At 61.1% G+C, this 46,636-nt stretch carries 48 protein-coding genes and 4 pseudogenes; 21 read left to right on the top strand and 31 right to left on the bottom strand.

The features are described from left to right. Positions 1 to 155: 155 nt before the first annotated feature. From PVW27_RS21570 to PVW27_RS17920, 16 genes and pseudogenes are all read right to left on the bottom strand, one after another. Entirely contained in the window at positions 156 to 425 is a 270-nt protein-coding gene (locus tag PVW27_RS21570; protein ID WP_079921059.1) for a DUF2933 domain-containing protein, read from the bottom strand. A gap of 15 nt (positions 426 to 440) precedes the next feature. After that, the gene (locus PVW27_RS17855; RefSeq protein ID WP_230802098.1) at positions 441 to 2,795 is read right to left on the bottom strand and encodes a copper-transporting P-type ATPase; all 2,355 of its coding nucleotides are present in this window, start codon (positions 2,793 to 2,795) and stop codon (positions 441 to 443) included. After that, positions 2,792 to 3,739: a ribose-phosphate diphosphokinase gene (locus PVW27_RS17860; protein WP_008282884.1), complete on the bottom strand. Its 948-nt coding sequence runs from the start codon at positions 3,737 to 3,739 to the stop codon at positions 2,792 to 2,794. Before PVW27_RS17860 ends, PVW27_RS17855 begins: the two co-directional genes overlap by 4 nt. Next, a complete protein-coding gene (locus PVW27_RS17865) occupies positions 3,736 to 5,244 on the bottom strand; it encodes a thymidine phosphorylase family protein (RefSeq protein WP_230802097.1) in 1,509 nt (502 codons plus the stop codon). The genes PVW27_RS17860 and PVW27_RS17865 overlap by 4 nt, the downstream gene beginning before the upstream one ends. Next, positions 5,241 to 6,623, bottom strand: a complete 1,383-nt coding sequence (locus PVW27_RS17870) for an MBL fold metallo-hydrolase RNA specificity domain-containing protein (protein ID WP_008282886.1) — start codon at positions 6,621 to 6,623, stop codon at positions 5,241 to 5,243. The genes PVW27_RS17865 and PVW27_RS17870 overlap by 4 nt, the downstream gene beginning before the upstream one ends. After that, the gene (locus PVW27_RS17875) at positions 6,620 to 6,985 is read right to left on the bottom strand and encodes a DUF5676 family membrane protein (protein ID WP_008282887.1); all 366 of its coding nucleotides are present in this window, start codon (positions 6,983 to 6,985) and stop codon (positions 6,620 to 6,622) included. Before PVW27_RS17875 ends, PVW27_RS17870 begins: the two co-directional genes overlap by 4 nt. A 466-nt stretch (positions 6,986 to 7,451) precedes the next feature. Beyond that, positions 7,452 to 7,706 carry a phospholipase D-like domain-containing protein gene (locus tag PVW27_RS17880; RefSeq protein ID WP_269063181.1) on the bottom strand — a complete coding sequence of 85 codons (255 nt, stop codon included), beginning with the start codon at positions 7,704 to 7,706 and terminating at the stop codon, positions 7,452 to 7,454. After that, complete coding sequence (locus tag PVW27_RS21600; protein WP_419248191.1) at positions 7,651 to 7,920, bottom strand: phospholipase D-like domain-containing protein; 270 nt, start codon at positions 7,918 to 7,920, stop codon at positions 7,651 to 7,653. The genes PVW27_RS17880 and PVW27_RS21600 overlap by 56 nt, the downstream gene beginning before the upstream one ends. A gap of 158 nt (positions 7,921 to 8,078) precedes the next feature. Next, positions 8,079 to 8,774, bottom strand: a complete 696-nt coding sequence (locus PVW27_RS17885) for a CBS domain-containing protein (RefSeq protein ID WP_230802096.1) — start codon at positions 8,772 to 8,774, stop codon at positions 8,079 to 8,081. Positions 8,775 to 8,813: 39 nt separating this feature from the next. After that, positions 8,814 to 9,413: pseudogene (petA, locus tag PVW27_RS17890) on the bottom strand (ubiquinol-cytochrome c reductase iron-sulfur subunit). Continuing rightward, positions 9,410 to 10,255, bottom strand: a complete 846-nt coding sequence (gene fabI / locus PVW27_RS17895; RefSeq protein WP_230802095.1) for an enoyl-ACP reductase FabI — start codon at positions 10,253 to 10,255, stop codon at positions 9,410 to 9,412. Before fabI ends, petA begins: the two are co-directional and overlap by 4 nt. After that, positions 10,248 to 10,430, bottom strand: a complete 183-nt coding sequence (locus PVW27_RS17900; RefSeq protein ID WP_230802094.1) for a hypothetical protein — start codon at positions 10,428 to 10,430, stop codon at positions 10,248 to 10,250. Before PVW27_RS17900 ends, fabI begins: the two co-directional genes overlap by 8 nt. A 3-nt stretch (positions 10,431 to 10,433) precedes the next feature. Then, the gene (locus tag PVW27_RS17905; protein WP_230802093.1) at positions 10,434 to 12,203 is read right to left on the bottom strand and encodes a DUF3141 domain-containing protein; all 1,770 of its coding nucleotides are present in this window, start codon (positions 12,201 to 12,203) and stop codon (positions 10,434 to 10,436) included. After that, positions 12,193 to 12,525 (bottom strand): hypothetical protein, encoded by a 333-nt coding sequence (locus PVW27_RS17910; RefSeq protein ID WP_274560098.1) that lies wholly within the window; start codon positions 12,523 to 12,525, stop codon positions 12,193 to 12,195. Before PVW27_RS17910 ends, PVW27_RS17905 begins: the two co-directional genes overlap by 11 nt. Positions 12,526 to 12,616: 91 nt before the next feature. Continuing rightward, entirely contained in the window at positions 12,617 to 13,243 is a 627-nt protein-coding gene (locus PVW27_RS17915; RefSeq protein ID WP_230802091.1) for an RNA polymerase sigma factor, read from the bottom strand. Positions 13,244 to 13,463: 220 nt separating this feature from the next. After that, complete coding sequence (locus PVW27_RS17920; RefSeq protein ID WP_230802090.1) at positions 13,464 to 14,354, bottom strand: DMT family transporter; 891 nt, start codon at positions 14,352 to 14,354, stop codon at positions 13,464 to 13,466. Positions 14,355 to 14,609: 255 nt separating this feature from the next. On the opposite strand from PVW27_RS17920, the gene PVW27_RS17925 reads away from it, so the two are divergent. Then, positions 14,610 to 15,278 (top strand): RNA polymerase sigma factor, encoded by a 669-nt coding sequence (locus PVW27_RS17925; protein WP_230802089.1) that lies wholly within the window; start codon positions 14,610 to 14,612, stop codon positions 15,276 to 15,278. A gap of 242 nt (positions 15,279 to 15,520) precedes the next feature. Then, positions 15,521 to 16,153 (top strand): class I SAM-dependent methyltransferase, encoded by a 633-nt coding sequence (locus tag PVW27_RS17930; protein ID WP_274560104.1) that lies wholly within the window; start codon positions 15,521 to 15,523, stop codon positions 16,151 to 16,153. A gap of 261 nt (positions 16,154 to 16,414) precedes the next feature. On the opposite strand, the gene PVW27_RS17935 is transcribed toward PVW27_RS17930, so the two are convergent. The 4 genes from PVW27_RS17935 to PVW27_RS17950 all read right to left on the bottom strand — a co-directional run bounded on the left by PVW27_RS17935 (position 16,415) and on the right by PVW27_RS17950 (position 20,375). Beyond that, positions 16,415 to 16,870: a DUF411 domain-containing protein gene (locus PVW27_RS17935; RefSeq protein WP_009820203.1), complete on the bottom strand. Its 456-nt coding sequence runs from the start codon at positions 16,868 to 16,870 to the stop codon at positions 16,415 to 16,417. 40 nt (positions 16,871 to 16,910) lie between these two features. After that, positions 16,911 to 18,230 carry a multicopper oxidase family protein gene (locus PVW27_RS17940; RefSeq protein WP_245875214.1) on the bottom strand — a complete coding sequence of 440 codons (1,320 nt, stop codon included), beginning with the start codon at positions 18,228 to 18,230 and terminating at the stop codon, positions 16,911 to 16,913. A gap of 775 nt (positions 18,231 to 19,005) precedes the next feature. Next, entirely contained in the window at positions 19,006 to 19,629 is a 624-nt protein-coding gene (locus PVW27_RS17945; RefSeq protein WP_037275469.1) for a hypothetical protein, read from the bottom strand. 17 nt (positions 19,630 to 19,646) lie between these two features. Continuing rightward, the gene (locus PVW27_RS17950) at positions 19,647 to 20,375 is read right to left on the bottom strand and encodes a HupE/UreJ family protein (RefSeq protein WP_009820205.1); all 729 of its coding nucleotides are present in this window, start codon (positions 20,373 to 20,375) and stop codon (positions 19,647 to 19,649) included. A gap of 501 nt (positions 20,376 to 20,876) precedes the next feature. Here PVW27_RS17950 and PVW27_RS17955 point away from each other — a divergent pair. Continuing rightward, complete coding sequence (locus tag PVW27_RS17955) at positions 20,877 to 21,137, top strand: metal-sensing transcriptional repressor (RefSeq protein WP_007120627.1); 261 nt, start codon at positions 20,877 to 20,879, stop codon at positions 21,135 to 21,137. 8 nt (positions 21,138 to 21,145) lie between these two features. Beyond that, positions 21,146 to 22,464 (top strand): annotated as a pseudogene (locus tag PVW27_RS17960) (MFS transporter). A 173-nt stretch (positions 22,465 to 22,637) separates the two neighbouring features. Here PVW27_RS17960 and PVW27_RS17965 read toward each other — a convergent pair. Then, the gene (locus PVW27_RS17965; RefSeq protein WP_230802432.1) at positions 22,638 to 23,624 is read right to left on the bottom strand and encodes a hypothetical protein; all 987 of its coding nucleotides are present in this window, start codon (positions 23,622 to 23,624) and stop codon (positions 22,638 to 22,640) included. 160 nt (positions 23,625 to 23,784) lie between these two features. Here PVW27_RS17965 and PVW27_RS17970 point away from each other — a divergent pair, with 160 nt between their 5' ends. After that, on the top strand, positions 23,785 to 24,039 hold the full coding sequence (locus PVW27_RS17970; protein WP_230802433.1) for a helix-turn-helix domain-containing protein: 255 nt from the start codon (positions 23,785 to 23,787) through the stop codon (positions 24,037 to 24,039). Positions 24,040 to 24,438: 399 nt separating this feature from the next. Here PVW27_RS17970 and scpB read toward each other — a convergent pair whose 3' ends face one another. After that, a complete protein-coding gene (gene scpB, locus PVW27_RS17975; RefSeq protein ID WP_036562694.1) occupies positions 24,439 to 25,035 on the bottom strand; it encodes an SMC-Scp complex subunit ScpB in 597 nt (198 codons plus the stop codon). 2 nt (positions 25,036 to 25,037) lie between these two features. Continuing rightward, the gene (locus tag PVW27_RS17980; protein ID WP_036562691.1) at positions 25,038 to 25,922 is read right to left on the bottom strand and encodes a DUF1403 family protein; all 885 of its coding nucleotides are present in this window, start codon (positions 25,920 to 25,922) and stop codon (positions 25,038 to 25,040) included. Positions 25,923 to 26,078: 156 nt separating this feature from the next. Between PVW27_RS17980 and PVW27_RS17985 the strand changes: the two genes are divergently transcribed. Then, positions 26,079 to 27,176 (top strand): tyrosine-type recombinase/integrase, encoded by a 1,098-nt coding sequence (locus tag PVW27_RS17985; protein WP_219436671.1) that lies wholly within the window; start codon positions 26,079 to 26,081, stop codon positions 27,174 to 27,176. Here PVW27_RS17985 and PVW27_RS17990 read toward each other — a convergent pair. Next, positions 27,171 to 27,506, bottom strand: coding sequence for a type II toxin-antitoxin system RelE/ParE family toxin (locus tag PVW27_RS17990; protein ID WP_219436664.1), 336 nt, complete (start codon positions 27,504 to 27,506; stop codon positions 27,171 to 27,173). The genes PVW27_RS17985 and PVW27_RS17990 overlap by 6 nt on opposite strands. Further along, positions 27,503 to 27,760: a type II toxin-antitoxin system ParD family antitoxin gene (locus PVW27_RS17995; RefSeq protein WP_219436665.1), complete on the bottom strand. Its 258-nt coding sequence runs from the start codon at positions 27,758 to 27,760 to the stop codon at positions 27,503 to 27,505. The genes PVW27_RS17990 and PVW27_RS17995 overlap by 4 nt, the downstream gene beginning before the upstream one ends. A gap of 159 nt (positions 27,761 to 27,919) precedes the next feature. On the opposite strand from PVW27_RS17995, the gene PVW27_RS18000 reads away from it, so the two are divergent. Beyond that, positions 27,920 to 28,804, top strand: coding sequence for a recombinase family protein (locus PVW27_RS18000; RefSeq protein ID WP_274560119.1), 885 nt, complete (start codon positions 27,920 to 27,922; stop codon positions 28,802 to 28,804). Between the two features lie 78 nt (positions 28,805 to 28,882). Here PVW27_RS18000 and PVW27_RS18005 read toward each other — a convergent pair whose 3' ends face one another. Both PVW27_RS18005 and PVW27_RS18010 read right to left on the bottom strand, forming a co-directional pair. Beyond that, positions 28,883 to 29,278, bottom strand: coding sequence for a PIN domain-containing protein (locus PVW27_RS18005; RefSeq protein ID WP_274560120.1), 396 nt, complete (start codon positions 29,276 to 29,278; stop codon positions 28,883 to 28,885). Then, entirely contained in the window at positions 29,268 to 29,495 is a 228-nt protein-coding gene (locus PVW27_RS18010; RefSeq protein ID WP_274560121.1) for an AbrB/MazE/SpoVT family DNA-binding domain-containing protein, read from the bottom strand. Before PVW27_RS18010 ends, PVW27_RS18005 begins: the two co-directional genes overlap by 11 nt. 208 nt (positions 29,496 to 29,703) lie before the next feature. On the opposite strand from PVW27_RS18010, the gene repA reads away from it, so the two are divergent. The 6 genes and pseudogenes from repA (at position 29,704) to PVW27_RS18040 (ending at position 36,720) form a co-directional block, all read left to right on the top strand. Then, positions 29,704 to 30,897, top strand: coding sequence for a plasmid partitioning protein RepA (gene repA / locus PVW27_RS18015; protein ID WP_274560122.1), 1,194 nt, complete (start codon positions 29,704 to 29,706; stop codon positions 30,895 to 30,897). Further along, positions 30,881 to 31,813, top strand: coding sequence for a plasmid partitioning protein RepB (repB, locus tag PVW27_RS18020; RefSeq protein WP_274560123.1), 933 nt, complete (start codon positions 30,881 to 30,883; stop codon positions 31,811 to 31,813). Before repA ends, repB begins: the two co-directional genes overlap by 17 nt. A 213-nt stretch (positions 31,814 to 32,026) precedes the next feature. Beyond that, the gene (gene repC, locus PVW27_RS18025) at positions 32,027 to 33,238 is read left to right on the top strand and encodes a plasmid replication protein RepC (RefSeq protein WP_274560124.1); all 1,212 of its coding nucleotides are present in this window, start codon (positions 32,027 to 32,029) and stop codon (positions 33,236 to 33,238) included. Positions 33,239 to 33,407: 169 nt separating this feature from the next. Then, positions 33,408 to 35,577: pseudogene (locus tag PVW27_RS18030) on the top strand (ParB/RepB/Spo0J family partition protein). Between the two features lie 103 nt (positions 35,578 to 35,680). After that, complete coding sequence (locus PVW27_RS18035; RefSeq protein WP_274560125.1) at positions 35,681 to 36,154, top strand: hypothetical protein; 474 nt, start codon at positions 35,681 to 35,683, stop codon at positions 36,152 to 36,154. A gap of 425 nt (positions 36,155 to 36,579) precedes the next feature. Then, on the top strand, positions 36,580 to 36,720 hold the full coding sequence (locus PVW27_RS18040; protein ID WP_274560148.1) for a hypothetical protein: 141 nt from the start codon (positions 36,580 to 36,582) through the stop codon (positions 36,718 to 36,720). A gap of 104 nt (positions 36,721 to 36,824) precedes the next feature. On the opposite strand, the gene PVW27_RS18045 is transcribed toward PVW27_RS18040, so the two are convergent. After that, the gene (locus PVW27_RS18045; RefSeq protein ID WP_274560126.1) at positions 36,825 to 37,490 is read right to left on the bottom strand and encodes an ArsR/SmtB family transcription factor; all 666 of its coding nucleotides are present in this window, start codon (positions 37,488 to 37,490) and stop codon (positions 36,825 to 36,827) included. Between the two features lie 84 nt (positions 37,491 to 37,574). Here PVW27_RS18045 and PVW27_RS18050 point away from each other — a divergent pair, with 84 nt between their 5' ends. The 3 genes from PVW27_RS18050 to chrA all read left to right on the top strand — a co-directional run bounded on the left by PVW27_RS18050 (position 37,575) and on the right by chrA (position 40,970). Beyond that, positions 37,575 to 38,432 (top strand): sterol desaturase family protein, encoded by an 858-nt coding sequence (locus tag PVW27_RS18050; protein WP_274560127.1) that lies wholly within the window; start codon positions 37,575 to 37,577, stop codon positions 38,430 to 38,432. 349 nt (positions 38,433 to 38,781) lie between these two features. Next, entirely contained in the window at positions 38,782 to 39,603 is an 822-nt protein-coding gene (locus PVW27_RS18055; protein WP_274560128.1) for a sulfurtransferase/chromate resistance protein, read from the top strand. Next, entirely contained in the window at positions 39,603 to 40,970 is a 1,368-nt protein-coding gene (gene chrA / locus PVW27_RS18060) for a chromate efflux transporter (RefSeq protein WP_274560129.1), read from the top strand. The genes PVW27_RS18055 and chrA overlap by 1 nt, the downstream gene beginning before the upstream one ends. Before the next feature lie 20 nt (positions 40,971 to 40,990). On the opposite strand, the gene PVW27_RS18065 is transcribed toward chrA, so the two are convergent. Both PVW27_RS18065 and PVW27_RS18070 read right to left on the bottom strand, forming a co-directional pair. Beyond that, on the bottom strand, positions 40,991 to 42,310 hold the full coding sequence (locus tag PVW27_RS18065) for an MFS transporter (protein ID WP_274560130.1): 1,320 nt from the start codon (positions 42,308 to 42,310) through the stop codon (positions 40,991 to 40,993). 10 nt (positions 42,311 to 42,320) lie between these two features. Then, entirely contained in the window at positions 42,321 to 42,581 is a 261-nt protein-coding gene (locus PVW27_RS18070; RefSeq protein ID WP_009817898.1) for a metal-sensing transcriptional repressor, read from the bottom strand. An 85-nt stretch (positions 42,582 to 42,666) separates the two neighbouring features. Between PVW27_RS18070 and PVW27_RS18075 the strand changes: the two genes are divergently transcribed. From PVW27_RS18075 to PVW27_RS18090, 4 genes are all read left to right on the top strand, one after another. Next, positions 42,667 to 43,020: a hypothetical protein gene (locus PVW27_RS18075; RefSeq protein ID WP_274560138.1), complete on the top strand. Its 354-nt coding sequence runs from the start codon at positions 42,667 to 42,669 to the stop codon at positions 43,018 to 43,020. Between the two features lie 55 nt (positions 43,021 to 43,075). Further along, complete coding sequence (locus PVW27_RS18080) at positions 43,076 to 43,804, top strand: HupE/UreJ family protein (protein ID WP_274560140.1); 729 nt, start codon at positions 43,076 to 43,078, stop codon at positions 43,802 to 43,804. Positions 43,805 to 43,823: 19 nt separating this feature from the next. Beyond that, positions 43,824 to 44,447, top strand: a complete 624-nt coding sequence (locus PVW27_RS18085; protein WP_274560142.1) for a transmembrane anchor protein — start codon at positions 43,824 to 43,826, stop codon at positions 44,445 to 44,447. A gap of 330 nt (positions 44,448 to 44,777) precedes the next feature. Further along, positions 44,778 to 45,689 (top strand): MBL fold metallo-hydrolase, encoded by a 912-nt coding sequence (locus tag PVW27_RS18090; protein WP_274560144.1) that lies wholly within the window; start codon positions 44,778 to 44,780, stop codon positions 45,687 to 45,689. A gap of 154 nt (positions 45,690 to 45,843) precedes the next feature. Here PVW27_RS18090 and PVW27_RS18095 read toward each other — a convergent pair whose 3' ends face one another. Further along, complete coding sequence (locus tag PVW27_RS18095) at positions 45,844 to 46,164, bottom strand: H-NS histone family protein (protein ID WP_274560146.1); 321 nt, start codon at positions 46,162 to 46,164, stop codon at positions 45,844 to 45,846. Positions 46,165 to 46,193: 29 nt separating this feature from the next. On the opposite strand from PVW27_RS18095, the pseudogene PVW27_RS18100 reads away from it, so the two are divergent. Continuing rightward, a pseudogene (locus PVW27_RS18100) lies at positions 46,194 to 46,529 on the top strand (antitoxin of toxin-antitoxin stability system); the annotation flags it as partial. Positions 46,530 to 46,636: the final 107 nt, after the last annotated feature.

Genomic DNA, 46,636 nt, shown 5'->3' on the forward strand with positions numbered 1-46,636 from the left:
CGGGCCAATGCGCCATGGCACATGCCAACTATTTGGGGAGCGCACGCGCCATGGCGCTTAGTGCCCCGCCACTGGCCTACTTTTGCGCCGCCACGTGGCCGGTTTTGTCTCCGCCGTTGACAGCCAGAGTCCATAGGAAGCACCTGCATCGGTCATTACTGGTCGTCTCCCTTACCGTGCCCGCCGTGGCCTCCATGACCGCCGTGCATGAAGAAGTGCATTCCAACGCAAAGCAGCAATGGCAGCCAGATCAGCAATCCGCTGCTCAGGATGTGCACCCGGTGCTCGTAACCCAGGAGAAGGCCGCCAACTGCCAGCGCAACGATCAGATAGATGCCGGCGCGTGATCGCCAGAATGAGGGCGGGCGGGGGGCATGCTCCGATTGACTTTGATTAACATGTGATGGATCAGGTTGATGGGTCACGTTGTGGCTTCCTTTCTAGATCTTTGCGCCGCGAAGGCGCAGCGAATTGAGCACCACCGAGATCGACGAGGCGCTCATGGCGAAGGCGGCAAACATCGGGCTGATGAGGATGCCGAAGAACGGAAACAGCACCCCCGCCGCGACAGGCACGCCAGAGGCGTTGTAGATCAGCGCGAAGAACAGGTTCTGCCGGATATTACGCATGGTGGCCCGTGCGAGCCGCCGTGCGCGCACGATACCGTCGAGGTTGCCCTTGACCAGTGTGATGCCCGCGCTTTCGATGGCCACATCGGCCCCGGTGCCCATGGCAATGCCGACATCGGCCTGTGCCAAGGCCGGTGCGTCATTGACGCCATCGCCGGCCATCGCGACCTTGCGGCCCTGCTGCTGCAATTCCTTGATGATCCGTGCCTTGTCCTCCGGCAGCACATCGGCCCGGATCTCGTCTATGCCCAGACGCGCGCCGATGGCCTTGGCCGTGCGTTCGTTGTCTCCGGTCGCCATGATAACGCGGAACCCCAATTCATGCAGATCCTTGATGGCGGCGGGTGTGGTTTCCTTCACCGGGTCAGCGACCCCGACAAGACCGGCGATCTTGCCATCCAGCACCACGAACATTACTGTCTCGCCCTCGTCGCGACGGGCATTTGCCTTGGCGGTCAGGTCGCCCGCCTCAAGGCCAAGGTCCCGGATCATCGCCAGATTGCCGAGCGCGACCGCTTTGCCGTCGACGACCCCCTTGACGCCCTTGCCGGTGACCGCCTCGAAGTCGTCGGCATTAGCCATCTTCACATCGCGCTCTTCCGCGCCGCGCACGATGGCCTCGGCAAGCGGGTGTTCCGATCCGCGCTCCAGCGATGCGGCGAGACGCAGGACCTCGGCCTCGTCGTGACCGGGTTGCGGCAGGACGGCGACAAGCTGCGGCTTGCCCATCGTCAACGTGCCGGTCTTGTCGACGATCAGGGTATCGACCTTCTCGAACCGCTCCAGCGCCTCGGCGTTCTTGATAAGTACCCCGGCCTGGGCCCCCCGCCCCGTCGCCGTCATGATCGACATCGGCGTGGCGAGGCCGAGCGCACAGGGACAGGCGATGATCAACACGGCGACAGCCGAGATCAATGCGTAGGACAGCGCAGGCGCGGGCCCCCAGATCGCCCATGCGATGAAGGACAGGAGCGCGATACCGATCACGGCCGGAACGAAATATCCCGCCACTTTGTCGGCATACTTCTGGATCGGTGCGCGCGACCGTTGCGCGTTGGAGACCATCTCGACGATCTGCGCCAGCATCGTGTCGGATCCGACCCGCGTCGCCTCCATCACGAGGCTGCCGGTGCCGTTGATGGTGGCACCGGTCAACGGGTCGCCCTCGGTCTTCTCGACTGGCACGGGTTCTCCGGAGATCATGCTTTCGTCGACTGAGGACCGGCCTTCCAGAACCACGCCATCTACCGGCACCTTGTCGCCGGGACGCACGCGCAGCCGGTCGCCGACCTGCACATCCTCCAGCGGAATCTCCTCTTCGGATCCGTCGTCCCGGATGACCCGCGCGGTCTTTGCCGCCATGTCGAGAAGCGCGCGGATCGCCTTGCCAGTGCCTTCACGGGCGCGCAATTCCATCACCTGGCCAAGCAGCACAAGCGTCACGATCACCGCCGCCGCCTCGAAATAGACGCCGACATGACCTTCGGCGTCGCGAAATCCGTCCGGGAATATGCCGGGTGCCAGAACGGCGACGACGCTGAAGAGCCAGGCCGCGATTACCCCCATACCGATCAGGGAGAACATGTTGAGATTCATCGTCCGGAACGAATTCCAGCCCCGAACCAGAAACGGCCAGCCGCACCAAAGAACAACCGGGGTTCCGAGAACCAACTCGATCCAGAGGGTTGCGCGCTCGCCGAAAATCTCTCGCACTTCCGGGAAGCCGAGATAGGGACCCATGGTGAGGATCAGAAGCGGAATGGTCAGTACCGTGCCAACCCAGAAACGCCGGGTGAAATCCACCAGTTCGGGGTTCGGGCCGTCGTCCATCGGGACCCCGGACTCAAGCTCCAGCCCCATTCCGCAGATCGGGCAGGAGCCGTGCTCGACCTGGCGAACCTGCGGGTGCATCGAACAGGTGTAGACGGCGCCGTCATAGCCCTCCGGGACGGTATCGTATCTGCCGTCCGCCGGGGCGGCACCAGCGTTATGGTCATGACCGTGGTGATCATGCCCGGCATGGCTGTCGAGCTCCGCCTCGGGCACAAGATGCATCCCGCATTTCGGGCAATCGCCCGGACCGTTCTGCCGTACCTCAGGGTGCATCGGGCAGGCGTAAATGTTGGATTCGGTTTCATGTGAAGCATGGCTTACTTGGTCGTTCATTCGGTTGTCCTCTCGGCGGGATTCGGGTCCAGCCTAATTGTTCCGGCAACTGGAAGGTCAAGGGCTGTCACCACAGAAAGGATCGCTTCGGCCAATAAACCGGCAATTCCGATCGCATTCGTTGGATGGGGTATGGTGTCGGTGGTGATGATTCTTGCCGCACCAGCCGACAGAATGGCGTCCTGAGCGCCGTGCGCAAAGACCGCATGGATAGCCAGGCAGACAGGCGCGGCGGTTCCAGCCGCAAGCAATCTTTCGACGGCGCGTGCCATCGTGACGCCGGAAGATGCGATGTCGTCGAGGATCACTGGCGTACCTTCGTGCAGCGCCGCGCTTTCGGGCACACTGACATCGACACTGCGGTCACCGGATCTCACCTTGCGCAAGACCTCATAGGGCCGTCCGGCCAGCCGGGCCACCTCGGCGACCCATTGCTGGCTTTCGCTGTCAGGGCCCAGAAGAACGGCGTCTGGCAGGTTCGTGCTGATCCAGGTCGCAAGCAGCGGGGCGGATACGGCGCGTATGGCAGGCATCGGGAAGACATCCTGCAGCCGCGCGATGCGGTGCAGATGCGGATCGACACTCGCCAGCCAATCGAAGCTTTCCCCCAGGAATTGCGCAAAGAGCGGCGCGCTGACCGCCTGCCCGCGCTCGAAGCGGCGGTCCTGCCGCATGTAGCCAAGATAAGGCGCGATCAATCCGACGCGACGCGCGCCCATCTCGCGCGCCGTCGCCGCGGCGAAGCGCAAGGGCAGGGCAAGCCGGTCGGGATCGCGCAAAGTCGCCAGAAATGCCACATCGGCCCCGTCCAGATCGCCGGGCAGCGAAATCAGGCTTTCGCCATCTGGGAAGTGGTGCCAGTCGAGAGCGAGCAGGTCCGCCCCAAGCGCGGGTGCCAGGTCTTCGGCAAGCGGCCTCATCTCGGGAAACGCGACAAGGATCATGACACTGCCTCGGACAGCGTCAGCACCCCGGTCTGGGACTCCGCGTAAGCCAGGGCATAGGCCAGTTCGCCTGGTGTCTCGGCATGAAGCTCATAAAGCGGCTGGCCCTTGTCCACCCAATCCCCGATCCGCACCAGAAGGCGGATGCCGGCGCTCTTCTGACGCGGGGCCCCGGCCAGCTTGGCGATGCGTGCGATGCGTCGGTTGTCGATGGCGGTCAACTGGCCCGCATGAGGGGCGCGTATTTCGATCTGCTGCGCTGCGGTTCCGGGTTTGCGGAAACCGCCCTGTGCCGCGCAAATTGCCATGAACTTTGCCTCCGCTGCACCACTATCGAGAAGCGCCTGCGCGCGGTCCCGCCCCCGCCCAGCAACGGCGTGCGGTGCGAGGTCCAGAAGATGTCCGGCCAGATCCAGCGCCCGCGCACGCAGGTCGCCAGGTGCATCCGGCGCGCGCCGCAAAACCGCGAGCACGTCGTGCGCCTCCAGCGCCGGGCCCATGCCACGTCCCACCGGGGCCACGCCATCGCTGATATGTAGCGCCAGGTTCAGACCCAACGCCTTGCCCACCGAAGACAGCCGTATCCCGAGTGCCTCCGCCGCTCCGGCAGACCGCACCTTGGCCGTTGGTCCGACCGGCATGTCGATCAGAACATGGGTGACACCGGCGGCCGCCTTTTTCGACAGTACGCTCGCTACGAGTTGACCGGTGGAGTCGAAATCGAGGGGGCGTTCGACACGGATAAAATGATCGTCGGCAGGACTGAGGGCGAGCCCGCCACCCCAGACGAGGCAACCGCCCTCGGCTTCGACCACCCGGCGCAGCGCGGCGGCGTCAAGCGCGACGGGCGCCATCACCTCCATGGTGTCGGCGGTTCCGGCAGGCGATGTGATCGCACGGCTCGACGTCTTGGGGATCAGATGCCCCGCCGCCGCGACGATCGCGACGACGATGGGTGTCGTCCGGTTGCCCGGCAATCCGCCGACGCAATGCTTATCGAGGACAGTGTGCTGCCCCCAGTCGAGCGTCTGCCCTGCTTCCTTCATGGCGCGGGTCAGCGCCACGGTTTCGGCCTCGTTCAGCCTGTCGCCGGCGCAGGCGGTCACGAAGGCGGCAAGGTCGAGATCCGATAACCGGCTGTCGAGCGTGTCGCGCACGATCGTCGCGAACCCGGCCCGGTCCAGCCTCTCGCCATAGGCTTTCGCCCGGATCATAGACGCCGAAACGGGCGGTTCAGGGTGCGAGAAAGCGGCTTCGTCTCCAATCTCAGCGCCAAGCGCGGCCCAGGCGGAAACGGACAATGCCGCCTGGTCCACGGCAAGCCATGCTCCGCGGCGGACGACATTCAGGGTCGCGATGATCCAGCGGTCCTTCAGGTCGATTCGTATGCGTGTCTGGGCAGCAAACCCCTCGGAACGGCAGACGTGACAGTCTTCATGCATGTAGACGACCGGCTGCCGGTAGGTGTCGATGCGGGAAGAGACCAGGGCAAGCGTTTCGGTCATCGCGGCCTGTCCAGGTAGACGGATTCGAGATGTTCGGGCACGCGCACGGATCGCCCTAGCTCGTGTTCGACGCGGAATCGCAGGGTGTCGGCGGTGACAGGTTCCCCATGGGTGAGATAGGTCATCTCGGGGGCGGGACCGGCGGACATCCAGCGCAGGATCTCATCGGCATCGGCATGTCCGGAAAAGGACTGGAGCTGAACCACTTCGGCCTCGATCGGGAACTCCCGTCCGAACATGCGCAATGTCCGCGCGCCCCCGGCCAGCGCCGCGCCACGCGTGCCGCCGGCCTGGAAACCGGAGAGCAAGATCGCGTTCCGCCGATCGCCGCCGAAGCTGGCCAGATGGTGCAGGATACGCCCGCCGGTCAGCATTCCGCTGGCGGAGACGATGATCATCGGGCCCTGGCGCGTGTTCAGCTCCTTGGATTGCTCGACCGTGTTTACCCTCTTGGCGATCTCGAACATCGCAATGCAGTCTTCGCGGCTGACGTGGTGCTCGGCGTGATGACGGTGATAGATCTCGGTCGCATTCACCGCCATCGGGCTGTTGAGGAACACCGGGACATAGGGAATATCGCCGCGCTCCATCAATCGCGCAATGTGCAGCATCAGCCCCTGCGCCCGTCCGACGGCAAAGGACGGGATCAGCACCGTGCCGCCGCGGGCAAAGGTGCGTTTGAGGATCGGGGCCAGTTCGGCTTCTGGGTCCACGTCGGGATGGGACCGGTTGCCATAGGTGGACTCGCAGACCAGAACATCTGCTCCGCCGAATGGCTGGGGCGGTCGCATCAGCGGATCGGGATCATGGCCCAGATCGCCGCTGAAATGGACAACCCTGCCGCCGACCTCAAGCCGGATCTGCGCCGCCCCGAGCAGATGCCCCGCCGGAATGAAACGGGCCGCGATGCCGTCGCCTAAATCTATTCGCCGGTCGAACGGTTGAAGATCAAAGCGGTCCAGCGCGGCCTTTGCATCCTTGAGCGTATAGAGCGGTTTTGGCTTCTTGTGTTTGGAATATCCCCTCCGCGCGGCAAAGCGCGCCTCTTCTTCCTGGATATGGCCGCTGTCGGGCAGAATAAGCCCGCACAGATCTGCCGTTGCTTCTGTGCAAAGAACCCGCCCGCGAAACCCCGCCCGGATCAGTGTCGGCAGATATCCCGAATGGTCCAGATGAGCATGGGTGAGCAGCACAGTGTCGATGGTGTTGACACGCACAGGGAAAGGTTTGCGATTGCGCGCCCGCAACTGCTTGAAGCCCTGGAACAGCCCGCAATCGACCAGAATGCGCCGCCCCAGGGCCTCGACCAGATAGCGCGATCCCGTCACCGTCCCGGCGGCGCCAAGAAAGCGCAGTTTCGGACGTGCGGTCGGGATCATGTCGCTGTTCCCCTTGCCGCGATGGCGTTGTAAAGGCCGCCGAAGATCAGCGCGGCGTACCAACCGTAGAGAAAGCTCTCGACCAGCCCGATGATGAAGCCCACCGGGGTCAGCCAGACGAAACCGGGCAGCAGACCGGACCAGGTTTCATACATTGCATAGGCGGGAAAGATCAGATCGAATGCGATGCACACAAGGTAGGTCAGCGCCAGGAACAGGCTCAGCGCCCAACCAAGCGGCACAACCGGCAAACGCACACGCCCTGCCCCGGCAGGCCCGCCCATGACGCAGGCCCCGCACGTCATGCGCAGGGCCAGGAAAAGGATCACCGCGACTGCGGTGAAATAGAAAATGGGCATCATGGCTTTCTCCCTTCTTGTCGTGAATTCGGACGGAGCGCGAACACATCCGCTGGACGGCGCCGGTTCAGGATGGGCGAACCAAGCGCCAGACGCCCATCCTGCGGTGGCTTTGCCTCGGCCCTAGCCGCAGCAGCAGCCGGATTTGGCCGGTTTTGCCTTTGCGGGTTCCGCGACCTGCGGTTCGACATTTGCTTTCGGCTGCGCATCGGTCTTGCCACCGCAACATCCGCCCTGTTTTTGCTGTGCTGTGTCTTGCGTCTGAGAAGTTGATCGGTCGTCCATCTGGACCTCCTTTTGTTTGGTTTCTTTCTATAGACGCGCCCCGACCGGAAGCATTACAGAGATTGGCAACCTGTCGGTCTTCGTTAGTACAGGAACAAGTGTATCGCTCTGCCGTAGGAAGGCGTCGATATTGCAGACAGAGTTACTGCATCCCGGCAGGCTGTCGGCTGACCGGTGCTATAGGTTACAGCAGCCGCCGCGCGGCCCATCCGATCACCTCGAAACCTCGCGCGCGCCAGCTGCGGGAATGCCAAGCCCGAAGAGTGACTTCGCGGGCATCCGAAAGATCTTGCAGATATTGCGCCTGCAACTGCCCTGCCAGGACGCGGTCATGTGCGACCAGAACCAGCTCCTGATTGACGAACAGGCTTCGGTAGTCGAGGTTAGCTGACCCGATGATCGACCAGCCTGTATCGACGACCGACGTCTTGGCATGCAATGGACGGGGCAGATACTCGTGAGACCCTCACGCCCGCCGAGAGAAGCTGCGCATATGCCGCCCGCGTCGCCCAGCCAGCGAACATAGGATCGCTCGTGCGAGGCACCAGCACACGGACGTCCACGCCGCGACGCGCGGCATCCTGAAGCGCCCGGTCGACCACGGTGTCCGGACCGAAATAGGGCGACGTCAGATAAACGCAGGTCTGTGCCATCCCGATCAGTCCCGCGTGCAGACAGGCAAGCCTCTTTTGAAACTTGCGCGAATAGCTCGGTACCAGCAGTCCTTCGATTGCGTCGGCCTCTTCGGGAATGGCGTTTGACGGAAGCGGGCGGGCGTCCTGCCAGGCCGGGTTTATCTGCGCAATGTGAGTCAGATCCCGTAAGCCCAGGCCGACAGTCGTCCCATATGGACCTCAACCATCCTGACACCGGGCACGTTTTCGACGGCAACCCGGATCGCATTCTCCTCGAAATCGCTGTCGGCGACACCCCAGACGGCGACATTCCCCTTGTCCACCGTGTAGTTGATGAGGTTGACCGCTGCACCGGGCACTTCTTTCAGAGCCTCTTCAATCTTCGCACGCAGCACGCGGTCGTCCTCCGACGGCTCCGGCAGCGCCCCATCCTGAAGCGCCGACAAGGCGTGGAGCAGGTTCGCACGGCTGACGATGCCGACCACTTTGTCGGATCTCACCACCGGCACGCGCTTGATCCGGTGCTTTTCCAGAAGACGCGCGATTTCCGCGACATTCGTATCCTCTTCTACCGAAACCACATCCCTTGTCATCACGTCTTCGACCCGGTGGCTTTTGAGCTTCACGAAATCCTGTGCGGATTCGCTTGCCCCGCCAAGCACCTCGAGCCACCATGACCGGCGTGGTCCGTCTGTTTCGCGGACACGCCGCATGAGGTCGCCTTCGCTGACAAGTCCCTTGAGGTCGCCCTCGGCGTCAACGACGGGCAGCGCGCTGATATTGTGGTCGAGCATCAAGCGTACCGCGTCCTCGATTTGTCCCTCCAGCGGGACCGAGATCACCGATGTTGTCATGATATCCTTGGCGAGCATGTCATAGTCTCCTTCTTGAGTTTTGGCTTGTTCAGCACGTCAGGTGCCGATAACGAGTTGCAGGTCGTCGCCCAGATTATAGGGCGGGATGTCGAGGTTGCGTGGGGCCGGCCCCTTCCGGATCCGGCCCGAGGTATCGTAATGCGATCCGTGGCACGGTCAGAACCAACCGCCGAACTCGCCCACCGCCGACCCATCCTGCCCTAGTGGAATGCACCCGAGATGGGTGCAGACACCGATAACGACCAGCCACTCGCCATCCTCGCCCGCCGCGCGGTTTTCATCCAGTGCTGGCTCTTCGCCACTTGCGTTCGGATTCTCACCCGCTTCGTCAACTGGATCGGGAAGCTGGTTAAGATCGACGGCCCGTGCAGCCTCGATTGCGGCTGGTGACCTGCGCCAGACGAAGACCGGGCGCCCCTGCCACTTCACAGTAATACGTTGGCCCGGTTCGACGCCGGAAAGATCGACCCTGACCGTGCCGGACGCGGTCACGTCGGCCGAGGGGTTCATCGAATTGATCAACGGCCAGACCGCCGCGCCTGCGGCAACCGCGCCGGTTGAGGCCGTTGCATAATACAGGAAATCGCGGCGCTCAGTTGCGGGCGATTGTCCGGGGTTGTCACTGGTTTTGATCATCGTGAATTCTCCGATTTAGAGTTCATCTCGGCTGCCGCGACAGGGCTTTCGACGTGAACACCCGCATCGACATGCAGCACCTCGCCCGTAATGCCGCCGGTATAGTCGCTGGCGAACAACAAGGCGGCGCGGCCCACCTCATCGGCCGTGACGTTGCGCCGCAAGGGGGCAACTCGCGCGGTCGCGTCCAGAAGACCCGCAAAGCCGGTTAACCCGGACGCCGCGCGGGTCATCACGGGTCCCACCGAAATGGCGTTGACGCGGATGTTCGATGGCCCGAGTTCGTGAGCCAGATAGCGCACCGGGGCCTCAAGCGCCGCCTTGACCGGCCCCATCACGTTGTAGCTCTCCACGACGCGCTCGCCGCCGAGATAGCTCAGCGTGATCAGGCTGCCGCCGCCCTTCATCAGGGGTTCTGCCAGATGCGCCATGCGGATCAGCGAATGGACGGACACCTGCATCGCGTCGGAAAATCCGTCGGCAGAGCAATCGGTCAGGCGGCCATGCAGATCGGCGGGCGGCACGCTGCCCACGGCATGCAAGATGAAGTCCAGCTTTCCCCAGCGCTCGGTGATGGCGTCGAAAACAGCGTCGAGTTCGTGTAGCACACTCACGTTGCAGGGTAGCAGGATCGGGGCCTCCAGCCGTTCGGCCAATGGCGCGACAAAGGGTTTGGTGCGCTCGTCGACATATGTGATCGCCAGATCCGCCCCCGCCTGCCGGAAATGCAGGGCGGCGGGCCAGGCCAGGCTGCGATCATTCGCTATACCGACAACCAGACCTTTCCGGCCGGACAGATCAAGCAGTTCGGCCGGATCGCAACATTCGTCGAAGTCAGGCATCCTTCGACGCCGCCTCGGTATCGGCGGACGCTTCGGTCTTCTTGTCGTGCGCACCATGACGCTTGGCCGACTTGCCATGTTTGTGCCCGCCATGTCCGTGCCCGAAAAGGTGCATCGCGGCCATTCCGCCGAAGAGGAGCACCAGAACCCAGTTCTCGAAAAGCCATTCCATCATTGTTCACTCCTTGTGTGATGCGGCGTCCGGATGGTCCGCCTGCGCAGGTGAGGGGATGCCGGGCAAAGGGCCGAATATCGCGCCGAAGACATGGGTGATCCAGGCATCGCGCCCCTTGCGCCATGCGCCCAGAACCTCGCCGGTGCGCGCCGACAGCGCGCGTTCGGTGACAATCGCCGGGTGGTCTTCCGGCAAGGGGTCGCGCGTCTCACGGATCGTTTCGGCGGTAGATTTGACGAGCGCCATCCACGGGTTCACGCGCTCGGAAAACATCGTCCGCGTCCAGCGCATGGGATGCAGGGTGCGCAGGGCCTCGGCGCTGGCCGCGCTGGTCGCGGCCCGCAGCCACGGGCTGACGAAGGTCGAGTAGGCCGCCTCGTTGATCCGCGATATCTGCGCCACTTGTTTCAAGGCCGCATCGTCCGATGCAATGCCCAGATCATCGACCTCGCGCGGTTCGAATCGCACCTCAAAATCGCCGGTCTCGCAGTCCGGGTCACCCGACGGGTTGTCGATCACCATCTCGTAGAGACCCGGGGAAAGGGCCTCGACATCGTCCAGGCTTTCCAGAATCGCACGATGCTGGAGCCGCGCGACGGAGCCGGAGACGAAGATGCCCAGATGCCCGACACGCGGATGCGTCATATAGACGATGCGCTGCCCGGCTGCCTTGAGCGCATCGGTATCGGGATAAAGCTTGCCAATCCACCCCATTGCCTGTTCGGGCGGCGTGATGTTGTCACCGTCCGAGGCGAAGATGATCAGCGGATTGCTGATGCGCTTAAGATCGACGGTGCAATGCGCATCCAGCTGCATCTCGCCCTGTTCCAGCCGGTTGCCGATGAACAGGTTCTGCGTGATGCCGAGGATTTCCTCGCGGCTGAGCGTGTAGTAGCCATTCCACCAGCGTTCGAACTCAAGGAACCGCTCGCGTTCGGTGTCGGCATGGGCAAAGAGGTTCGCGTATTTGTCCCAGATCGCCTTTTCGGGTTGCAAGGTCTCAAAATTCTGTGCCAGCCAGGCACCGTCGAACCGCCCGTCCCCCAGATCGGAGATCATATGGGCGGCCCATGCCCCGCCCGACAGTGCGCCCATCATCCGCATCGGGCTGCTTGCCGCCTCGCCCGACCAGTAGCTGAGCGGCGAGCCGTTCAGTACAATCGGACCGGTCAGACCGTCGCAATCCGCCGCCAGCAGCGTGGCCGCCCAACCGGCCTGGCAATTGCCGTAAAGTACGGGAGCTGTGTCCGGGTGACGGCGAGCGACCTCGGAGACGAAGTCGCGCAAGGCATAATGCACATCCGACAGCGTCTGACCTGGCATGGGCTCGGGGTAGAAGATCACGAAATAGACCGGATGGCCCTCGTGCATCGCCATGCCGACCTCGCTGTCGCGCTTGAAGCCGCCGATACCGGGCCCGTGCCCGGCGCGCGGATCAATGACGATCACGGGCGGCTTGGCCTCGTCCACGCAATCGTCCCAGCAATCGTCGCCGACCCGCGTGATCCTGAGCAGCGCGTAGTTGGCCGACCGCTCAAAGGTGCGTGCGTCCAGCAGCAGTTCGTAATCGAAATCCAGAAGCGGCGGCATGCCCTGCCGCTCATGCGCGATCATATTGTCGGCGCGTTCACGCAGCGTGTCGAGAAGCAGCACCCAGCGTTCAAAGGCGTCTTGGACGTAAGGCACGTTACTAGCGGTCGTTGCGTTACCGGAAACGGGTGCAAGAAATTGTTCCGGGGTCACTGTCGCAAGGCGCAGGCTCTTATTCATCATCAGCTTCCTCTTGATTGGTAGTGTCTATGGAGGGTCGTCCAGCGAGCATCACACGCACGAAATCAATCGCCACATCCTCGCGCAGACCGGAAAGGAGATAGGTCGCATCGCGAGACGCAATACCCAGCGCGCGTGCCGCAAGCGTCGGGGGTTGTTTCATCACTTCCACACGGTTGAACAACGCGCGTGCCATCGGGGCATCTGCGTACGCGGAAGTCTCGGCACATGCGCAGGTCATCCGGGATAAAAAGACGCGAAGATCGTCATCGGATGATGGTTGACGGGGTACTCCCGAGTTCCAATCCGACGTGATACGTGGCATGTTCAATTTCTCCTGCGGTTGTGCCTTCGGGCACACTCACAGAAGAAGACGCTGGATCATGGAAATCGTTACAGACCCGACTTCGCTGCGATCAGGATAGTTGTCCCTCTTCTTCGCAATCAGTCTCGTGTTTGTCGTTCTCGCAGCCCTCGGGCGGACAGTAACAATCGTCCCGGTCCTCTTGGCAGCACTTGCCGCAATGCGTTGTAAGCGCCTCGCGCAAAGCAGTGCGTGCCCGGTGTAGCCGGACACCAAGTGCGTTGCGGTTAAGCCGCAGATCGGCTGCCACGCTTTCGCGATCTTCTTCGCCGAAATCGATGCGCCGGATCAGTTCGGCATCCGCCGGGCGCAGTTCGGAAATCAACCCGCCATGGCAGGTGCACAGCCGCGCCATCTGTGAGGGCGCATCGGCAATCCATTCCTCTGGTTCGCGCGCCGCCGCCGCCGCCAGCCGGCTACGCCGGGTCCCTTTGCGGTAGTGATCGTTCAAAGTGGACCGCAGGATTGTGTAGAGCCACGCATCCATTCGTTCGACCTCTCGGAGCTGATCCTTGCGTGACAGCACGCGGATGCAGAAGTCTTGCAGGACATCCTCTGCATCTGCGCGGTTGCCAAGCCGTTTGACCAGAAATCCCATAAACGCTCCGCGCCCGTCCAACAGGGCGCGTTCCGGCGAAGCGTCGGGCACATCGGGCTTGCCACTGTCTTGCGATGCCATGATGTCTCTGCCCTTTCCAAGAGGTTTGCGAAGGTGCGATCAGCGCTGATTCGAGCATTGTCTCTCTAACGTACAATGCGCGCAGTCATTCTAAGAACAATTTGCCCCTCCGCGCGTCACTCTGAATAAGCAACACACATTCGTATCGAAGCAAACAGGCTTTCGACGAAGACAATAGCCAAAACGACCGTTTGAAAACAGGTTAACAGGTTGTTCTGTATTATCGACCTTGAGACCGCCGTGCTCCCTTAAGATTGACGAACACGATCCCCAAAATGACCAGCGCAATACCGGAAAATTGAATCCCGGACAGGCGTTCCCCGAAAAACAAGGCACCAATTGAAAGACCGAAGATTGGAACAAGAAAGCTGAACACAATCGCCCGGTTCAGCTCAACTGCCTCCAGCACGGAAAACCAGAGCCAATACACCAGCGCTGAGCCGAACAGGGCCAGCCCCAAAAGCGATGCCGTGAAGACCGCGTTCCATTGAATGGCGTTTTGATCTTCCAGCGCGAGGGCTGCGAACGCGAGCGGCGCGCTGCCGATGAGCAACTGTAACCCCATTGCAAAAAGCCCGTCCACTTTGCCGGCGATGGACTTGATGGCCACGTTGCTGATGGTCACCCCAACCGCGGCCAAAACGATATAGGCGAAACCGATGGCCGACCCCTCTTGCCCTCCATCAAGCAATTGCGGCAGCGCGATCACGAGGATTCCCATGAATCCGATCGAAAGGCCGACCCAACCGACCTTCGGCAGCCTTTCGCCAAGCCATACAACACCCAGTATTGCGGCCAGCAGCGGCTGCGCGTTTGCGATGACCGTGGCGAGGCCCGGAGACACGAATTCTGCTGCATGAAAAATGCCCAGAAATCCCAAACTTGTCGCACCAATCCCGACGATCCCCAAGGTCAACCACGTGCGCCAACCGCGCGGGAATGGTCTGCGCAAAATCATGGCCAGACCCACCAAAGTTGCTCCGGCCAGAACTGCGCGCATTGTCGCAAAAGTCAGATGCGGCGAGTATTGCAGCCCTGCCGTGATCAACGGAAAGCACGCCGCCCACAGGAACATGGCCAAAACGATTTTGGTTATGACAGTCGGCGACATCGAGATTTCCTTTCCAAGTCAGAAGTGGCAGGAATTGCAGAAATTTTCCGATGTGCCAACTCAGGGGCGAAGTAAGAAGACGCTGCGGCAGCCGAAACCTTACGCATTCCTGGGCATACGCCCGTTGGCCCGGGTTCCAAAAGACCGCGCCTGTGCATACCCAACAGCAAAACCACCAACAATCAGGTCACCCGAAGCACCCGAAAAAGTGTAACGTTCTCGATGCTTCGGCGTCTTACTCTTCAGAGGTGTATCATGAATCACGACCCGAATGATCGGTTGTCCGCGGCAGATCAGCCCGACACAGCCGCCAAAGATGCGGACATCGCTGTCCGTCGCGCGCTGGTGGAAGGTCGTCAACATATCTTGAATTTCCTGCGTCGGCGCCTGGGTGATGCAGAAGCCGCTGAGGATGTCCTGCAAACGTTCATGCTGCGGGCCATAGACCGCTCCGAGCAACTACGCGATGTACGCGCCGTTCGCGGCTGGCTCAGTCAAATCCTGGCGTCGTCAATCGCGGACTTCGGTCGCAAGGTTGCGCGGCAGCGTCAGAGGGAGATGGTGATGGCCCCGGCCAATTTGGACAGTTTCCAAGACGGGTTCGACGATGAACTCGATGAGGCGATATGTAATTGTCTATACAAGCTATTGCCGACGCTCAGACCGGACTATGCCGAGGTCATCTGGCGCGTCGATCTTCAGGAGCAGCCGCGCGAGGCTGTCGCCAAGGACCTCGGCATCACCTTGAACAACCTTACGGTCCGTCTTCACCGGGGTCGGCAGGCGTTGAAGACAAGGTTGGAACAGATGTGCCTGACCTGCCCGGTTCATGGCTTTCTTGATTGCGATTGCGACGCAGCAGAAAAGGCCCGCGCGCGTTTTCAAGCGATGAAGGACGACGCCGGAGCGAAAACAACGGACTGAGCCCCGATGCGCTGACCCTCTCTCACCGGCGTGTCTGCAATTCACGGATCGCGTTCTATGGTCCGCAAGCGAGGACACGCCGATCCGTTTCTCAAGGGTTCCGCCTACGTACGCGTGTGCACCGCCGGCACCGTGTCGGCAGGCCGCTGCGCTGTAATGAACCTTGTCGTCTTTCGTCTGTTTTATCAGAAAGCGGCGGTTGACGCCGCCTGACGACGAAAAACAAGACGGAGCAAGCGAGCATGTCCAACAGCGAAACCTCTCCCGACGAAGGCTTCGAACGAGAAGCCGGACAAATTGAAACCGGACGTTTCGCACCGGGGCGAGCGGCCATGTGGTTGCTCGCCAAATTGCTGCTCCGCCTCGTTCAGAACGGACGCCTCACCATTTACGATCCCTCCGGCGAGGCATGGCATTTCGGCCCCGGCGGCGAACCCGCCGTCTCTGTCCGTTTGACCGACAGGCCGCTGCCCGCGCAACTGCTTGCGAACCCCAGCCTCGCGCTTGGCGAGGCCTATATGGACGGGACGCTGCGCATCGAGTCGGGCAGCCTGCGCGATCTGCTCTCGATTTGTACGTCCGACATGGACGCCATCGAAGCATCGCCCGGCGTGCGGTTGATCCGCTGGTTGGACGCGTTCATGGCACGCAGGCTACATCACAATCCGATCAGCCGATCCCATGCGAACGTCGCGCATCACTATGACATCTCGACTGAGCTCTACGATCTTTTTCTCGATGCGGACCGGCAATACTCTTGCGCCTACTTCCCGACTGGCAACGAAACACTGGACGAGGCCCAAGCGCTCAAGAAAAAGCACATCGCGGCAAAGCTGCTGTTGCGGCCAGGGATGGAGGTGTCGCTTAGCCCTTAATTCCGAGACATGGCACTTTGATCCCCAAATTTTACCCTTAAAAACGAGATTCCGGCGCCTTCCAGTGGAGTTTCCTTGTCTTTCCGTAGTATCTCTGATCGAACTCTGTCTCAGCTTTACAGGCAAAATTTCGGAATTAAGGGCAAAATATCATATTTAAGGGCAAAGCACAGCCGCTGATTTCGTTGGATTTCTCATCTCGTAATTAAGGGCTACGCGACAACCGGTCAGGCACGGGATCGCACCAGTCCGCGCAATTAATCATTCGACCGCATAGACGGTCGGGTTCACACCTTCTTCGACGGTGTAAATCTTGAACGGTTCCTGCTTCGCGCCCCCCATACCCGGCGATCCCAACGGCATGCCGGGAAGTGTCAGACCGGCAATGTCCGGGCGCTCATCAAGCAACTTGTTGACGACATCAATTGGCACATGACCGCTGACGACGTAGTCACCCAGAAAGGTCGTATGGCAGCCCTGGAAATCGTCCGGGATACCTGCATCACGGCTGATCTGAGCCAGATCATGGGTCGGCTTTACCTCGACCGTGAAGCCATTCTCGCGCAGGTAGTCCGCATAGCTCTCGCAGCATCCGCATTGCGGGTTCTTGTAGAGCGTGGCCTCTTGCGCTGCTGCAGGCGCGGCATTCAGGCTCATTGCAAGGACAGCGGCAGCACCTGCGGTGCCAAGACTGGCAAGTCCAATTAGTTTCTTCATCGGTTCTTTCCTTTCGTGGTGATCGTTACGTGAGATTGTTTCAGGTTTTGGTCGTGCCAGGATCGACACGTATGATGCCCATCATGCCGGCCGCCTGGTGTTCCAAGATGTGACAATGGAACATCCAGTCTCCCGGATTGTCCGCCACGAAGGCGATCTCGACCCGTTCCTCCGGTGCCATCAGGACGGTGTCCTGCCATTCGCGATGCCGTGTCGGTTGCCCGTTCCGTGTGATCACACGGAACGAATGTCCATGAAGATGCATCGGGTGATGCCACGCGGTGCGATTGTCCATCTGCAGCACATGCGACGTGCCCTGCGGCAGGACCAGCAATGGATCCATCATGTGCCCCGTTGCTGCTTTGCCGTTGATGAACCACATGTTGCCTTCGCGCATCTGCTCCATCATGGACCCCATGCCGCCGCCCATCATCATCTGCCCCATCATGCCGCCATTAAAGATGATCTGATGCCGCGTGGCAGCTTGCATATCGGGTTCGGCCAGCGGGTTGGGTGGCAGTTCCATCGACCAGTCCGGGACCGCGTCCCGTAACCGATCCGGCCCGTAGGCGAGATCGACCAGACGGTATTCCAGATCCCTGTAGAAGACATCGGTGATGGTCAGGCTCTCTCCGGGCTTGCCGGTCATATCAATCACCAGATCGACACGCATGGCCGGACCGACCACCACGATGTCATCGTCTGGTACATGAGGTGACACGGGTTGACCGTCCAGAGCGACCACGACCGGCGCAAGCCCCCCGAAATCCAGCCCGAATATCCGCGCGTTCGCTGCATTGACCAGCCGAAGGCGGATGCGTTCCCCGGATCGCACCGCGATACGGTCAGGGATCTGGCCGTTGATCGTCACGGAATTGCCGATACGACCGCCGTGCATCGCGTCGTGCCGGCTTCCGAAATCTGTCGCAATCTGTCCGTCGCCGGTCATCCGCCAGTCATCGAGCATCCAGGTCAAATCGCGATCCACGCGGATCGGGTTTGCTTCCTCGACGATCAGCGGCCCGTAAAGCCCGCGCCCGACCTGTTCCGAACTGCGCTGGTGCGGGTGATACCAGAATGTACCTGCGTCCAGCGCATCGAATTCGTAGAGAAACTCGCCACCGACCGGGATCGGGTCCTGTGTCAGGAACGGCACACCGTCCATCGCATTGGGTGTGCGAATGCCATGCCAGTGGACCGTCGTCCCTTCATTTAGCCCGTTCCGGGCCAGAACCCGAATTCGGTCTCCCTGCCGCACCCGGATCTCGGGGCCGGGGAGGGATCCGTTGTAGCTCCAGACGTCGGTAGGGCCGTAGGGTGCCGGTCGCAGGGCGGCTTGTCCGGCCGCAGCGCGTAGCAAGAATGGGTCCTCTGTCGGACCTGCCATCGCTACTCGTGCCGGTGACAGAGTGGATATGGCCGTGAAAGCGGCACCGGTGCGCAGCACGTGCCGTCGTGAAATCAGTCTGTTGAGGGTCATTACTTCTGCCTTGATCTGAAAGGGTCGCACTCAGCCAGCTTCGGCCAAGGCAACGGTCAGGCCCCGCAACAAGCGAGGCCGCTATCAGGTTCAGACAGGCAGCTTGGGAGGAAATGGATCAAGGGAGGGAACCGCGCCAATCGGGATCACAGGTCCCGCGACCGGGATGACAACACCGAAGGCCATCTCAAGCGTCATCGCTGACGTACGAGCTACGATACCGGCCGTAGTTCCCGCGCCACAAGGGACTGTACACCCACCCTCGCAGGTTATCCCGTCAGCAAATCCGATCGGATCACATCCGCCGCAATGGTCGTCCCCGCTTTCAGCGCCCACCATCTGAGCCATTGCTGCCTCAGCCGCATTCGCTGCCGATACATCCGGCGCAACCACGGCACCGAAGCTCAATGCAAGAATCAAAATGAGGCGGAAAACGCAGATCATGCGATCCTTATGCAAGCTTCCAGTAGGGGGAGGTCAAGAAGTATCCCGTAACATAGGCGTGACATTGCCACGCGGGTACTCACTGATTGGCCAAAAGATGCCCGAGGTTGGTTTCGGGGGAAAATCTGAGGCGAGACTGCGGACTCATCCAAGGTCTGTTTCGGAGCCAGGCAACCACCCGCATCTTTTCATGCGGGTGGCTGCCCTTGTGTCAACTTGCGTCTTTGAATTCGGTGTATTCGCCGCGCACCTGGACAGTCACGGTTGCGGGCTGGCTGTCCCGATTCCGCCAGAACCATCCGTGTTCGCCGTCGAATGCCGCGATGATCTCGCCCTCGTCGCCCGTCGAACCGCGGCCCTTTTCATAGGTCACCGAATTGCCGCCGCCGTGGCCGTGCATGTCAAAATTCACCCGACCGCCATCGACCAGCATTCGGTATTCCACCGTCTGGCCCTCTTCCATGACCAGCTTCCACTCGGCACTGTCGCCGGGTGCAAGCGTAAAGGTGGTTTCGTCACGCCAGATTTCGGCGTCCTGTGCATATGCCGTGCCGACAAAAAGTCCAAAGATATCGTTCATAAGGCTCGACTGCTCTTCGGCTTCGATCTCCAACAGCCTGTCGGCTTCGGCCTCCTCCGCAAGCTGGGCTTTGATCTCACCCATCTCGCTCAGCCCGAGAACCCCGCCGATCCCGGTCGGGTCGATGTTGTATTCGGCAGGCAGCACGACGGTCACAAGGATCGCAACGGCGCTGGCCGCCGCAATGGCAGTGGAACGGATAAGCTGCGCGGAGCTGGGAAGCTCATCAAGGCTCGGTTTTTTTGCGTTAAACATTTTGGTCTCCTAAATTCTCAGGTGGCTACGAAGTAGCCGGTGATTTGCAGGCCCATGAGGATGAATCCCATGGACATCATGACGACGTTGGCGGTGTAGGCTTGGCGGAAGAAGCTTGGGGATTTCCGCCAGAAGCCCATGACGATGAGGATCACGGCAAGCGCCATGATCTGGCCAAGCTCGACGCCCACGTTGAACGCCAGAAGATTGGCCAGTAGGCCCTCTGACGCGATCTCGTAGTCTAGGATCTTCGTGGCCAGGCCCGTGCCGTGGAAGAAGCCGAAGATCAGCGTTGCGGCCTTGGTGTTCGGCTGGAACCCAAACCAGCGCTGATAAGCCCCGAGATTGTCGAGCGCCTTGTAGACGACCGAAAGGCCGATGATCGCGTCGATGATGTAGGCGTTGATGCCCCAGCCGAACCAGACACCGGCCAGCATCGTGGTCGAGTGCCCGAGGGCGAAGAGGCTGACATAGATGCCTACATCCTTCATCTTGTAGAGGAAGAAGACGACGCCGAGCAGGAACAGGATGTGATCGTATCCCGTGACCATGTGTTTGGCGCCGAGATACATGAAGGGGATGATGTTCACCCCCCAGATTTCCTGGATATAGCCTGCGTCACCTTCTGTGACGGCATGGGCAAGAGCGTTTTCCGCACCCAGGACGAGCGCCGAAAGGGCAATGAAGGACAGGATCACGATCCGGCGTATGCCGGGATCGGTCCAGCCCTGGTGGACTGTATTCATGGATTGAACTCCGCATATGTGTTGATGATCGAATGCAGCGCGCTGTTGGCACGCAGTCGATCAGACGCGCGGAGGTCTTTCGATTTGGTATGTCTGCAAGGTGTTCGACGTGGCCGAACTCAACGGCCATGCGGCTCTATAAATATCGAGCGGGTGCGGCGATCGGTCGGGGCCAGGCACGACCGCCTGACTGTGATCGTGATCGATGCTGTCATGGCTATGTCCATGCATGGCCCAGGCGAGGTCTTCTTCCAGTCCATGCGAATGACCGTGCTCAGCAACCATTTCTGCGTGCTCTTGAAGGACGCCGATGACTGAGGGTGCGTGCGAGGTTGCGGGCACCACAGACCAGAGGAGTACGGCCAAACATAAGAGTGTCGCAAACGCGGCGTTTACAACTGTCCTCAAGGTATCCATAGGATCTGCCCGTCTGCCCGTCTCTAGCGTGGTGCGTCGTGGCACCATCTTGTTCTATCCTCCCGGGGGGGATAGAACTACTTTATGACAAAACATCCAGTCCATGCAACCCATCCCGCCCTTGTCGCCCGGCTGAAACGCGCTGACGGCCATTTGCGCGCCGTGATCGAAATGATCGAGGCGGGCAAACCCTGTCTGGAGATTGCTCAGCAGATGCAAGCGGTCGAAAAGGCCGTGACGAACGCCAAGCGTGCGCTGATCCATGATCACATGGACCATTGTATCGACGTTGAAAGTTCTGAAACTGATCGCGCCGAGTTGCGGGCGATCGCCCGATATCTCTGAGGCTGACCATGCTCGATATTCTCTCCGACCGCACTTATCGGCACCTGTTTCTGGCACAGGTCGTAGCCCTTCTGGGTACCGGACTCGCCACAGTCGCACTCGGCCTGCTCGCCTTTGATCTTTCGGGCGACGGGGCGGCGCTGGTCCTCGGCACAGTCTTCACCATCAAGATGGTTGCTTATGTGGGCATCGCGCCCATTGCAGGGGCTTTCGCAGACCGCGTGCCGCGCCGCGCGCTTCTGGTGACGCTCGATCTGGTGCGTGCCGGTGTCGCGCTCGCACTGCCCTTCGTGACCGAGGTCTGGCAGGTCTACGTCCTGATCTTCCTTCTTCAATCGGCTTCCGCCGCCTTCACGCCGACCTTTCAGGCGACGATCCCGGACGTTCTGCCCGAAGAGGCGCGCTATACCCGCGCGCTGTCGCTGTCGCGGCTGGCCTACGATCTGGAAAACATCGTCAGCCCGACGCTGGCGGCCCTTCTGCTCGCGGTGATGTCCTACAATTCGCTTTTCCTCGGCACGGTCCTCGGTTTCGCCGCATCGGCCCTTCTGGTTGTTTCGGTCGTGCTGCCCAGTCCCCGCCCATCCGAGCCGCGCGGTGTCTATGACCGCACTACGCGCGGCATCCGCATCTATCTGGCCACGCCCCGCTTGCGCGGGCTCTTGGCATTGAACCTCGCGGCGGCGGCGGCAGGTGCGATGGTGCTGGTCAATACCGTCGTTCTTGTGCGCGGCTCGCTCGGCCTTTCGGAAAGTGCTCTGGCCTGGACGATGTTCGCCTTCGGCGCAGGGTCGATGATCGCCGCGCTGGTCCTGCCGCGTGTTCTCGATGTGTTGCCGGACCGGCCCGTGATGTTCGGCGGAGCCACGCTGATGGTGGCTACTCTGGTCGGTCTGGCGTTGACGGTCCTTGGAGCGGGCCTTGGCTGGTCCATCCTTCTGACAGCCTGGTTGCTGGTGGGGCTCGGATATTCCGCTGTCCTCACCCCTTCCGGCCGACTGCTGCGCCGTTCCGCCCACGCCGGGGACCGCCCGGCACTCTTCGCGGCGCAATTCGCGCTGTCCACGCCTGCTGGCTTGTGACCTATCCGCTGTCGGGATGGCTGCTGACAGTCTATGGTGTCGTTCCCGCACTGATCGGACTGGCCCTCATCGCCGCCTTCGGAATGCTCGCAGCGCTGAAACTCTGGCCGTCCGGCGATCCCGTTGAGCTTGAGCACACCCACGGTAATTTGCCACTCGACCATCCCCACCTAAGGGGACATCGCAGGCACAGCCATGCCTTGATCATTGACGAGAGCCATCCTCGCTGGGCCACGCATTTATAAGCCGCAGCAAGAGACGAAGACTGGACACGGGCGGTTCGTTTTCATCCATGCGGACATTCGTGCTTCGAGCAAAATTCATCAAAGTGGGCTCGATGCGCGAATTGTCTGCAAGTTTGGCGGACAGAAGCGTTGACTCTAACATAAACTGTCGGCCCCCCGACAAAGAGCACGGCTTAAGTTGCGACCCTCCACATCCGATACCGCCCCTGCCCCGTCATCTCGTGGATCAGACCACGCGCTTCCATCCAAGCAAGGTTGCGCTGGATGGCAGCCCGGCTGGCGCCGATCAGGGCCTCGGCCATCGGAGCGGACACGAGCGGCCATTCGGTAAGTACCGCGCACAAGGCCGGGGGCGTGCGGCCGGAAAGCGGGCTCATCTCGGCTTCCGCCCTCGCCGACCATGCCTCGATATCATCGAGGTGACGCATTGCGGTCAGGCATGCGGTCTCCATCCCGTCAAGCCAACGAGACAGACGGTCAGCGGGTGGGCCACCGGAGCGCAATCCTCCTGCCCCGCCCATGGCCAAAGGCGCGAAGAGCGCCCCCTTGCCCTCACTGGCCACGATCCGTGCGGCTGTGACCGCCGCTTCCATCCGGTCGCCGTGCTGCCCGAGGCCCGCGAGACTCCAGAGATGGAAGCCCATGCAAGCGCGCGTGACTGGGTGAAGATCGGCGGCTTGCGCCATAAGATCGAGCCAACCGCCCGCGCGTTCCGCGAACGGTTCGGCTTCAACGCCGAGGTTCTCGGGGTCGCGGCGGTCGAGGAAGGCGGACAGGTCCACTTCCGGTCCAAGGCCGCCTGTAAGACGCCGCACTGCCCATCCGACACGCGCGAGCGCCGCGGTGTCGTCCTGCACGCCGGACAAGCGCATGGATTTCCAGAGCGCCAGCCGATCCGGGCCAATTCGGTCGCCTACAAACCAGCTGAGGTCTGCCGCCTCCATCAGCGCGAGCCTGTGCCGCCAACCTTTCGGGCCACGGCGCAGCCGGTCGTCCAGCGCGCCGATCCGGCCAGCCACACGGGCGAGACGCGCGGCATTGCCCGCCTCTGCCTTCCGCCAATCGTCGAGGACTGCGGTTTCACGAAGCTCTGCCCTAGGTCCGGGCGGCAGATAATCTGGCTCCTCGTCCATCGGACCGGGCAGGAACCACTGTCGCATTTTCTTCACCATTTCAGCACATGATTATTACGTGATTTCTGGAAGATACCGCGATATTGCACATCATTTTTCAGCTTAAGGTTTCAATTTTGGTTCCGTATTTCAGCAAGTGGCCGCCCTGTTGGCGCACTGCCCAGCCGGTTTCGAAAGTTTCATATCGATGACGTCCGGCGGAGCGCATGCCTCGGATGAAGCTTGGGCCAAGGCGATGCGGATCGCGCGCGAGTTGGACCGGATTCTTGACGGGGCGGCGCCCGTGCGTGAGGCCGTGATGCGCGCGGCATCCGAGCTGCGGCTTTCGACACGCCAAGTCTACAACTATCTGGCGCGGTATCGGGAAGAGCGCAGGGTATCGTCCCTGCCGCCGCGAACGAGTGGGACAAGGAAACCAAGGATCGGCGTCTTGAGCGTCTGATCGACGATCTGCTTCGTCTGCAGGCATCAGGGCATCGAATGGCAGAGGGGCGATCACTCCCGGACCTTCTTGGATCAGCCTGCTTTCAATTCAGTCGACGGCCAATGTCCATCGCGCGCCTCTCTCATCGGGATCGCTATCAGCTGTTTTGGCAATTGACGGACGGGCAATCGACGCCGTTCGGAACGCGAAGAAGTTCCGCGATCATTTATTGGAAACGCGTCGCTCAGGTTGCGCCAGCTTGGGGCGGACTGGTCACATCTTTCAGCGATGCCGTCCTGCCTCGGCCCAAAGCTGGGCCTTGCTCTAACACCGCTGGCCCGAATTTGGCGGATCTCGTTCAGGCGGCCGCGCGGCTCGATCAGCAGCGGCAAGCGCTGTAAAAATTCCCGGTGAGTTTCAGGCGCTCGCGGCCAGCCCGGCATCATTCAGCTGTTCAGGATCCGGCAGGTCCCGCAAGCTCTCCAACCCGAAGGCCGCGAGGAACGCGTCTGTGGTCACGAAGGTATAGGGGGCACCACGACGCGGCGCGCGCGGCCCAGTTCCAATCAGACCGTGTGCATGGAGCCGCCCGATCAGGTCCCGACCGATCTCCTTGCCGAAGATGTCCTTCAGCCCATCGCGCGTGATTGGCTGATGGTAGGCGATGGCCGCCAAAATCGCGACGTCGAACTCGTTCAGGTCCAGCAACTGGTCCCCGACATCCGCTGCGGAGCGGATCGCAGGCGCGTAAACAGACCGCGTCCGGAACATCCACCCCCCTGCGACCATGGCAATCTCGAACGCCCGCCCTTCTAGATCGGCGGCAAGATCCTCGATCAGCAGATCAACCGAGGTCGCCTGCCCCACTATGCGCGCCAGATCCTCGCGCGGTACAGGCGAGGCAGAGGCAAACAGTACCGCCTCGATCCGCCGCATCCATTCGCGCCAGCGCAGCTCCGGCGGCAGGTCGGACAACTCGCGGTCAAATTCAGGCTCGGAGCGATCCTTGGCCATCGTTACACCCCGTAGAGCCGGAAGGTGTCCCGGCCAGTCAGTTCGCGCACAGCGCCGAGATCGACCAGCCGGTCGCAGAGCCGCCGCGCCGCGCGGTCCGGCAAAGGCAAGACTGAGGGAGCGACCGCGTCCTGTTTCAGGAATATCTCGACGGCGTCGGCCGCCCCCTTGGCCCGAAGCTTTGGTGCGACCGCCTTCAGATGCGCCGCCCGACGCGTGAGGTTGGTGGAGAGACGCACGGCCTCGGCCGCCGATGACACGAGCGCCCGATGACAGGCGAGCTTCAATTCGTCGCCTTGCTTGCGCAGGTCGGCACGTTTCAGGCCAGCCGCCAGCAGCGGCACGACATGATCCCAACCAAGCGCCTGGGCGAGTGCAGCATCCGCGAGGATCAGCGCAGCTTCGTCAGCACGTGGCGCCTCGCGCAGAACAGCTTCCAGCACCAGTGCTGCTCGTTTGACCGGCGCCCCCACCCCCGCATCGAGCCACGTCGCGATCTGGCCCGGCTCGAAGGCCGACAAGGCTCGGCCCAGAGCCTTGACCGCCACCGGCCGCTCCACCGCGCGCCGCCAGATCAGATAGGTTTCACCTGCCGGTCCGGGTAGATCGCCGGGACGCAGAAGGTGCGCTGCATCGCGCAGTTCCCCTGCCCGCTCCCGTCGGCCAGAAAACGCAACACAAGCCTCAGCTGCGCACAGCGCGAGCCGCTCCCGCAACAAGGCTTGGGGCACCTCCGCGCATCCCAGCACAACATGCAAGTGGTTCAACGCAGCGCCCGACAAAAACGCCACATCTTCAAGGGTTTCAACCCGTGCCGAGGTGACCCAGGCGGGCATCCGGGGTAGAGTGTCTGTGTCGATGGAGTGTTCCGGTCGGGCAAATGTCATGACTGAAGCCTAAACCATCGCGGCGCTTTTCTCCAGAAAATTGCACAGAAAACGCCTCACTCTATCTTTTGCCATAATGTCCGATAAGTTTGCATTATCGGACATAAAAAGATATGCTGCGAGACAATTCAATTTCATCGCTGGATTCACTGGAAAATGGCCGCAGAGGACGAGAAATCGACATCATCAAACTCTGGTGTGATTAGTACCGCTCAGGACGACGAGAGAGATCAAGAAAAAAGCGACGATATCTCCCTGCCCGCCCACGTCCCAGGCTCCGGCAGCCTGGATCGCCTCGTCGATACCGCGCGCGACTATGCGCGCGCCGCGGCTTCTGACAATACGCTGAAGGCCTATGCGAAAGACTGGGCGCATTTCGCGCGCTGGTGCCGGATGAAGGGCGCGGAGCCTCTGCCCCCCTCACCCGAGATGATCGGGCTCTATCTCGCAGACTTGGCGTCCGGATCAGGCCCCTCCCCTGCCCTATCGGCCAGTACAATCGACCGCCGCCTGTCGGGCCTCGGCTGGAACTATGCGCAGCGGGGATTTACCCTGGATCGCAAGAACCGGCACATCGCCACGGTGTTTGCAGGGATCAAACGCAGGCACGCCCGACCGCCAGTGCAGAAGGAAGCGATCCTGGCCGAGGACATCCTCGCGATGGTGGCCACCCTTGCTTTCGACCTGCGCGGTCTGCGGGACCGGGCGATCTTGCTGATTGGCTATGCGGGCGGTCTGCGCCGCTCGGAAATTGTCAGCCTCGACGTCCACAAGGACGACACGCCGGACACCGGCGGCTGGATCGAGATCTTCGACAAGGGCGCCCTGCTCATGCTCAATGCTAAGACCGGCTGGCGCGAGGTCGAGATTGGCCGCGGCTCGAAGGATCAGACCTGCCCGGTCCATGCGCTTGAGCAATGGTTGCACTTCGCCAAGATCGACTTTGGTCCGGTCTTTGTCGGCACCTCGCGCGATGGCAAGCGGGCATCTGAAACCAGGTTAAACGACAAGCATGTCGCGCGCCTGATCAAGCGCACGGTTCTGAACGCCGGCATCCGGTCGGACCTGCCTGAGAAAGACCGCCTGGCTCTGTTCTCCGGCCATTCGTTGCGCGCCGGTCTCGCCAGCTCCGCCGAAGTCGACGAGCGCTACGTCCAGAAGCAGCTTGGCCACGCCTCGGCCGAGATGACCCGCCGCTATCAGCGACGGCGCGACCGGTTCCGGGTGAACTTGACCAAAGCCGCAGGGCTATAGGTCGACATTTCTGAGGGCTGCCAACGCTGCGACATGACGCGGAAGATCACTGCGGGAATGCAGGATATCCACGATGATGACCTCGTCAGGCTGATCTAGGAACACCAGGAAATGTTCCCCTGCCCTTATGAACCGCAGGTCTTCGACATCATCAACGAGAACTGCGCAACTCCGGCTATGGGCCTGGCCGTTCAGAATACTTTCACAGCAGTTGAGCAATTCCGCCTCGTAGAGCTCTGCTTGGCGCAGCCCAAAATTTTCGATCGTCCATCTGGCGATTTCGGTGAGGCTGGCTTCCGCACGACGGGTCAGCCGGAGGGATCGACTCATGAACGCGTGCGCGCAGACGCAAAGGCTCTCCGGATCGCATCTTTGCCGCTGCCCTCCGCAAGATCACCCGCCTTGGCCTGCGTCAGACCTTCTAGGAGACCCTTCCGGATCCCGGCCAGCTGTGCTTCTTCCTGCTCGAGCAGCCTCAGGCCAGCGCGCATGGCTTCACTCACATTCTGGTAGCGCCCGGACGCCACCAGTGCTTGAACCAGATGGTCTTGGGTTTCGGTGAGGACTACGTTGCGTGTCACCATGGATCAGGTCTCCTTCATTGGCAATATATGCCAATGTTCAGCTTTGGTCAATGGAAGCTGATCGTGGGCGATGATCAGCCATCATGCGACCTTTCTCCTCTCGTCGCTATCAATCGGTCGTTTATTAGCGATGTATGAAACTGCAAAAAGACTGTTTTGATGCCCCTGATCGGTTATGCCCGCGTATCGACCGAAGATCAGACCCCCCTGCCCCAGTCGCATGCCCTGAAATCCGCGGGTTGCGCCGAGATCCATGAAGAACAGGGCTCGGGCGGCAATCGTGCGCGACCGGTGCTTGCGCGGGTGTTGGAACGCATCGGCAAAGGCGACACGCTGGTCGTCGTGCGGATCGACCGCCTCGCGCGATCCCTCTCGCATCTCCTGGAGGTGATCGAGCGGCTGGAGGCGAAGGGAGCCTTCTTCCGCTCGCTGACCGATCCGATCGATACGTCCTCGCCTCAGGGCAAGTTCACCCTGCAGATCCTCGGCGCCGCGGCCGAGTTCGAGCGCGCCCTGATCCGCGAACGCACCAAGGCCGGCCTGGCCAGCGCACGGACCAAAGGCCGGGTTGGCGGCAATCCGGGCCTGCGCGCGCGGGATCCGGCGGCGCTGCGCAAGGTGAGGCTAGCCCGGCAGGACGGCTACATGGAACGGCTGAACGAGACAGCGCAGGACTGGGTGCTCCATGTCCGCCGCCTGCGCCCCGACTTGGCTTGGGAAGACGTAGTCCGCGTAGTCAACGGCCCACTGCCCCGCGAGCGCCAGTGGACGCAAAGCCGTCTTCTGCGCGCGGTCAACGCCTATGTCCGCGACGGCTTTCTGCCCGAGACTGTGCTCGCCCGGGCAGGCCGCCGCGAGACCGACGACCGCCTGCCCGCCATCGTCGCCGCCATCAAGGGCGCGGACCCCGACATCACGCTTCAGGCGATTTGCACCCGGCTGGAGGCGATGCGCGAGCGCACGCCCCGTGGGCGGACAAGCTGGCAACCCTCCTCGGTGAAGATGCTGCTGGAACGGGCTGAGAGACTGGGGCTGCTTGAGTAGTCGAGCTACCTTGCAAATCCTCCACGACATGGAAGGATTGCAAGGTTGTGGTCAGTTCCACGCTCAGTAGCTGTCCGGTCATGTAAAGGGGTTGACGATGCAAAGCTGGCCTTCGACGAGCAGGCCATCTTGCATGTCCTCGCTCCACAGCGTGGTACACCCCGCAACCAAAGCGCTGGCCACGATCATCGCGTCGTAGATCGAGAAGCCGTAGCGTTCAGCCAAAGCGCGGCCGACGTCATGGGTCTGAAGGGTCAGGTCTTCGACGGGACACAAGGCGCGCACGCCTTCGAGAAAGGTCGCTGCTTCCTCCCAACTGAGGCCAGCTTTGCGGCGGCAGTTCACCAGTGACTCGTTTAGAACCTGAACGCTGATCCGGGGCCCCTGCCCCAGGATGACCTCGGCGCGATCGGCCTTCGCGCCGTCGTCGAGCAGGTAAAGAACGACATTCGTGTCCGCGAACTCAGCGCTCATGCGCGTCGTCGCGGCTCAGACGTTCTGCTGCGGACAACTTGCCCCGGAAGCGGCGCAGGCCGGTCAGCACCTCATCCGCACGAGCAAGGCGACGGACTCTGACCCGACCGTTGTCCTTGACCAGGTCGATCTGATCACCCTCCTTGAGACCAAGCTCTCGGACGAGCTCCGCGGGCAAACGGACGGCCAGCGAGTTACCCCATTTTGCGACCTGCATCGTGACCTCCCCTGTGGATACACGTCTTGCAATGTATATCCGAAGGGTTCCGAAGACAAGCCTGCCCCAAACCCTAGCTACTCTTGTGCATGACGCAGCGACTGACACCAAATCTAGAAAGAGCTTGCACGAATCTGATAGCTCGGGCAATAGTCTCGATAAATAACGCGCGATCACATAAAAAACGCGCCCACGAATCGAGGCAGAGATGAGCGAAGCTGAGCAGGACCTGGACATTGCCATCGGGCACTACGCAGAGCTTCTTGCGTCTAATCTTCATGCGCAACGTGCTGCCCACTTCCCTCCCGACGCCAAAAAAATCATGCGCAGCCTGACCAGCGGCGAGGCGGCCGAGTTGCTTGGCGTCGATCATACCTACCTTCGCAAGCTTCATCGAGAAGGAAAGATCGCTGACGTGGAAACCACTGCGGGCAGCCACCGGCGATATACCCTCGATGATATCTGGGAGATTCGCCACGCCCTTGAGGCAAACGCGAAGAAGCCTGGGACTTACGTTCCGGGACGTCGTGCCGGTGACGAGCTTCAGATTGTTTCTGTTGTGAACTTCAAAGGCGGGTCCGGGAAAACGACAACATCCGCTCACCTTGCACAGCGCTTGGCTCTCAAGGGATACCGTGTCCTTGCGATCGATCTGGACCCCCAAGCATCCCTTTCCGCGCTGCATGGCATCCAGCCTGAGCTGGACCTGATGGAGGGTGGGACGCTGTATGATGCGGTTCGCTACGATGAGCCGGTCCCGATCTCGGACGTGATCCGCAAGACCTACATCCGTGGTCTTGACCTGATTCCCGGGAACCTCGAGCTCATGGAATTCGAACATGAGACACCGGCAGCCATTCAGCGTGGCGGCGCCCGCGCATTCTTTGCCCGTGTGCGCGACGTGCTCGACAGTGTCGAAGCAGACTATGACGTCGTCGTCATCGACTGTCCGCCGCAGCTTGGTTTTTTAACCATGTCCGCCCTTTCAGCATCTTCAGGGGTGCTTGTTACCGTTCACCCGCAAATGCTCGATCTGATGTCCATGTCGCAGTTTCTGCGAATGACCGCTGATCTGCTTGGCGTCATCCGGGATGCTGGCGCAAACCTTCGCTTCGACTGGCTGCGCTTTTTGCCGACCCGCTACAAGGTGGGTGATGCCCCGCAGACCGAGGTCATTGCTTTCATCCGGGGTCTGTTCGGCAGGTCAGTCCTGACCAACCACATGGTTGAGTCGACTGCGATCTCTGATGCAGGGCTGACGAAGCAGACGCTCTACGAGGCCGACAAGAAGGACTTCACGCGTCAGACTTTCGATCGTGCAATCGAATCCATGAACGCCGTCAACGATGAGATCGCGGAGATCATCCAGAACACGTGGGGACGCAATGGCAAGAAAGCCTAAACTGGGACTGCCACTGCAGACCCTGCGCAACGCGCCCGACGCTCTTGAGGGGCGCAGGCTGCGCGGCGGCGTTTTCGAAATCGAGCCTGACCAAATCGAAACCACAGGTCGGCTCGATGACCGGCTGCAGATCGAGACTGAAGGCCTCAAGGCGTCAATTTCCAAGAACGGACAGCGAGTACCAATCCTCGTCCGGCCGCTTGAGGGTGATCGCTACAGCCTGATCTATGGCCGTCGTCGACTGGAAGCTTGTAGAGAACTTGGGATCAAGGTCCGCGCCATTGTCACAGAGATGGAGGGCGATCAGGCTCTTCGTGATCAGCTGTTGGAGAACCAGGAGCGGCGGGATCTAAGCTTCATCGAACGAGCGCTTGTTGCCGCAGCCTTGCTCGACGGTGACCATCTGAGCGCATCCGAACGCACCAACAAGGGTGTCGCCGAGGTTCTCAATCTGACCGAGGCAGGAGTGTCGCAGCTGTTAAGCGTGGTCCGCACCGTTGGGGAGGACCTGGTCCTCGCCATCGGTGCCGCTCCGGGCATTGGTCGGCCCAGGTGGGAAGAGCTCAAGAAGTTGCTGGGAGCTACGGATGCCGATCGCGAACTGCTTGCAGCTTTGGCGGGTGAGGCCAAGACATCCTACCAAGGCGGTATTGACGAGAAATCCGATCATGCATTTTTGGCCGTCCTTTCTGCTGCAGGGAAGCCCGAACAGGCTACATCCTCGTCTCGCCCTCGCGGGCGACCCGGCACGGTGATTCCGGGGGTCGGTGCCGCCACTGTCACGACCGGACGTCGTGGAAAGCAACTCAAGCTCGAGTTGAAGGCTGAGGAGAGCGATTTTGTCAGCTGGCTTGAGGGCAACGCCCCGCAGCTGATCGCCGAGCTTCACGAGCGCTGGAAGCGTTCGGAAGACTGAGGAAGAGCAACAATCAAAAAGGAGGCACGAGACAGGCAGAAAAGAAAAAGGCCCCGAGAAGCAAGCTTCACGAGACCTTCCTTAGGTTTCGCACGGGACCAGCCCGCTACAAAACTTCAGTTTTCGCACCTCTGAATGTAGCGATCTGGCCCCTTTCCCGCAAGCGCAAAGCGATTCGCGGGCCAGGGAAATTTTGCCTTCGTGAATGACATCATGGATTACACACCGATTTCGCCGTTTATGCGGCCGATCTCGCACGCCCATCTGCGCGTGGTCGAGCGTCCCGAGGCGTCTGTTCCCGGCAAGCCCGTCTACAAGTGGGAGCTCCTCCGCGAGCTGTCCAAGGCACAGGCCGCCTTTGGGGTTTCCGAGCGCGATCTGACCGTTCTTCAGGGACTTCTCAGCTTCTTTCCGGACGATGCACTCGGCGGCAACGCCGAAATGGTCGTCTTCCCATCCAACAAGGCGATCTGCGAGCGGCTGAACGGCATGCCTTGCTCGACGATGCGCCGTCACCTCGCACGGTTGGTAGAGGCAGGCTTGCTCATGCGGCGCGATAGCCCCAATGGGAAGCGGTATGTGCGCAAGCGTGGTGAAGATCGCGTGGCCTTCGGCTTTGACCTCTCCCCGCTCTATTGCCGGGCAGAGGAGATTGCACGGGCCGCAGAGGCTGTGCGAGAGGCCGAGGACCGTGTGCGGCGACTGAGGGAGGTGGTGAGCCTTATGCGTCGCGACCTGTCCGCTCTGGCGGAGTTCGGCGAGGAGATCCAGCCCGGGCTTGGCCTATGGGACCAGCTCCGCGACACGGTCGCTCTCACAGCCCGTGCTCTTCGCCGCAAGCTTTCGTTTGAGGAACTGTCGGCATTCCGAACTGAACTGGAGACCCTTCTTGACCAAGCGCGTAATGCCATTGATGGCCCTGAAACAGAAGAAATGGACACCAATGATGCCCATTTTGAGCGTCACGATCATAATTCAAATAAAGAAACTATAGATCTTGAACCTGCCTTAGAAAAAGGCGGGGCGGCGGGCGGCGGGCCTGATGATGATACGGGTGAGCCCGTGGCTGACATTGAAGAGCCTGACACGAGGCGGGTGCCGAAAATCCCACTCCACCTGGTAATCGCCGGCTGTCCCTCGCTCAAGACTTTCTATCAGGGCGACGTTCGACACTGGCACCAGCTTTTCGACGCGGCTTGTCATGTACGGCCGGCCATGGGGATCAGTGTTTCCGCTTGGGAAGAAGCGCAGCGCTGCATGGGACCAGAGCAAGCCTCGATCGTCGTCGTGGCCATGCTGGAACGTTTTTCCGACATCAGATCACCGGGTGGATACTTGCGGGCGCTGACGTCTAAGGCCGCGGCGGGCGAATTCTCTTGCGGTCCGATGGTCATGGCTTTGATCGGTCGGCGAAGTGCGGCTTAACAGCTGTTAAGTTTCAACGTCATCGGAGCTCAGTTGGCCTAACTTAACAGCTGTTAAGTTGCCTCTTGGCAACCATACGATCGTCGAGAGGGAAAGGAGTGTTGGTTTGAGGGTGACGGGAAGTGAGATCGGGAGAGTGGCTTCCGGCGCCCGTCGTGGAGAAGATCTGATGACGAAACCTGTCCAGAGAATCACCATGTCCCCTTCAGGGGATATCCCTTTCGACAAGCTGGTGCTGAGCCAGTCCAACGTGCGGCGCATCAAGGCTGACGTGTCCGTCGAGGAACTCGCCGAAGATATCGCCCGCCGCGGTCTGTTGCAGAGCCTGAGCGTGCGGCCCGTCTTGGCTGACGATGGGACCGAGACCGGCAAGTTCGAAATCCCGGCCGGTGGACGGCGGTTCCAAGCGCTGTCCCTGCTGGTGAAGCAAAAGCGTTTGGCGAAGACCACGCCCATTCCCTGCAACGTGCGGGATGCAGCGTCCGACATCCTCGCAGTGGACGATTCCCTTGCGGAAAATATGCAGCGTGTCGCCTTGCACCCGCTTGATCAGTTCCGCGCGTTTGTGTCCCTGCGCGACAAGCGTCAGAGTGATGCGGAGATTACTGCGACCTTCTTCGTGACGCCTTAGATCGTAAAGCAGCGCTTGAAACTCGCTTCCGTCGCCCCTGCCCTGCTTGATATCTATGCCGAGGATTGCGTGACGCTGGAGCAGCTCATGGCCTTCACCGTGAACCCCGATCACGCGCGTCAGGTTCAGGTCTGGGATGTGATCCATTCATCCTGGAACAAGGAGCCATTCCAAATCCGGCGCATGCTGACCGAGGCCTCGGTCCGGGCGTCTGACCGGCGCGCAGTCTTTGTGGGTGTTGATGCCTATGAAGCGGCGGGCGGCACGATGCTGCATGACCTGTTCCAAGGCACTGATGGAGGTTGGCTCGAAGACCCTGACCTGCTTGATCGGCTGGTGACGGAAAAACTCCAGGCCGAGGCAGAGACGGTTGCAGTTGAGGGCTGGAAGTGGATCGAGGTCGCACTCGACCTAGCCTACGGCTACAGCCACGGCCTGCGGTCCCTGTCCGGCGATCCGGCACGGATGACGAAGGCGCGGCCCATGCCAAGCTGCTCGCCGAGTATCGGGCGCTGGAAGAGGAGTGCGCGTGTCAGGATGAGATCCCCGATGAAATCGACACGCGGCTTAGCGTTTTGGAAAGGGAGATGGAGAAGATCGAGACGCGACCGTTGATCTTCGATCCGTTGGAAATCGGACGGGCAGGGGCGTTCGTCACGCTCGACCGCTACGGCGCGCTGGCAGTCTATCGCGGCTATGTGCGTCCAGAGGATGAGCCCGTTGAGGAGGCCGCAGTCTAGGATGGTGCTGATCCTGCGGTGGCGGGGCAGGGGGCTGATCGTGATCTCACCGATGGCCATGCCAGTGCCGCTCATGACGGAACCGTCATCATGGCGGGTGGCCAGCCGATCGGAGCTGACTTGCAGGAGGATGAGGATGACGGGGCGCTGAAGCCACTGCCCGAGCGGTTGGTCATGGAGTTGACGGCCCACCGGACGCTGGCGCTGCAAGAAGCGATCGGGCGCTCGCCGGATATGACGCTGACGCTGCTGCTGCTGAAGCTCGTCACGGACACCTTCCGCACCTCCTCTGCTTCGGGAAGCTGTTTCGAAGCCTCAGTGCGTCACGTCTACATGTCGGCGCAGGCGCCCGATCTCAAGGACAGCGTGGTGGCCAAGCTGGTCGACGAGCGTCATGCGGAATGGGAAGCCGATCTGCCGCTTGGCGATGATGCGGCACTCTGGGACTATCTGACGGTCCTCGATCAGGGCAGTCGGTTGGCCTTGCTGGTGCATTGCCTCAGCTTCGGCGTCAACGCGCTGCATGAGAAGGTGAACCCTTACGGGGCAGGCATCTCCGCAGGCGGTCTGACCTGGCGGATGGCGCATTCCGATCCCGTGGCGCGCGCGACAGGTCTCGATATGGTCAGGCGGAATGGGAGCCGACGGTGGACACCTATCTCAACCGCGTGCCCAAGGCCCACATCCTCGAGGCCGTGCGCGAGGCGAAAGGGGAGGGGACTGCCCAGCTCCTCGATCACTTGAAGAAAGGCGAGATGGCCAGTGAGGCCGAGCGCTTGCTGAAGGGCAGCGGCTGGTTGCCCGAGGTCCTGCGCCGGAACGATCTCGTGGCGCTAGACGATGAGGACTGTGCCGAAGGGCAGGGGGTAGATGCCGAAGTGGCTGACAGCGTCAGTGAAGCTGACCTTCCCGCATTCCTGACGGATGACCTGCCTGCTGAAGGCGCGTCGATGCTGGCCGCAGAATAGCATGATCCAGCCGGGGGCGGGAATTCCGCCCCCCCCCAATCACACTATAATGTAACAATATCAATAAGATGAGTGCGATTACTCGCATTCGGAATGAGGAATCATGTCTGCAACAACCATCATTGACACAGCCCCCCTTGGGGCGCTCATTCGCTACACCGACGGTAGTCCCAAGCCGCCGGCACGCTTCACGAAGAAGCTCGCAGCCTGGGAGCGCTCGAACGGCGTTGGCCGTCTTGTGAAAAAGGAGCCACCCCGACCTTACCCGACATGGACGGCTCCCGCGTCGTTCACGCTGCATGAGGGCAATTTCGCCTCTGACGGGGTCATCCTCGTCACCATCTTGCGCAGCCATTCGGCTGACAGCGCCCTGGTCTTCGAGGTGACCGAGCAGCCGAAGCCCGGGCAGGTGCGCGTGCTTCTCGACTTCGGCGGCAACACCGAGCTGCTGCATTTGGCGGAATCTGTCACTGCGGCCGAGCTTTGGATCGCCAAGGAAGGATACCGCAATGCGCGACTTGAAATCGTCGGCGATGAAGAGGGCGAAAGGGCAGGGGGCGCGGACCTGGCCGCCTGAGCCCAACTGAAACTGAGGGGCCCGCCCAAGCACGGGCCTCTCAACCATCACAACCCTGTTCTTTGAGTTCGCGGGGCACCAAAGGAACCATCCCCAAAGAAGGACGTCTTCGACCAAAAGCTTGGCCGGGAGGCTGGCGGCGTTACAAACATCAGCGGGACAACCGGCTCCTGACATTGGGGGACCATCCCCCGCTCGCCATTCCCTTCCTTGCCCCGAATTCTGTCTTCGAGATCAACCCGCGAGGGGTCGGACTACGGGCAAGCCCGTGCCGCCGGGCGGATTCGGACGAGCCGAACGCACCCGGTGATGTCAGTCAGTATTCGGGCCTTCGAGGTCCTGTCGCGCGGGGGATGGTCCCCCGCCTCCAAGACAGGAGCCAAACAGATGTCCCGCAAAGATGCCCACGCCTTCGCGTCGACGGCATGCGTCGACCCCTCGCCGCTACGCTCATGGTCTCGATTGTCGTCTTCCAGGCAGGGGATGGAACCTTCGGCGCCGTCCCCGCCGATGAAATCGACGGCGACGAAGTCGTGATCGTCTCGGAGTACGATCCCTTCGGGTGAGGCTTTGGCCTCACTTCCCGAGGGTCCCGGGCACGGCGCAGGTGCGCCTCCGGGCCTATTGCCAACCGTCTGACCTTGCGCCGATTAAATGGACGGTCATCGGACTATCGCGTGCCTGCCAGCACTGGCTGGCCATCCTCTCGCCATTCCGGCAAACCGCCGTCAAGGCGGCGCGCATTGAAACCGTGTTTGCGCAGGGCGGCCACAGCTTGGTGGGCATAGATGCAATAGGGGCCCCTGCAATAAGCCACGATTTCGGCGGCTGGATCGAGCGTTGGGACAATCCGCTCGATCTCCGTCAGCGTCGCGTTGAGCGCGCCCGGAATGTGACCCGCAGCGTATTCATCTGCGGGGCGGACATCGAGCACGGTCACAGAACCCTCGACGATCCGTGCTGCGAGGTCTTCCCGGCTGACCGGTTCGGGGGCATCCTCGCCGCTTGAAAGCCCCCGCAGGATACGCTCGACCTGCGCGAGGTTCCGCTCGGCAACGATGCGCAGAAGGTCCATCAGCGCGAGGGTCTTCACGTCGGTCAGCCGGTAGATCACTGCCTTGCCGTCACGGCGGCTGGTGACGAGTGCGGCCCGGCGCAACTGTTGCAGATGTTGTGAGCAGTTGGCGACGGTGAGGCCTGTCTTTTCCGCCAGCGCCTCCACTCCTCGTTCCGCTTGCGCCAATTGTTCCAGCAACATTAGACGCGCCGGTGCAGAGAGCGCGCGGGCGACAAGCGCATATTCCTCAAGCAGGGCTGTCCTCAGGCTGGTTGACATTGGGAACTCCAAGTCCTAAACATTCAAGTGATAAATTGAATGATAGCGATTTGGTCGCTTTCCGCAACCCTAAGGGTCAAGACCATGTCTGAATTGATCCTGTCCGCAGAACCTGCCATCCGCCTCAGCATCTTTATTGGCGTGCTGGCGGCGATGGCGCTGTGGGAAGTGGCGGCTCCCCGGCGTCGGCGCGAGATCCCGCGCGTCATCCGCTGGACGAACAACTTGGGCCTCGTGGTGCTCGACACTGTAATCCTGCGGCTGACCTTTCCGATCGTCGCTGTCGGGCTGGCCGTCATGGCCGAGGATCGCGGCTGGGGGCTGTTCAACAATATTGACGCGCCCGTGTGGGTTGCCATCGTCGTCTCGATGCTGCTGCTCGATCTGGCGATTTACCTTCAGCACGTGATGTTCCACGCGATCCCCGGCTTGTGGCGGTTGCACCGGATGCACCACGCCGATCTTGATTTTGACGCCACGACAGGCCTGCGCTTCCATCCCGTGGAGATCCTCATCTCCATGGGGATCAAACTTGCGGCGGTCGGGGCGCTCGGACCGCCCGCCGTGGCGGTCTTGCTCTTCGAGGTGATCTTGAACGCGACCGCGCTCTTCAACCACGCCAATATCGACCTGCCGCGTCCGGTGGACCGCGTGCTGCGCCTCTTCGTCGTCACGCCAGACATGCACCGCGTCCACCATTCCGTCGACCCGCGCGAGACCAATTCGAACTACGGCTTCAACCTGCCGTGGTGGGACCGGCTGCTTGGCACCTACATCGCCCAGCCCGCGAAGGGCCACGAGGGGATGGAGATCGGCATCGAGCAATTCCGGACCCGCCGTGATCTTTGGCTCGACCGGATGCTGATCCAGCCAGTGCGCGGCCCAGCTTCTGGACATGCGCTTGATCCGCACAACTCGGCAAGAGCGCGGACAGAATTATAACAAAAGAACTCCAGGGAATGACCTGCGAGACCAAGGCATAGTCAACTAGATCAGCTGATTTGGTTGATGTTGGCTGGCTTCGCCAACGGCTTAAGCCGCACGGTCTTGTGCTGGAAAAAATGAGTGTCTATAGGTATTCTGACGCAACCTGTCAGTTGAATTCCTGCATAATCGTTTGATGCGTCTGAATACGCTGCATGGCCTCGATGCGCAGGGCCAGCAAAACCGCTGCAGTTCCTTGACAAGCGCTGCCCTAAATCAGATGATTATCGCATGGGGTTTGCGAGCGCCCCACGAAGCGTCAGCTGAAGATCGCGTTCCATATCACCCGCAAGACGGAGGAACGCACATGCCTGCGCCCAATGCCATTTCGTTCGACAAACTGACCCGTATCATCGGAACACCGCGCGCACCGCTTTTGCTCGATGTGCGGTCCGAGGAAGATTTCGCGGCTGATCCACGTTTGCTGCCCGGTGCTGTCCGGGTCGATGATCAGGCGCTTGCCAGCCTTGCGCCCCAGCTTGGTGGACAGCCCTCAATCGCTGTCTGTCAGGCAGGACACCGGCGCAGTCAGGGCGCGGCTGCCTGGTTGCGCGCCGAGGGGTGCCCTTCAGAGTATCTTGAGGGCGGGTTCGACGCGTGGCGCGCGGCCGAACTGCCGTTGATCGATTCAACGCGGCTGCCCGCGCGCGACGGACAAGGCCGCACCATCTGGGTGACGCGCTCGCGTCCCAAGATCGACCGGATCGCGTGTCCCTGGCTGATCCGCCGCTTTCTCGACCCTCGTGCGGTCATCCTGTTTGTCGCACCGGCCGAGGTGGTGGGTGTGGCCGAACGCTATAACGCCGCGCCGTTCGATATCGAAGGTGTGTTCTGGAGCCACCGCGACGACCTCTGCACGTTTGATGTGATGCTGGCAGAGTTTGGCCTGGGCACCCGGGCGCTTGACCGGCTGGCCACGATCATTCGTGGTGCTGATACCGCGCGTCTCGATCTCGCGCCAGAAGCGGCAGGTCTGCTGGCCGCATCACTTGGTCTGTCACGTATGTATTCAGACGATCTGGAGCAGTTGGATGCTGGAATGTTGCTCTACGACGCCTTCTATCGCTGGGCGCGGGATGCAACTGACGAGACACATAACTGGCCTACCAACAAGCCGAAGGCAGACTGATGCAGGACCGCACATACCCAACGCTGACCGAGGCTACCCGTATCTGGGCCCGCATCGGCCTCCTGAGCTTCGGCGGTCCGGCCGGACAGATCGCGCTCATGCACCGCATCCTGGTCGAGGAGCAGCGCTGGCTGGGCGAGAAGCGGTTTCTCCATGCGCTGAACTATTGCATGTTGTTACCAGGCCCGGAAGCGATGCAGCTCGCCGTCTATATCGGCTGGCTGATGCACCGCACGCTCGGCGGCATCATCGCGGGCGTCCTGTTCGTGCTGCCCGGCATCGTGGCGATCATGGCACTCAGCTGGATTTATGCGCTCTACGGAAATGTTGGGCCGGTCGAGGCGCTTTTCTTTGGGCTGAAGGCTGCTGTTCTGGCCATTGTGGTGCAGGCGGTTATTCGTATCGGCTCGCGGGCACTCAAAAACGGAGCGATGGTCGGAATCGCCGCTGCTTCGTTCGTGGCCATTTTCGGTTTTGCGGTGCCGTTTCCGCTGATCATCCTGATTGCTGGCCTGATCGGGTTCTTTGGGGCGCGAGCGGGCCTGCCCGCGTTCCAAGGTGGCGGCGGACACGGCAAGGTCGGGGCAGTCCAGGTCGACGACGCTGATACCCTGCTCGGCGAAGAGTCACCGGATCATACGCAGGTCAACCGGGGCTGGGCGTTTCGCATTTCTGGTGTTTTCCTTGCCCTCTGGCTTGCTCCAGTGGCGCTGCTCTTCGCCATACTGGGGCCAGAGAACGTCTTTTCGCAGATCGCGGGCTTTTTCAGCGTCATGGCTGTGGTTACTTTTGGTGGGGCGTATGCCGTGTTGGCCTATGTCGCCCAAGAGGCGGTGCAGAATTACGGCTGGCTCGCTGCCGGTGAGATGCTAAATGGTCTCGGCATGGCAGAGACGACGCCGGGGCCGCTCATCATGGTAACGCAGTTCGTGGGCTTCATGGGGGCCTTCCGCGAGGCGAGTGGCCTATCGCCCTTGATGGCTGCAACGCTCGGTGGGCTGCTGACGACATGGGTCACCTTTGTGCCTTGCTTCCTGTCGATCTTTCTCGGTGCTCCCTTCATCGAGCGTCTGCGCGATAACGCCGTCCTGACGGCGGCACTGACCGCCATCACCGCAGCCGTGGTGGGCGTCATTCTCAATCTGGCCGTCTGGTTCGGGATGCATGTCGTCTTTGACGACGTCAGGGCCGTGACCGGTATGGGCCTGAACATCGAAGTGCCTGTGTTTGCGTCGGTTAATCCTGCCGCGCTGTTTCTGGTGCTGGCGGCCGTGATTGCGGTGTTCCGTTTCAAGTTCGGCCCGGTCACAATTCTCGTTGGATGCGCGGTCGCAGGCGTCGCATTGCGAACCATGGGTGTCGGGTAACTCTTCGCGCGCCCATCTACCTAAAGCTGCGACGCCCAACGGGGATGGTTCTCATCCACGACAAAGGTATGCACGTGCTTCCGGGCCCCCTGAAGATGCGGGTGGTCGGGTGGCAGGTTGTCATGGGTATGCTCAAGCGTTTCCGGATCTACACTTGGCCAAAGGCGCATGGCGGCCAGGATGCCTGCAGCTGCCAGCACCGTCATCACACCGAGCGCCGGAATAAGTCCGAACTGCGTCATCAGCAATCCTGACAGCGGATAGGTCAGCAACCAGCAGGCATGGCTCAGTGCGAACTGTGCTGCGAACAGCGCGGGTCGATCCTCTGCATGGGCAGAGCGGCGCAACAGCCGCCCGGATGGCGTCAAGACGGTGGAATACCCCAGACCCACAAGCAGCCACGCTCCAAGCAGCACTGGCCAGATCGGCCCTGCCAGTGCGACGTCAACCGCGAGTGCGGCCAGTGTCAAAACCATCAGTGTTGCACCGCCGATCATCACCCGCCGGTCTGCAATCCTGTCCAGCACAGGTGGCAAAAACAGTGCGGCAGCCATCGATCCCGCACCGAATGCGAACAGCGCCCATGCAAGGGCGGACGCATCCAGCCCGAGCGTGCCACGCACCAACACGACAGAATTGACCAGCACCATCGCGCCCGCCGCCGCTGCCGCCATGTTCAGCGCCAGCAGCCCGCGCAGACGGGGCGTGACAAGGTAAATGCGGATGCCGCGCGTCGTTCGGTCATAGATGCCGCGCGGTATGGATGGTTTGGGGCTGGGCAGCATGACCGAGATGATCAGCATGGCCGAGGCGGCAAAACCTGCTGCGGTGCCAAGGAACAGCGCGTTGTAGCTGACCATCGCCAGCAATAGCCCCGCCAGCATCGGGCTTGCGATATTCTCCAGATCATAAGCCAGCCGCGACAGTGATAACGCACGGGTATATTGGGCCTCGTCCGGCAGGATGTCGGGGATGGTTGCCTGAAACGTCGGCGTGAAAGCGGCTGAGGCGGATTGCAGCACGAAGATCAGCGCATAAACCTGCCAGATCTCCGTCACGAAGGGCAGGCACAGCGCCACGGCCGCGCGAAGCAGATCGAGCACCACCAGAAACGCGCGCCGGTTCACCTTGTCGGCAAAAGCGGCGGCCACAGGTGCGACACCCACATAGGCCACCATCTTGATTGCGAAGACCGTCCCCAGCACCATCGCGGCATTCGCGCCCGCCAGATCATAGGCCAGCAGGCCAAGAGCGACAGTGGCCAAACCCGTGCCCAGCAATGCAACGACCTGTGCCGCGAAGAGGTGACGGTAGGTGCGGTCGGCAAGGACTTGCAGCATGGGGGCGGTCCTAAAGGTAGCGCGAGATCGCTTTCAGTTCTTCACGATCTGCAGGGGATTGGTCGGCATCAAGGCAATGGTCGATATGGTCATGGATCAGGGCGCGCTTTGCATTGGCTACTGCATTTTCGACCGCCTGCATCTGCTGCGCAATCTCGACGCAGGGTTTGCCTGCCTCGATCATCTCGATCACGGCACGCAAATGCCCATCGGCGCGTTTGAGCCGAGCAATTAAAGCAGGGTGGGTTGCATGGGGATGGGGCTTTATCATACAACGGAAATATCCCCCCCGAGGGGATAGAACAAGATGGCATGATCAACATGCTGCGGACAGGATCGAGCAGTCAGGAATTCCCGTGCATGGGCTGAAAACTTTCGGACGAACCGCGTGGTCGGCACTTTTGTGTCTGGCGCTGATCGTGTGGTCGATCACACCAACGACGGACCATGCGCCATCGGTGTTCGATGTCATTGCCGATCACCGCGCGATGGTCGCGGAACACGGGCATACCCACGGCTTCGACGAGGATTTGGCATGGGCCTTACATGGCCATAGCCATGATGTGGCTGATCATGACCATAGCCCGGCTGTGCTGGCGCTGGCCGCGACAACGAACGAAGTATGGGACAGCCGTGATGTCTGGCATCTCCATGCTTCCTCGGCAGGACCACATCGCAGTTACATGATCGACCGACCTCCACGTGCATGATGCGGGCCGCGTTGCGGCACGACCTTTCCATCAATCACACACTGGAGACAAATCCATGACCTCGACTTCGCGGGTCCTGCGCGCCGTGGTACCCAGCCGCCCGCTTGCGCTGACCTTTATCCTGCTTGCCGCTTTCATGCTGACGGCGGCGCAGGCCTTTGCCCATAATGTCACTGCAGGTGACGCGGGCTATATTCAGGAAATCTGGGGGGTGAAGATCATTCCCTTCATCTACCTCGGGGCCAAACACATGGTCACGGGGTATGACCATATCCTGTTCCTGCTGGGCGTCGTCTTCTTCCTTCACCGGATGAAGGACGTTGGCATCTATGTCAGCTTGTTCGCCATCGGCCATTCCGTTACCATGCTGCTTGGCGTCTGGTATGGCTGGGGCATCAACGCCTATATCATCGATGCGATCATCGGGTTGTCGGTGGTTTACAAGGCGCTCGACAACCTTGGCTATTACCAGAAATGGTTCGGCTTCCAACCCAATACCAAGGTCGCAACACTGATCTTCGGGCTGTTTCACGGCACGGGTCTGGCCACGAAGATCCTTGAATACCAGATCCCGCAGGATGGCCTGCTGCCGAACCTTCTGGCCTTCAACGTCGGAGTCGAGGTGGGCCAGCTGCTTGCCCTTGCCGTGATCCTGATCGTCATGGGCTACTGGCGGCGGCACCCCAACTTCATGCGCCAAGCCACCGTCGCAAACATCGTGATGATGGGCCTTGGCATCTGGCTGACGGCCTATCAGGTCGCCGGTTACATCGCTTCAACCTGAACAAAGAACGGATAGTCACATGCATAATGCACCCAAACCAAACATCGAAGAATTGCCAACCAAGGCACAATTGTTCCGCTCCACTATCATCGCGGGCATCGGCGCAGTTGCAATCATGGTCACGGTTTACCTGCCTGCGGAATATGCCATCGACCCCACAGGCGTGGGCCGTGTTCTGGGCCTGACCGAAATGGGCGAAATTAAAGTCCAGTTGGCCGAAGAGGCAGAGGCAGACCGGCTGCTGGATGAACAGCGCGCGCTTGATCAATCGTCCAGTCTGCTGGACAGCGTGTTCGGCCTGTTCCTGGGTGCCGCCCATGCACAGGAAGCCTGGCAGGACGAAGTCACCTTCGTTCTGGAACCCGGTGACACAGCCGAGATCAAGATGACGATGGAGGCTGGCAACACGGTCACCTACGCTTGGACCGCAACTGGCGGACGGGTCAATTTTGACCTGCATGCCCACAGTGGCGGAGAGTCTGTCGATTATGAGCGTGGCGCTGGCCAGACCGAAGGCGCGGGCACAATCGAAGCGCCATTCGCCGGTGATCACGGCTGGTTCTGGCGCAACCGCGACAGCACGCCCATCACCATGACCATCCAGGTGCGTGGTGAATACAGCGACATCGTCGAAACTTATTGAACCATTCGGTGCCTGCGGTTCGCCGCAGGCACCGCTATCAATTGCAGCTCAGGCGTGATTAATCATTGCATTGGGCGGCGGTGACATAATTTCACGATCACTCGTGCGAGCTTTCGCGAAAAGTCCTCATGAGCTGGGATTCTAGAAGATGTCCTGGAGCCATATTAAAAGCGAGATCTTAGTCAGCGCCATGGCAACAGTGGGATGAAAACAATAAACTCTGCGGCGCTCTTGGCATTCGCGGATCATTGACTGTAGAAATGGGCAATCAGGGCCATCCCACGGCGCTGGCTGCGGGTTAGAACCTGCACAGTTTTTGAGGAGAGCCCAATGAAACATCTTTTTTGGACCTTGGCTGCAATTTTTGTGCCGCTGTCGGCCGTCGCAGAAATGCTCAATGTGCAAGTAGTTGAGCCCGGTATCTGGGCCATCGAAGGCCCAGCAACGCAACGCGACCCGGAAAACTTGGGCAACAACGCAACATTTGGGCTGATCGAAACGGATGAGGGCGCGGTGCTGGTTGATCCAGGCGGCACTTGGGCGGGTGCCGTGATGCTGCACGAGGTGGTGCGCGATCTGACCGAGCAGAAGGTCACTCATGTCATAAATACCGGTGGGCAAGACCACCGTTGGCTGGGCAATGGTTATTGGCAGGACCAAGGCGCTATCGTGATTGCCGCGAACGCAGCCGTCGAGGACCAGCAAGCGCGCGCATCCATGCAACTCAGCATGTTGTCACAATTGGTAGGGGCGGGTCTTGATGGCACCGAACCCGCCTTTGCCACAGTCACGTTCCAATCGGATCACGTCTTGGAGCTTGGCGGACGCGTGATCGAGATCCACCACGAGGGCGCGGCACACACCTCAGGCGACAGCTTCGTCTGGCTGCCGCAGGAACGGGTCGTGTTTACGGGCGATATCGTCTATGTCGGCCGCACTCCAGGTGTCATGGAGTTTTCCGACAGCGCAGCGTGGTTGGACAGCTTCGCCGCCATCGAGGCTCTGGACCCGGAATATGTCGTCCCTGGCCATGGTCCCCTGACCACCTTGGCACAGTCACAGGCAGATACGCGCGACTACCTGCACAACCTGCGCGAACGGATACGTGTGCACATAGAGGACGGCGGTGACATCATCGGGTCAGTCAACGTGGATCAGTCCGCATTCGCCTATCTGGACCAGTTTGAGGCCCTTGCCGGTCGGAACGCACAGGCCGTGTTCCAACAGATGGAATGGGAATAGGCCAAACCAGATAAATACGCCCAGGCTGTTTGAACCTTTAGGCAAAGCCATTTTGCTTCTCCAGAAAGGTTGCATTGATAATTGGCGGAAATATGGACCTTCGTTGTCGATAGGTTGCGCTACACCTTTGTGCCGCGTGCATCGCCGCTCCTCCTCAACCGATAGCTAGGTCGTCTTTCGACTTCCCAGCAGCCAGCGCGTCTACGAACCACTGGGGTTTGCGCCCCCGGCCGGACCAGGTGAGCGCGGTGTCCTCGGGGTGCCGGTATTTCGCCGCTGCCGGTGCACGGGAGGATTTCGTCTCGGTGCCGACAAGTTCGGCCAGGGAGTAGCCCAGATTCTGGGCGAAGGCATCCACCTTGGCGCGGGCTTTCGCCGTCTGTCGATCCTTATAGGTAGATATCGCCTTGGCGACGTCCTTTCGCATTTTCATCAACTTGCAGAGCGACAGTGCCTCGAGATCGTAATCAGCCATTGATGCGGTCCGTGTCCTGAATGTTTCGGTATGCGCCGCAGGACGCGACGCTGCACGGCATCGCCGATCGGCTGCAGTCCATTCAGCGGCGGAACTTCTACCTGCTCGCTGCCGAAGTCAGCCACCGCGGTCGCTACTACCACGAATACACTATGTCCGTGGACGTCACCCGCGATGGCCCGACCTGGCAGCCGCCCACCGAGGACGCAGAGGAGATCGTGACTGAGGCGCTGCGCGACCTTGCCCGCTGGCTCTACCGTCAGCTTCAGAGTGAATACGACCACCTTACCTCGAACGAGTCCGCTGAGGACGGCATCACCGCTAATGAATACACCTTCACCGTAGGGGGGCGGCGGTTCGGATGACACATGGAAGGGCTCAACCCATCTCTTGCAGAATATCCAGAATGTATGTATATTCTGGACAAATGGAGACCCTGATCATGCATGAGCTTCCCGAGTTCAAGGCGGCC

The organism is Seohaeicola sp. 4SK31, from assembly GCF_028802875.1.
Classification (GTDB): domain Bacteria; phylum Pseudomonadota; class Alphaproteobacteria; order Rhodobacterales; family Rhodobacteraceae; genus Seohaeicola.

Excerpts from the sequence above, each read along its gene's own strand:
- PVW27_RS17855 (WP_230802098.1), bottom strand. The coding sequence starts at position 2,795 with ATGAACGACCAAGTAAGCCATGCTTCACATGAAACCGAATCCAACATT.
- PVW27_RS17860 (WP_008282884.1), bottom strand. The coding sequence starts at position 3,739 with ATGATCCTTGTCGCGTTTCCCGAGATGAGGCCGCTTGCCGAAGACCTG.
- PVW27_RS17865 (WP_230802097.1), bottom strand. The coding sequence starts at position 5,244 with ATGACCGAAACGCTTGCCCTGGTCTCTTCCCGCATCGACACCTACCGG.
- PVW27_RS17870 (WP_008282886.1), bottom strand. The coding sequence starts at position 6,623 with ATGATCCCGACCGCACGTCCGAAACTGCGCTTTCTTGGCGCCGCCGGG.
- PVW27_RS17875 (WP_008282887.1), bottom strand. The coding sequence starts at position 6,985 with ATGATGCCCATTTTCTATTTCACCGCAGTCGCGGTGATCCTTTTCCTG.
- PVW27_RS21600 (WP_419248191.1), bottom strand. The coding sequence starts at position 7,920 with ATGGCACAGACCTGCGTTTATCTGACGTCGCCCTATTTCGGTCCGGAC.
- PVW27_RS17885 (WP_230802096.1), bottom strand. The coding sequence starts at position 8,774 with ATGCTCGCCAAGGATATCATGACAACATCGGTGATCTCGGTCCCGCTG.
- fabI (WP_230802095.1), bottom strand. The coding sequence starts at position 10,255 with ATGCCTGACTTCGACGAATGTTGCGATCCGGCCGAACTGCTTGATCTG.
- PVW27_RS17900 (WP_230802094.1), bottom strand. The coding sequence starts at position 10,430 with ATGATGGAATGGCTTTTCGAGAACTGGGTTCTGGTGCTCCTCTTCGGC.
- PVW27_RS17905 (WP_230802093.1), bottom strand. The coding sequence starts at position 12,203 with ATGATGAATAAGAGCCTGCGCCTTGCGACAGTGACCCCGGAACAATTT.
- PVW27_RS17910 (WP_274560098.1), bottom strand. The coding sequence starts at position 12,525 with ATGCCACGTATCACGTCGGATTGGAACTCGGGAGTACCCCGTCAACCA.
- PVW27_RS17915 (WP_230802091.1), bottom strand. The coding sequence starts at position 13,243 with ATGGCATCGCAAGACAGTGGCAAGCCCGATGTGCCCGACGCTTCGCCG.
- PVW27_RS17920 (WP_230802090.1), bottom strand. The coding sequence starts at position 14,354 with ATGTCGCCGACTGTCATAACCAAAATCGTTTTGGCCATGTTCCTGTGG.
- PVW27_RS17925 (WP_230802089.1), top strand. The coding sequence starts at position 14,610 with ATGAATCACGACCCGAATGATCGGTTGTCCGCGGCAGATCAGCCCGAC.
- PVW27_RS17930 (WP_274560104.1), top strand. The coding sequence starts at position 15,521 with ATGTCCAACAGCGAAACCTCTCCCGACGAAGGCTTCGAACGAGAAGCC.
- PVW27_RS17935 (WP_009820203.1), bottom strand. The coding sequence starts at position 16,870 with ATGAAGAAACTAATTGGACTTGCCAGTCTTGGCACCGCAGGTGCTGCC.
- PVW27_RS17945 (WP_037275469.1), bottom strand. The coding sequence starts at position 19,629 with ATGTTTAACGCAAAAAAACCGAGCCTTGATGAGCTTCCCAGCTCCGCG.
- PVW27_RS17950 (WP_009820205.1), bottom strand. The coding sequence starts at position 20,375 with ATGAATACAGTCCACCAGGGCTGGACCGATCCCGGCATACGCCGGATC.
- PVW27_RS17955 (WP_007120627.1), top strand. The coding sequence starts at position 20,877 with ATGACAAAACATCCAGTCCATGCAACCCATCCCGCCCTTGTCGCCCGG.
- PVW27_RS17965 (WP_230802432.1), bottom strand. The coding sequence starts at position 23,624 with ATGCGACAGTGGTTCCTGCCCGGTCCGATGGACGAGGAGCCAGATTAT.
- PVW27_RS17970 (WP_230802433.1), top strand. The coding sequence starts at position 23,785 with ATGACGTCCGGCGGAGCGCATGCCTCGGATGAAGCTTGGGCCAAGGCG.
- scpB (WP_036562694.1), bottom strand. The coding sequence starts at position 25,035 with ATGGCCAAGGATCGCTCCGAGCCTGAATTTGACCGCGAGTTGTCCGAC.
- PVW27_RS17980 (WP_036562691.1), bottom strand. The coding sequence starts at position 25,922 with ATGACATTTGCCCGACCGGAACACTCCATCGACACAGACACTCTACCC.
- PVW27_RS17985 (WP_219436671.1), top strand. The coding sequence starts at position 26,079 with ATGGCCGCAGAGGACGAGAAATCGACATCATCAAACTCTGGTGTGATT.
- PVW27_RS17990 (WP_219436664.1), bottom strand. The coding sequence starts at position 27,506 with ATGAGTCGATCCCTCCGGCTGACCCGTCGTGCGGAAGCCAGCCTCACC.
- PVW27_RS17995 (WP_219436665.1), bottom strand. The coding sequence starts at position 27,760 with ATGGTGACACGCAACGTAGTCCTCACCGAAACCCAAGACCATCTGGTT.
- PVW27_RS18000 (WP_274560119.1), top strand. The coding sequence starts at position 27,920 with ATGCCCCTGATCGGTTATGCCCGCGTATCGACCGAAGATCAGACCCCC.
- PVW27_RS18005 (WP_274560120.1), bottom strand. The coding sequence starts at position 29,278 with ATGAGCGCTGAGTTCGCGGACACGAATGTCGTTCTTTACCTGCTCGAC.
- PVW27_RS18010 (WP_274560121.1), bottom strand. The coding sequence starts at position 29,495 with ATGCAGGTCGCAAAATGGGGTAACTCGCTGGCCGTCCGTTTGCCCGCG.
- repA (WP_274560122.1), top strand. The coding sequence starts at position 29,704 with ATGAGCGAAGCTGAGCAGGACCTGGACATTGCCATCGGGCACTACGCA.
- repB (WP_274560123.1), top strand. The coding sequence starts at position 30,881 with ATGGCAAGAAAGCCTAAACTGGGACTGCCACTGCAGACCCTGCGCAAC.
- repC (WP_274560124.1), top strand. The coding sequence starts at position 32,027 with ATGGATTACACACCGATTTCGCCGTTTATGCGGCCGATCTCGCACGCC.
- PVW27_RS18035 (WP_274560125.1), top strand. The coding sequence starts at position 35,681 with ATGTCTGCAACAACCATCATTGACACAGCCCCCCTTGGGGCGCTCATT.
- PVW27_RS18040 (WP_274560148.1), top strand. The coding sequence starts at position 36,580 with ATGCGTCGACCCCTCGCCGCTACGCTCATGGTCTCGATTGTCGTCTTC.
- PVW27_RS18045 (WP_274560126.1), bottom strand. The coding sequence starts at position 37,490 with ATGTCAACCAGCCTGAGGACAGCCCTGCTTGAGGAATATGCGCTTGTC.
- PVW27_RS18050 (WP_274560127.1), top strand. The coding sequence starts at position 37,575 with ATGTCTGAATTGATCCTGTCCGCAGAACCTGCCATCCGCCTCAGCATC.
- PVW27_RS18055 (WP_274560128.1), top strand. The coding sequence starts at position 38,782 with ATGCCTGCGCCCAATGCCATTTCGTTCGACAAACTGACCCGTATCATC.
- chrA (WP_274560129.1), top strand. The coding sequence starts at position 39,603 with ATGCAGGACCGCACATACCCAACGCTGACCGAGGCTACCCGTATCTGG.
- PVW27_RS18065 (WP_274560130.1), bottom strand. The coding sequence starts at position 42,310 with ATGCTGCAAGTCCTTGCCGACCGCACCTACCGTCACCTCTTCGCGGCA.
- PVW27_RS18070 (WP_009817898.1), bottom strand. The coding sequence starts at position 42,581 with ATGATAAAGCCCCATCCCCATGCAACCCACCCTGCTTTAATTGCTCGG.
- PVW27_RS18080 (WP_274560140.1), top strand. The coding sequence starts at position 43,076 with ATGACCTCGACTTCGCGGGTCCTGCGCGCCGTGGTACCCAGCCGCCCG.
- PVW27_RS18085 (WP_274560142.1), top strand. The coding sequence starts at position 43,824 with ATGCATAATGCACCCAAACCAAACATCGAAGAATTGCCAACCAAGGCA.
- PVW27_RS18090 (WP_274560144.1), top strand. The coding sequence starts at position 44,778 with ATGAAACATCTTTTTTGGACCTTGGCTGCAATTTTTGTGCCGCTGTCG.
- PVW27_RS18095 (WP_274560146.1), bottom strand. The coding sequence starts at position 46,164 with ATGGCTGATTACGATCTCGAGGCACTGTCGCTCTGCAAGTTGATGAAA.